Annotated in this window: 44 protein-coding genes, 2 pseudogenes and 1 riboswitch (1 of these 47 cut by a window edge); of the genes and pseudogenes, 36 read left to right on the top strand and 10 right to left on the bottom strand. The window is 68.6% G+C overall.

Annotation, left to right across the window (positions count from 1 at the left end):
* The 17 genes from purL to pncB form a co-directional block, all read left to right on the top strand.
* A protein-coding gene (gene purL, locus WDC87_RS02675) for a phosphoribosylformylglycinamidine synthase (RefSeq protein ID WP_252745134.1) crosses the window boundary here: on the top strand, positions 1-1,489 show its end. Its footprint begins 2,396 nt before the window's first position; 1,489 of the gene's 3,885 nt are visible here — the last part of the coding sequence; the start codon falls outside the window, past its left edge; it ends in the stop codon at positions 1,487-1,489.
* A gap of 440 nt (positions 1,490-1,929) precedes the next feature.
* Positions 1,930-9,462 (top strand): ESPR-type extended signal peptide-containing protein, encoded by a 7,533-nt coding sequence (locus WDC87_RS02670; protein WP_164082679.1) that lies wholly within the window; start codon positions 1,930-1,932, stop codon positions 9,460-9,462.
* A gap of 157 nt (positions 9,463-9,619) precedes the next feature.
* On the top strand, positions 9,620-11,473 hold the full coding sequence (locus WDC87_RS02665) for a S8 family peptidase (protein WP_049464278.1): 1,854 nt from the start codon (positions 9,620-9,622) through the stop codon (positions 11,471-11,473).
* A 136-nt stretch (positions 11,474-11,609) separates the two neighbouring features.
* Entirely contained in the window at positions 11,610-13,331 is a 1,722-nt protein-coding gene (gene gspE, locus WDC87_RS02660) for a type II secretion system ATPase GspE (protein ID WP_164082678.1), read from the top strand.
* Positions 13,332-13,355: 24 nt separating this feature from the next.
* Positions 13,356-14,576: a type II secretion system F family protein gene (locus WDC87_RS02655; protein ID WP_032956504.1), complete on the top strand. Its 1,221-nt coding sequence runs from the start codon at positions 13,356-13,358 to the stop codon at positions 14,574-14,576.
* A gap of 49 nt (positions 14,577-14,625) precedes the next feature.
* Positions 14,626-15,069, top strand: coding sequence for a type II secretion system major pseudopilin GspG (gene gspG / locus WDC87_RS02650; protein ID WP_049464282.1), 444 nt, complete (start codon positions 14,626-14,628; stop codon positions 15,067-15,069).
* Between the two features lie 6 nt (positions 15,070-15,075).
* Positions 15,076-15,570: a GspH/FimT family pseudopilin gene (locus WDC87_RS02645; RefSeq protein WP_049464284.1), complete on the top strand. Its 495-nt coding sequence runs from the start codon at positions 15,076-15,078 to the stop codon at positions 15,568-15,570.
* Positions 15,567-15,986 carry a prepilin-type N-terminal cleavage/methylation domain-containing protein gene (locus WDC87_RS02640; RefSeq protein WP_049464286.1) on the top strand — a complete coding sequence of 140 codons (420 nt, stop codon included), beginning with the start codon at positions 15,567-15,569 and terminating at the stop codon, positions 15,984-15,986. Before WDC87_RS02645 ends, WDC87_RS02640 begins: the two co-directional genes overlap by 4 nt.
* A complete protein-coding gene (locus tag WDC87_RS02635) occupies positions 15,983-16,615 on the top strand; it encodes a type II secretion system protein J (protein WP_164082677.1) in 633 nt (210 codons plus the stop codon). The genes WDC87_RS02640 and WDC87_RS02635 overlap by 4 nt, the downstream gene beginning before the upstream one ends.
* Positions 16,612-17,475, top strand: a complete 864-nt coding sequence (locus tag WDC87_RS02630) for a general secretion pathway protein GspK (protein WP_164082676.1) — start codon at positions 16,612-16,614, stop codon at positions 17,473-17,475. The genes WDC87_RS02635 and WDC87_RS02630 overlap by 4 nt, the downstream gene beginning before the upstream one ends.
* Positions 17,472-18,617 (top strand): PilN domain-containing protein, encoded by a 1,146-nt coding sequence (locus WDC87_RS02625; protein ID WP_164082675.1) that lies wholly within the window; start codon positions 17,472-17,474, stop codon positions 18,615-18,617. Before WDC87_RS02630 ends, WDC87_RS02625 begins: the two co-directional genes overlap by 4 nt.
* Positions 18,598-19,305, top strand: coding sequence for a type II secretion system protein GspM (gene gspM / locus WDC87_RS02620; protein ID WP_238585492.1), 708 nt, complete (start codon positions 18,598-18,600; stop codon positions 19,303-19,305). The genes WDC87_RS02625 and gspM overlap by 20 nt, the downstream gene beginning before the upstream one ends.
* Positions 19,295-20,092 carry a general secretion pathway protein GspN gene (locus tag WDC87_RS02615; RefSeq protein ID WP_164082674.1) on the top strand — a complete coding sequence of 266 codons (798 nt, stop codon included), beginning with the start codon at positions 19,295-19,297 and terminating at the stop codon, positions 20,090-20,092. Before gspM ends, WDC87_RS02615 begins: the two co-directional genes overlap by 11 nt.
* Positions 20,093-20,101: 9 nt before the next feature.
* A complete protein-coding gene (gspD, locus tag WDC87_RS02610) occupies positions 20,102-22,306 on the top strand; it encodes a type II secretion system secretin GspD (protein ID WP_164082673.1) in 2,205 nt (734 codons plus the stop codon).
* A gap of 84 nt (positions 22,307-22,390) precedes the next feature.
* A complete protein-coding gene (locus WDC87_RS02605) occupies positions 22,391-23,227 on the top strand; it encodes a glycosyltransferase (RefSeq protein WP_053462133.1) in 837 nt (278 codons plus the stop codon).
* Positions 23,228-23,238: 11 nt separating this feature from the next.
* On the top strand, positions 23,239-24,078 hold the full coding sequence (locus WDC87_RS02600; protein WP_164082672.1) for a glycosyltransferase family 2 protein: 840 nt from the start codon (positions 23,239-23,241) through the stop codon (positions 24,076-24,078).
* Between the two features lie 106 nt (positions 24,079-24,184).
* The gene (gene pncB, locus WDC87_RS02595) at positions 24,185-25,366 is read left to right on the top strand and encodes a nicotinate phosphoribosyltransferase (protein WP_164082671.1); all 1,182 of its coding nucleotides are present in this window, start codon (positions 24,185-24,187) and stop codon (positions 25,364-25,366) included.
* A 22-nt stretch (positions 25,367-25,388) separates the two neighbouring features.
* On the opposite strand, the gene WDC87_RS02590 is transcribed toward pncB, so the two are convergent.
* Positions 25,389-25,754 (bottom strand): hypothetical protein, encoded by a 366-nt coding sequence (locus WDC87_RS02590; RefSeq protein WP_049468305.1) that lies wholly within the window; start codon positions 25,752-25,754, stop codon positions 25,389-25,391.
* A gap of 458 nt (positions 25,755-26,212) precedes the next feature.
* On the opposite strand from WDC87_RS02590, the gene WDC87_RS02585 reads away from it, so the two are divergent.
* The 8 genes and pseudogenes from WDC87_RS02585 to WDC87_RS02550 all read left to right on the top strand — a co-directional run bounded on the left by WDC87_RS02585 (position 26,213) and on the right by WDC87_RS02550 (position 39,889).
* Positions 26,213-26,752: a fimbrial protein gene (locus tag WDC87_RS02585; protein WP_005415238.1), complete on the top strand. Its 540-nt coding sequence runs from the start codon at positions 26,213-26,215 to the stop codon at positions 26,750-26,752.
* An 85-nt stretch (positions 26,753-26,837) separates the two neighbouring features.
* Positions 26,838-27,566: a molecular chaperone gene (locus tag WDC87_RS02580; protein ID WP_049468303.1), complete on the top strand. Its 729-nt coding sequence runs from the start codon at positions 26,838-26,840 to the stop codon at positions 27,564-27,566.
* Positions 27,567-27,658: 92 nt separating this feature from the next.
* Entirely contained in the window at positions 27,659-30,223 is a 2,565-nt protein-coding gene (locus WDC87_RS02575) for a fimbria/pilus outer membrane usher protein (protein WP_053462136.1), read from the top strand.
* Positions 30,214-31,248: a fimbrial protein gene (locus WDC87_RS02570; RefSeq protein WP_164082670.1), complete on the top strand. Its 1,035-nt coding sequence runs from the start codon at positions 30,214-30,216 to the stop codon at positions 31,246-31,248. The genes WDC87_RS02575 and WDC87_RS02570 overlap by 10 nt, the downstream gene beginning before the upstream one ends.
* A 266-nt stretch (positions 31,249-31,514) precedes the next feature.
* A complete protein-coding gene (gene wecB / locus WDC87_RS02565) occupies positions 31,515-32,699 on the top strand; it encodes a UDP-N-acetylglucosamine 2-epimerase (non-hydrolyzing) (protein WP_164082669.1) in 1,185 nt (394 codons plus the stop codon).
* Positions 32,696-34,904 (top strand): annotated as a pseudogene (locus WDC87_RS02560) (hypothetical protein). Before wecB ends, WDC87_RS02560 begins: the two are co-directional and overlap by 4 nt.
* A gap of 6 nt (positions 34,905-34,910) precedes the next feature.
* The gene (locus WDC87_RS02555) at positions 34,911-37,058 is read left to right on the top strand and encodes a glycosyl transferase family protein (RefSeq protein ID WP_049468298.1); all 2,148 of its coding nucleotides are present in this window, start codon (positions 34,911-34,913) and stop codon (positions 37,056-37,058) included.
* On the top strand, positions 37,055-39,889 hold the full coding sequence (locus tag WDC87_RS02550) for a hypothetical protein (RefSeq protein WP_252745137.1): 2,835 nt from the start codon (positions 37,055-37,057) through the stop codon (positions 39,887-39,889). Before WDC87_RS02555 ends, WDC87_RS02550 begins: the two co-directional genes overlap by 4 nt.
* Here the strand turns inward: WDC87_RS02550 and WDC87_RS02545 are convergent.
* The 4 genes from WDC87_RS02545 to ettA all read right to left on the bottom strand — a co-directional run bounded on the left by WDC87_RS02545 (position 39,883) and on the right by ettA (position 45,030).
* Positions 39,883-40,887: a DUF4434 domain-containing protein gene (locus WDC87_RS02545; protein WP_252745138.1), complete on the bottom strand. Its 1,005-nt coding sequence runs from the start codon at positions 40,885-40,887 to the stop codon at positions 39,883-39,885. The genes WDC87_RS02550 and WDC87_RS02545 overlap by 7 nt on opposite strands.
* A 170-nt stretch (positions 40,888-41,057) precedes the next feature.
* On the bottom strand, positions 41,058-42,374 hold the full coding sequence (locus WDC87_RS02540; protein WP_252745139.1) for an NCS2 family permease: 1,317 nt from the start codon (positions 42,372-42,374) through the stop codon (positions 41,058-41,060).
* A 65-nt stretch (positions 42,375-42,439) separates the two neighbouring features.
* Entirely contained in the window at positions 42,440-43,129 is a 690-nt protein-coding gene (locus tag WDC87_RS02535) for an outer membrane beta-barrel protein (protein WP_049468291.1), read from the bottom strand.
* Positions 43,130-43,365: 236 nt separating this feature from the next.
* Positions 43,366-45,030, bottom strand: a complete 1,665-nt coding sequence (gene ettA, locus WDC87_RS02530) for an energy-dependent translational throttle protein EttA (RefSeq protein WP_005415249.1) — start codon at positions 45,028-45,030, stop codon at positions 43,366-43,368.
* Between the two features lie 254 nt (positions 45,031-45,284).
* On the opposite strand from ettA, the pseudogene WDC87_RS02525 reads away from it, so the two are divergent.
* The 7 genes and pseudogenes from WDC87_RS02525 to ribD all read left to right on the top strand — a co-directional run bounded on the left by WDC87_RS02525 (position 45,285) and on the right by ribD (position 50,518).
* Positions 45,285-45,753 (top strand): annotated as a pseudogene (locus tag WDC87_RS02525) (RcnB family protein).
* A gap of 187 nt (positions 45,754-45,940) precedes the next feature.
* Positions 45,941-47,194, top strand: coding sequence for a serine hydroxymethyltransferase (gene glyA / locus WDC87_RS02520; protein WP_049468287.1), 1,254 nt, complete (start codon positions 45,941-45,943; stop codon positions 47,192-47,194).
* A 117-nt stretch (positions 47,195-47,311) separates the two neighbouring features.
* Positions 47,312-47,785, top strand: a complete 474-nt coding sequence (locus WDC87_RS02515) for a hypothetical protein (protein WP_252745140.1) — start codon at positions 47,312-47,314, stop codon at positions 47,783-47,785.
* Positions 47,786-47,791: 6 nt separating this feature from the next.
* Positions 47,792-48,247, top strand: coding sequence for a hypothetical protein (locus WDC87_RS02510; protein ID WP_252745141.1), 456 nt, complete (start codon positions 47,792-47,794; stop codon positions 48,245-48,247).
* Entirely contained in the window at positions 48,240-48,689 is a 450-nt protein-coding gene (locus tag WDC87_RS02505; protein ID WP_049468281.1) for a hypothetical protein, read from the top strand. Before WDC87_RS02510 ends, WDC87_RS02505 begins: the two co-directional genes overlap by 8 nt.
* 143 nt (positions 48,690-48,832) lie before the next feature.
* Complete coding sequence (nrdR, locus tag WDC87_RS02500) at positions 48,833-49,354, top strand: transcriptional regulator NrdR (protein WP_005415256.1); 522 nt, start codon at positions 48,833-48,835, stop codon at positions 49,352-49,354.
* Between the two features lie 78 nt (positions 49,355-49,432).
* Positions 49,433-50,518, top strand: a complete 1,086-nt coding sequence (gene ribD / locus WDC87_RS02495) for a bifunctional diaminohydroxyphosphoribosylaminopyrimidine deaminase/5-amino-6-(5-phosphoribosylamino)uracil reductase RibD (RefSeq protein WP_252745142.1) — start codon at positions 49,433-49,435, stop codon at positions 50,516-50,518.
* A gap of 35 nt (positions 50,519-50,553) precedes the next feature.
* Here the strand turns inward: ribD and WDC87_RS02490 are convergent, their stop codons facing one another.
* The 5 genes from WDC87_RS02490 to WDC87_RS02470 all read right to left on the bottom strand — a co-directional run bounded on the left by WDC87_RS02490 (position 50,554) and on the right by WDC87_RS02470 (position 54,130).
* Positions 50,554-50,943, bottom strand: coding sequence for a hypothetical protein (locus WDC87_RS02490; protein ID WP_049468279.1), 390 nt, complete (start codon positions 50,941-50,943; stop codon positions 50,554-50,556).
* Between the two features lie 212 nt (positions 50,944-51,155).
* Positions 51,156-51,362 (bottom strand): hypothetical protein, encoded by a 207-nt coding sequence (locus tag WDC87_RS02485; RefSeq protein ID WP_074725563.1) that lies wholly within the window; start codon positions 51,360-51,362, stop codon positions 51,156-51,158.
* A gap of 293 nt (positions 51,363-51,655) precedes the next feature.
* On the bottom strand, positions 51,656-52,348 hold the full coding sequence (locus WDC87_RS02480; RefSeq protein ID WP_252745143.1) for a hypothetical protein: 693 nt from the start codon (positions 52,346-52,348) through the stop codon (positions 51,656-51,658).
* A 123-nt stretch (positions 52,349-52,471) separates the two neighbouring features.
* Positions 52,472-53,356, bottom strand: a complete 885-nt coding sequence (locus WDC87_RS02475; RefSeq protein WP_252745144.1) for a hypothetical protein — start codon at positions 53,354-53,356, stop codon at positions 52,472-52,474.
* A gap of 153 nt (positions 53,357-53,509) precedes the next feature.
* A complete protein-coding gene (locus tag WDC87_RS02470) occupies positions 53,510-54,130 on the bottom strand; it encodes a hypothetical protein (protein WP_049468274.1) in 621 nt (206 codons plus the stop codon).
* A gap of 301 nt (positions 54,131-54,431) precedes the next feature.
* Positions 54,432-54,576, top strand: a riboswitch (FMN riboswitch).
* A gap of 77 nt (positions 54,577-54,653) precedes the next feature.
* Here WDC87_RS02470 and WDC87_RS02465 point away from each other — a divergent pair.
* From WDC87_RS02465 to nusB, 4 genes are all read left to right on the top strand, one after another.
* Complete coding sequence (locus WDC87_RS02465) at positions 54,654-55,256, top strand: riboflavin synthase (protein WP_074725566.1); 603 nt, start codon at positions 54,654-54,656, stop codon at positions 55,254-55,256.
* Positions 55,253-56,353 (top strand): 3,4-dihydroxy-2-butanone-4-phosphate synthase, encoded by a 1,101-nt coding sequence (gene ribB, locus WDC87_RS02460; RefSeq protein ID WP_252745145.1) that lies wholly within the window; start codon positions 55,253-55,255, stop codon positions 56,351-56,353. Before WDC87_RS02465 ends, ribB begins: the two co-directional genes overlap by 4 nt.
* A 135-nt stretch (positions 56,354-56,488) precedes the next feature.
* Complete coding sequence (gene ribH, locus WDC87_RS02455; RefSeq protein ID WP_010481977.1) at positions 56,489-56,956, top strand: 6,7-dimethyl-8-ribityllumazine synthase; 468 nt, start codon at positions 56,489-56,491, stop codon at positions 56,954-56,956.
* On the top strand, positions 56,953-57,432 hold the full coding sequence (gene nusB, locus WDC87_RS02450; protein WP_005415268.1) for a transcription antitermination factor NusB: 480 nt from the start codon (positions 56,953-56,955) through the stop codon (positions 57,430-57,432). The genes ribH and nusB overlap by 4 nt, the downstream gene beginning before the upstream one ends.
* Positions 57,433-57,671 lie beyond the last annotated feature (239 nt).

Below are 57,671 nucleotides of genomic sequence, written 5' to 3'. Positions count from 1 at the left end.
GGCGTTCGCGCCGGTGGCCGATGTGCGCCAGCAGCTGACCCCGCTGCTCGACCGCGACGTGGAAAGCGAGCTGTGGCTGATCGGCCTGGGGGCCGGCAAGCAGCGCCTGGGCGGTTCGATCCTGGCCCAGGTGCACGCCGACCATGGTGACCTGCCGGCCTTCGCCGGTGCCGCTCCGGACCTGGACGATCCGCAGCGCCTGCGGGGTTTCTTCGAGCTGATCCGCGATGCGCGCCAGGCCGGCCTGCTGCTGGCCTACCACGACCGCAGCGACGGTGGTGCCTTCGCCGCGCTGTGCGAAATGGCCTTCACCTCGCGGATGGGCCTGGACATCACCCTCGATGCGTGGGGCGATGATCCGTTCCGCAGCCTGTTCAACGAGGAACTGGGTGCGGTGGTGCAGATCGCACGCGAAGACCGCGCCGCGTTCGCTGACCTGGTCGAGCGCCATGCACTGACCGAATGCGCACAGCGCATCGCCAAACCGACCACCGCACCGGTGGTGCGTGTGTCGCTGGGTGGTGGCAACCTGGCCGAATGGCGCTGGGAAGCGCTGTTCGACGCCTGGTGGTCGGTCACTCACGCGATGCAGAAGCGCCGCGACAATCCGGCCAATGCCGACGCCGAGCGCGAGGTGGCACGTGCCTTCAACGCACCGGGCCTGAAGCCGAAGCTCAGCTTTGATCTCAACGAAGATGTCGCAGCACCGTTCATCAGCACCGGTGCGCGTCCGCGCGTGGCGGTACTGCGCGAGCAGGGCGTCAACGGCCAGATTGAAATGGCCAACGCCTTCGAACGTGCCGGCTTCCGTGCCTTTGACGTGCACATGAGCGACCTGATCGAAGGCCGCGTGGCGCTGCAGGAGTTCACCGGCCTGGTCGCCTGTGGTGGCTTCAGCTATGGCGATGTGCTCGGTGCCGGCCGTGGCTGGGCCACCTCGATCCTGGAGCGCAGTGCGCTGCGTGATGCCTTCGCCGCGTTCTTCGCGCGCGAAGACAGCTTCGCGCTGGGCGTGTGCAACGGCTGCCAGATGATGAGCCAGCTCAAGGGCATCATTCCGGGTGCCGAGCACTGGCCGCAGTTCCGCCGCAATGCCAGCGAGCAGTTCGAAGCCCGTACCGCGCTGCTGGAAGTGGTGGAGTCGCCGTCGATCCTGCTGCGTGGCATGGCCGGCTCGCGCCTGCCGGTGGCGGTGGCGCATGGTGAAGGCCAGGCAGTGTTCGACACGGCCGTCGACCAGGCCGCGGCCCGCGTCTCGCTGCGCTATATCGATGGCCATGGCAACGTTGCCAGCCAGTATCCGCTGAATCCGAACGGTTCGCCGGACGGCATCACCGGCCTCACCAGCAGCGACGGTCGCGTCACCATCATGATGCCGCACCCGGAGCGCACCCCGCGCGCGCTCAACCTGAGCTGGGCGCCCGCCGAATGGCAGGGGGATTCGCCGTGGATGCGCATGTTCCGCAATGCACGGGTGTGGTGCGGCTGATCGCATCATTCCGCGCAGGGCGCAATGCCATCGCGTATGGAAAAACCCGCTGCATTGCCAGCGGGTTTTTCTTTGCGTGTGTGAAACTCCAGTCGCGCCCGCTAGTTACATCGATTTTCATGCGCCAGCCGTTCGTCACGTCTGCATAACGAAATCCTTTTATAAACCCGTGAAATAGTGAACTGCTTCACGGCAATAGGATTTGTCGTGTCAAAGTCTTGACGTTCTCCAAAGTTGCCGTTAACACTTGAAGCCCGTTTCAGAATCATTCATTTCGCAGTAACCGCTTGGCGCACGCGCTCGGGTTTCTGTCGCTGCGCGCCGTTCGGCAATACCCGCAGTAAATCACGCGAATAGACGCCCCCAGGGGGGACGTTGGGCCGCACGGTCCGGCGGTGGCGTTGCTTTGCCCAAAACCAGTCCAATCAGGAGCCGTACCGATGAATCGGATTTATCGCAAGGTCTGGAACAAAGCATTGGGTCAGTTGGTCGTGGCCTCGGAACTGGCCTCTTCCGACAGCAGCGGTGGTGTGGTCGACCAGCGCCGCGGCACGACGCAGGCAACGCCAGCCGCGCTGGCCGTGGCGCTGGGGCTGGTACTGGGATTGGGCATGAGCAGTGCCGCCATTGCGCAGTCGGTGCAGATCGGCGGCAGCGCTACCTGCGTGGCGTTCAGTGGCAAGCTGCTGGAAAAGTGCTTGGTTGAAGGCACGGCCAGCGCCAAGGGCAGCAACGCGGTGGCGATCGGCGGCAACAGCAGCGCGAGCGCGGCCAACAGCGTGGCGCTGGGCGCCGGTTCCAAGGCCGCGCGCGCCAACACCGTGTCCGTCGGCGATGCCGGCAAGGAACGGCAGATCACCAACGTGGCCGCCGGCACCCAGGCCACCGATGCGGTGAACAAGGCGCAGCTGGATGCGCAGGCGCGCGCCACGCAGGCGGCGCTGGCGGACGTGGTCGCCGATGGTGAGCGCTATTTCAAGGCCGATGGTGCCGGTGATGACAGCGACGCAGCGAAGATCGACGGGCAGGGCGCGGTGGCCGCCGGTGCCGGTGCACAGGCGTTGGCCAACGCCACGACTGCCATCGGCACCCAGGCCATTGCCGCCGGCCTGGGCGCCAGCGCGTTCGGCCAGGGCGCCCTGGCCATCGGCGACGCCAGCGTGGTGGTCGGGCAGAGCGCGGCCGCGTTCGGCCTCGGTGACACCGCCGTCGGCGCCAGCGCCTATGCCGCCAGCGAGAACGGCGCGGCTACCGCACTGGGGGCGTTGTCCGAAGCAAGCGCCGACGGCGCCACTGCCGTCGGTGGCGGTGCCGTGGCGATGGGTCCGGGCAGTACCGCTCTGGGCCGTGGCGCCACCGCCGCCAATGAAGCATCGATCGCGGTGGGTGCGTTCAGCACCGCCGTGGGTGAGTACAGCACCGCGCTGGGCTCCAACTCGGCGGCGGTCGCCACCGGCAGCGTGGCGCTGGGTGCCGGCTCGCTGGCCGACCGTGTCGATACGGTGTCCGTCGGTGCCGCCGAGTACGGCCTGACCCGCCAGATCACCAGCGTCGCGGCGGGCACCGAAGACACCGATGCGGTCAATGTCGGCCAGTTGAAGGACGTGGCCGCCGTGGCCGATGCCACCGCCAGGCACTTCCAGGCCACGGGCAGCCGCAACAGCGACGCGGGCGCGCTGGCCGAAGGCGACGAGGCACTGGCGGCCGGCGAGGCGGCCAACGCGATCGGCAACGGCGCCACCGCTGTGGGCGCGGGCGCCAATGCCGTCGCACAGAACGCGACTGCGGTGGGCAACAACGCGCTGGCCTCAGGTCAGAACAGCGCCGCGTTCGGCAACAACGCGCAGGCGAACGGCCCGGGCAGCGTCGCTGTCGGTGGTGCTGCGGTGGATGCCGATGGCAATCCGCTGATCACCAGTGGTGGCGTGCCGGTCGACACCGGCGCCACCAGCGCCGGTGTCGGTGGCACCGCAGTCGGCGCCAGTGCCGAAGCCAGCGGCTTTGCGGCGTCGTCCTACGGCGTCGGTGCCTATGCCGCCGGTGCCCAGGCCTCCGCGTTCGGTGCGGTCGCCAATGCCATCGGTGATTACTCCACTGCGCTGGGTACGCAGAGCAACGCCACCGGCACCAGCAGCGTGGCCATCGGTGGCCCGGCCGACCTGATTCCGGGCCTGGGTTTCTTCGTGCAGACCCAGGCCAGCGGCGAAGCGGCGACGGCCGTCGGCGCCGGTGCCATCGCAAGCGGTGACCGCGCGGTGGCCAACGGCAGCCTGACCGAAGCCTCCGGCGCGGAATCCACCGCCGTCGGCTACTTCGCTTACGCCCCGGGTGAGAATGCCAGCGCACTCGGCGCGCAGACCTGGGCCAGCGGTGCACAGAGCACGGCCGTCGGGTACTACGCCACCGCGCGTGGCGCCAACAGCGTCGCGCTTGGCGCGAATTCCGAAGCGGTGCGCGCCAACAGCGTGGCCGTGGGCAGTGCCGGCAACGAACGGCAGATCACCAGCGTGGCCGCGGGCAGCGAAGCCACCGACGCAGTGAACAAGGCGCAGCTGGACGCCGTGGCCAGTACCGCGGACAACACCGCGCGCTTCTTCCAGGCCCAGCCGGAAGCGGGCAGTGATGCCGGTGCGCTCGCCGAGGGCGAAGGCGCGGTGGCGGCCGGTTCGTCGAGCAATGCGATCGGCGCCGGCGCGGTTGCACATGGCGCCGCCGCTTCGGCCATCGGTGACGACGCCGTGGCGGTGGGTCGCAACAGCAACGCCACCGGCAACGGCGGTGTTGCCATCGGTGGCCTCGGCCAGGCCTACGACGAGTACAACCAGCCGATCATCGGTGCCGACGGCACGGCGCAGCAGGTAGGCACCACCGCCGTCGCCAACGCCACCGCAGTGGGCAGCGGCGCACAGGCCACCGGCGCCGCCAGCAGCGCGTTCGGCAATGCGGCCAAGGCCAGCGGGGACAACAGCTTCGCTGCTGGCGGCACGTCGCGAGCAACCGGCGGCTACGCGGTTGCGGTTGGCGACAGTGCCTTCGCCAGCAGTGACGACAGCACCGCCGTCGGTGGCTACAGCTGGGCCACGGCCAGTGGCGCCAGTGCCTTCGGTTCCGGTGCGTGGGCCACGGCCACCAATGCCTCGGCGTTCGGCAATGCGGCGTGGGCCAGTGGCAGCGGCGCAACGTCCATCGGTTACAACAGCTGGGCCAACGGTGCCAGCGCCACGGCGGTCGGCCGGGGCGCCTTCGGCTATGGCGACAACAGTGTGGCGCTGGGCTTCCAGGCGCTCGGCAACAGCGTCAACAGCATCGCCATCGGCACCAACACGGTCGCCGGTGGTGAAAGCGCGATCGCGCTCGGCGCCGGCAGCAACGCCAGTGCCAGCAACGCCGTCGCGCTGGGCGCCGGCTCGGTTGCCAACCGCGCCCGCAGCGTTTCGGTCGGCAGCGCCGGCAACGAGCGCCAGCTGACCAACGTCGCTGCCGGTACCCAGGCCACCGACGCGGTGAACAAGGCACAGCTCGACGCGGTTGCGACCACCGCCACCACCACCAGCCGCTTCTTCCAGGCCAGCGGCAACGGCGACGACGTGGCCGGTGCCCTGGTGGACGGTGACAACGCGCTGGCTGCCGGTGATGCGGCCAATGCCATCGGCAACGGTGCCACCGCGCTCGGCAGCGGTGCCAACGCGCTGGCCACCAACGCGCAGGCACTGGGCTTCAACGCCCTGGCCAGTGCCGCCAACGCCAGCGCCGTCGGCGCCAACGCGCAGGCGACCGGCGAGTACGCCACCGCACAGGGTGCGGAGAGCGAGGCCAGCGGCGAGCAGAGTGCGGCGTTCGGCGCCGCCAGCATCGCCAGCGGCGCCGGCAGCACCGCCAATGGCGTGCTGTCCGAAGCTTCCGGCGAGGAAGCCGTGGCGGTGGGCTACTTCAGCAACGCCAGTGGCAGCGGCGCCACCGCGGTCGGCAGCGAAAGCGTCGCCAGCGGCACTGCGTCGGCCGCGTTCGGCATCGGTGCCGAAGCGACCGGCGGCTACAGCACCGCCATCGGTGGCTACGCGCAGGCCTCGGCGTTCAACGCCACTGCCTTCGGCAACTTCGCCAATGCCTCCGGTTCCAACAGCGTGGCGCTGGGCGGCGACGCCGAAGCCTCGGGTGCCTACAGCACGGCCACCGGCCAGGGCAGCCTGGCGACCGGCACCAACAGCGTCGCCGTCGGCGGCTCGCTGTTCGGCGTGCTGGCCACCGAAGCATCGGGCAACTACTCCACCGCCGTCGGTGGCGGCGCCTGGTCGGCTGGCATCAACAGCACCGCGCTGGGCAACGCCGCCGAATCGCGCGCGGCCAACAGCGTGGCTCTGGGCGCCGACTCGATCGCCGACCGTGACAACACCGTGTCGGTCGGCGGCGGTGGCAATACCCGCCAGATCACCAACGTGGCCGCTGGCACGCAGGGCACCGATGCGGTCAACAAGAACCAGCTTGATGCCGTCGCCGCCGCAGCGGAAAAGACCAGCAGGCAATTCCAGGCCAGTGGCAACGCCGACGGTGAAACCGGCGCACTGGTCGAGGGCGACAACGCGCTGGCGGCCGGTGATGCGGCCAACGCGATCGGCAACGGTGCCACCGCGCTCGGTAGCGGTGCCAATGCACTGGCGGCCAACGCCACCGCCGTCGGCATCGACGCGCTGGCCACCGGCAACAACGCTGCGGCGCTGGGCAGCACCGCACAGGCCACCGGCGAGGACAGCCTCGCGCTCGGGACCGGCGCCAGCGCCAGCGAGCTGGGGGCCAGTGCCGTGGGTGCGCGGGCCCAGGCCAGCGGTGCGTACAGCACCGCAACCGGCACCGAATCCAATGCCAGCGGCACGCAGGCACTGGCCAGTGGTTTCCGCAGTGCCGCCTCCGCCGATGGCACCACCGCCGTCGGTGGCTATGCCGAAGCCAGCGGTCGCCTCGGCACCGCGCTGGGCTACGGTTCGGCCGCCAGTGGCGCCAACACCACGGCGGTCGGCTTCGGTGCCGCGGCGGCCGGTAGTGGTGCCGTTGCGGTCGGCCAGTCCAGCGAAGCCAGTGGCGCCGAGAGCGTGGCCATCGGTGGCAGCACCTTCTTCGGCCTGATCCCGTCGCGCGCCAGCGGCACCGGCGCGGCGGCCTTCGGTGCCGGCGCCTGGGCGACCGAAGATTACGCCACCGCAATCGGCTGGAATTCGTGGGCGGATGCGGCAGATGCCACGGCACTGGGCGCCAGTGCCACCGCCAGTGGGTTGAACAGCGTGGCGCTGGGCGCCGGCTCCAAGGCCGAGCGCGACAATACCGTGGCCGTGGGCACCGCCGGCGGCGAGCGCCAGGTGACGCATGTGGCGGCGGGCACCGAGGCCACCGACGCGGTGAACAAGGGCCAGCTGGACGCGGTTGCCAGCGTTGCCGACAGGACCGGCCGGCAGTTCCAGGCCAGCGGCAACGCCGATGGCGAAGCCGGTGCACGGGTGGAGGGCGACGATGCGCTCGCCGCTGGCAACGCGGCCAATGCGATTGGCAACGGCGCCACCGCAGTGGGCAGCGGCGCAACGGTGGTCGCGGCCAATGCCACGGCGGTCGGCGTCGACGCGCTGGCCACGGCCGAGCAGGGTGTGGCGATCGGCAGCGGTGCCAGCAGCACCGCAGGCGGCGCCGTCGCACTGGGTGCACAGAGCAGCAGCGGCGGCGCCGCCAGCATTGCGATCGGCGCGCAGTCGCAGTCGCAGGGCATCGGGGCGACCGCTGTCGGCGGCATGGCCGAGGCCGCCGGCCTGGCGGCCACCGCAGTGGGCTACGGCGCGATCGCCGGTGGTCGCGAAACCACGGCAGTCGGCAACTTCGCACAGGCCAGTGGCTGGCGCGCCACGGCGTTTGGTGCAGGCGCCAGCGCCGGCTTCTTCGGCACCGCGATCGGCAGTGCCGCGCAGGCCGCCGACGTGTCCACGGCGGTGGGCCAGGGCACCATCGCGGAGATCGCCGGCGCCGGCTTCGGCGTGCAGGCCAAGGCGGGCGAGTACGGCACCGCTCTGGGCAACAACGCCGCGACCGGATTGAACGGCGTGGCGGTCGGCTTCAATGCACTGGCCGGACAGGATGCCGCCAGCGTCAGCGCTGGCCGGTTCACCACCGCCATCGGCAGCGAGGCGTGGGCCACCGAAGACGGCGCCACCGTGGTCGGCTACAACAGCTACGCGCAGGCCAGCAACGCGACGGTGCTCGGCAGCAACACCTGGACCACCAAGGACGCCGGCAACAGCGTCGCGTTGGGTGCGGGCTCGCTGGCCGACCGCGCCAACACGGTGTCGGTGGGTGCCGCGCAGGAGTGGGTCGATGCTGCCGGCGTGACCCACAGCGCGATCAACCGCCAGCTGACCAATGTCGCGGCCGGTACGCAGGCTACCGATGCGGTGAACAAGGGCCAGCTGGATGCAGTGGCCGCCACCGCCGATGCGGTCGGCCAACGCTTCAAGGCCAATGGTTCGGGTACCGCCAGTGCCACCGGCGCCGATGCCGTGGCCATCGGCGGCAACGCCAACGCCAGTGGCAGCCGCAGCAATGCGCTGGGCAGTGGTGCCACGGCCATCGGCAACGCGGCGCTGGCACTGGGCGCCAACAGCGGCGCCAGCGGCAACAACTCGGTGGCATTGGGTGCCGGTTCGCGCGCGCTGGAGGCCAATGTGGTCTCGGTCGGCGGTGGCAACGGCACCGCCGGTCCGGCCACCCGACGCATCGTCAACGTGGCCGACGGCCGCATCGCGGCCGGCAGTACCGATGCGGTCACCGGTTCCCAGCTCAATGTCACCAACCAGCGCGTCGGCGCCGTGGAAACCCGCGTCGGTGATTTCGATGCGCGCATCGCCACGGTCGAGACCACGGCGGCCAGTGCGGTCGGCTATGACGATGCCAGCCGTGAGCGCCTGACCCTGTCCGGCATCCAGGGCACCACCATCGACAATGTCGGCGCCGGCAGCATTGCCGCCGGCAGCCGCCAGGCGATCAATGGCGGGCAGCTGTTCCAGTCGCTCAGTGACGCCGCCAGCTTCCTCGGCGGTGGCGCCAGCGTCGGCATGCAAGGCGTGTTCGTGGCACCGAACTATGTGATCCAGGGCGCTACCTACAGCAACGTCGGCGATGCGCTGGGTGCGTTGGACCGCAAGGTGAGCGAGATCGACCGCCGCACCGCCGGTGGCACGCGCGCCAGCACGGCCAGCCTGCGCGCAATGAGTGCGTCGCTGGATGACGGTTCGGCCAACCTGGGAGATGCCGCCGCGGCAGCCGATGCCGCACCGGCCGCGTCGACCGCAGGCAGCGCGCGCGTGCAGGGCACGCCGACCGTGGCCGCAGCGGGCGCCGGGATTCCGGTCGGAACCCCGGCGACCGGCGCCAACGCGGTGGCCATGGGCGAGGGGGCCGTCGCCAGCGGCGCGTCGTCCACGGCCATTGGCCAGGGTGCGAACGCCACGGCCGCAAATGCCGTGGCACTGGGCCAGGGTTCGGTCGCCGACCGTGCCAACACCGTGTCGGTCGGCAGCGAAGGCAACGAACGCCAGGTCACCAACGTTGCCGCCGGCACCACCGCCACTGACGCCGTCAACAAGGACCAGCTGGATCGGGGCGTGGCCACGGCGAACAGCTACACCGACAGTCGCGTGCAGGCCGTCGCCGACAGCTTCGATGTGTTCAAGGGCGAAATCGATGGACGCCTGCGCCACATGGATCGCCGCATCGACCGCCAGGGCGCGATGAGCGCGGCGATGCTCAACATGGCCACCAGTGCCGCGGGCATCCGCACCCAGAACCGGGTCGGTGTCGGCATCGGTTTCCAGGGCGGCGAATCGGCGTTGTCACTGGGTTACCAGCGCGCGATCAGCGATCGCGCCACGGTCACCTTCGGCGGCGCCTTCAGCAGCGATGACAGCTCGGTCGGCGTGGGCGCCGGCTTCGGCTGGTAAGCCCGTCCATCGCGCCGGCGGCCACCCACGCCGGCGCATCACCTGCAACGAGGGCCTGGGGGGAGGTCACGGCAATCCCGGCTGGGCCGGCCGGGAGTCGTCAAGGAATGATGGCCGCAGTGTTGGTTCGATCCATGACCCAGAAGAGGAATTCGACGTGATCAAGAAGCAGAACCTTCGCATCAATGTGCTTGCCGCCGCCGTGCTGTCGATGACCGCGGTGGGTGCCGTCCACGCCGCCGGGTTGCCGACCCGTGAACCGGTGCGCCAGGCCAGCACCGCCGAGCCGGGCGCCGAGCGCATCATCGTCAAGTACCGTGCTGGCACCGCTGCGGCGGGCGACCGTTCGGCCAAGCTGTCCACCGTGCAGTCCGCGCTGACCCGCGCCAGCCTGTCCGGTGGCACCGCCCGCGCCAGCACGCTTGGCCCGCAGGTCGTGCGCAGGCTCGGCGTCGGTGCCGACCTGATCCGCCTGCAGGGGCGCCTGGCGCCTGCGGAACTGCAGCGCGTGCTGAAGGAACTGAAGGCCGACCCGGCCGTGCAGTACGCCGAAGCCGACGTGAAGCTGCGCCGCACCGAGCTGCGTGCCGGTGACGTGCAGCCGGCGCTGGCACCGAACGATCCGTACTACCAGCAGTACCAGTGGCACCTGCACAACGCCACCGGTGGCATCAACGCACCGTCCGCGTGGGATGTATCGCAGGGCGAGGGCGTGGTGGTGGCCGTGCTCGACACCGGCATCCTGCCGCAGCACCCGGACCTGGTCGGCAACCTGCTGGAAGGCTACGACTTCATCAGCGATGCCGAGACGTCGCGCCGTGCCACCAACGATCGCGTGCCGGGCGCGCAGGACTATGGCGACTGGGTCGAGAACGACAACGAGTGCTACACCGGCTCGGTCGCCGAGGACAGTTCCTGGCACGGTACCCATGTGGCCGGCACCGTGGCCGAGCAGACCAACAACGGCGTCGGCATGGCCGGTGTCGCGCACAAGGCCAAGGTGCTGCCGGTCCGCGTGCTCGGCAAGTGCGGTGGCTACCTCTCCGATATCGCCGACGCCATCACCTGGGCGTCCGGCGGCACCGTGGCGGGCGTGCCCGCCAATGCCAACCCGGCCGAGATCATCAACATGAGCCTCGGCGGCAGCGGCAGCTGTGACGGGACCTACCAGGACGCGATCAACGGCGCGATCTCACGCGGCACCACCGTGGTGGTGGCCGCCGGCAACGAGACCGACAACGCATCCAAGTACCGTCCGGCCAGCTGCGATGGCGTGGTGACCGTGGGCGCCACCCGTATCACCGGCGGCATCACCTACTACTCCAACTACGGCACGCGCGTGGACCTGTCCGGCCCCGGCGGCGGTGGCAGCGTGGACGGCAACCCGGGTGGCTACATCTGGCAGTCCGGTTCGGATGCGGCCACCACCCCGCAGTCGGGCAGCTACAGCTACATGGGCATGGGCGGCACGTCGATGGCGTCGCCGCACGTGGCAGCGGTCGCTGCGCTGGTGCAGAGCGCGCTGATCGCCAAGGGCAAGGATCCGCTGGCCCCGGCGGCGATGCGCACGCTGCTGAAGGAGACCGCGCGTCCCTTCCCGGTCAGCATCCCGGCTGCCACCCCGATCGGTACCGGCATTGTTGATGCCAAGGCGGCATTGGCCAAGGCGCTGGAAGAGCCGTGCACCGAGAACTGCGGGCCGGTGGCGACGCCGCTCACCAACAAGGCCGCCGTGGGGGGCCTGAACGGTGCGGCCGGCAGCAGCCGCCTGTACAGCTTCGAGGCGGCCGCCGGCAAGCAGCTCAGCGTGATCACCTACGGCGGTACCGGCAACGTCTCGGTCTACATCGCCCAGGGACGCGAGCCGAGTGCCAGCGACAACGACGCCAAGTCGACCCGCCCTGGCACGTCCGAAACGGTGCGGGTGAACAAGCCGGTCGCGGGCACCTACTACATCAAGGTGGTGGGCGAAGCGGCATACAACGGCGTGAGCATTCTCGCCACGCAGTAAGCACCCGTTGTCGTAGTTGAACGGCCGACGCCCGTCACCCTGTGTGACGGGCTTCGTCTTTTTACGAAAGGTGGCCGCGGGGCAGCGGAAATCACGGCTTAACTGCTAAAGTCGGGCCGATTGACAGGAGAGTCATGTGAACGCGCTCGCTGCACCCGTTACCGACGACGCCGAAGGCCGCATCCTCGATGCGCTGCTGGCACGCGGCCGGCTCAAGGAAGGCGACCTGGCGCGCGCGCGGCCGCTGCATGCCGAGGCCGGCGGCAGCCTGCTGGGCCTGCTGGTGCGGCTGGGCCTGGTGTCTGAACGCGACCAGGCGCTGGCCAGCGCCGAAGTGCTGGGCCTGCCGCTGCTGGAGGGCAAGCAGGTGCCTGAAGCGCCGCCGCAGGCGCTGGCCGAGGGGCTGCCGCTGTCGCTGCGTTTCCTCAAGCAGTTCCACGTGTGCCCGCTGGAACTGGATGAACACGGGGTGCGGCTGTGGCTGGCCGATGCCCATGACGCCTATCCGCAGCAGGCCGTGCAGCTGGCGCTGGGGGTCCCGGTGACGCCGGTGCTGGGCATGCGCGCGGAGATCGATGATCTGGTCGAGCGCTGGTTCGGCCAGGGCCGCAGCGCGATGGGGGCGATCGTGGAAACCGCCGATGGCGAGGGCGGTGCCGTCGACGATATCGAGCACCTGCGCGATCTTGCGTCGGAAGCGCCGGTGATCCGCCTGGTCAACCTGGTGATCCAGCGTGCGGTGGAGCTGCGCGCCTCGGACATCCATGTCGAACCGTTCGAGAGCCGGCTGAAGGTCCGCTACCGCGTCGATGGCGTGCTGGTGGAGGGCGAAAGCCCGCCGGCCAACCTCACTGCCGCGGTGATCAGCCGCATCAAGATCATGGCCCGGCTCAACATCGCCGAACGGCGCCTGCCGCAGGGCGGCCGCATCATGCTGCGCGTGCAGGGCAAGGAACTGGACCTGCGCGTGAGCACCGTGCCGACCGCGCACGGCGAAAGCGTGGTGATGCGACTGCTCGACCGCGAGACAGTGGTGTTCGATTTCCATCGGCTGGGTTTCACCGACGCCTTCCTGCCGCAGTTCCGCAAAGTGCTGGAACAGCCGCATGGCATCCTGCTGGTGACCGGCCCGACCGGTTCGGGCAAGACCACCACGCTGTACACCGCGCTGAGCCAGCTCAACACTGCCGACGTCAAGATCATCACGGTCGAAGACCCGGTCGAGTACCAGATCGAGGGCATCAACCAGATCCAGGCCAAGCCGCAGATCGGCCTGGACTTCGCCAATGCGCTGCGCAGCATCGTCCGCCAGGATCCGGACATCATCATGATCGGTGAAATGCGCGACCTGGAAACCGCGCGCATTGCGATCCAGTCGGCACTGACCGGTCACCTGGTGCTGTCGACCCTGCACACCAACAATGCGGCCGGTGGCATCACCCGGCTGCTCGACATGGGCGTGGAAGACTACCTGCTCACCTCCACCATCAACGGCATCCTGGCCCAGCGCCTGGTACGCCGGCTGGAGCCCACCCACGCCGAGCGCTACGCAGCCTCGCCGGAGGAGATCGAACGGTTCGAACTGCGCCGCCTGCAGCCGCAAGGGCCGATCCATCTGTACCGCCCCAAGCCGTCTGCGCTGGCGCCGACCGGCTATCTGGGGCGTACCACCATCATGGAATTCCTGGTGATGAACGATGCGCTTCGCCGTGCGGTGATGCGTCGCGATGGCATGGGCGAGATCGAACGCATCGCCCGCGAGGCCGGCATGCGCACGATGTACGAAGATGGCCTGTCCAAGGCGCTGAGCGGGCAGACCACCATCGAGGAAGTGCTGCGCGTGACCGAGGAAAGCTGATGCGCGCAGGACGCCGGGGCTGACATGCCGAACTATCGCTACAAGGCGCTCAACCCGCATGGCGAGGTCTTCGACGGGCAGATGGAAGCGGCCAGCGAGGCCGAGCTGATCGCGCGCCTGCAGGACCAGGGCCACCTGCCGATGGAGACGCAGCTGGCCGACGCCGGCGCGATCGGCGGCAGCAGCTGGCGCAACCTGCTGCAGCAGCGCCCGCTGCAGGGTGCCGCATTGCTGCAGTTCACCCAGCAGCTGGCGACCCTGCTCGGTGCCGGCCAGCCACTGGATCGCGCGCTGTCGATCCTGCTGGGGTTGCCCGAGGACGAACGGTCACGCCGCGCGATCACCGACATCCGCGACGTGGTGCGCGGCGGCGCGCCCCTGTCCACCGCGCTGGAACGCCAGCATGGGCTGTTCTCGCGCCTGTACGTCAACATGGTGCGTGCCGGCGAGGCCGGTGGCAGCCTGCATGAAACCCTGCAGCGCCTGGCCGACTACCTCGAGCGCAGCCGTGCGCTGCAGGGCAAGGTCATCAACGCACTGGTCTATCCGGCGATCCTGCTGGTGGTTGTCGGTGGCGCGCTGTTGTTCCTGCTCGGCTACGTGGTGCCGCAGTTCGCGCAGATGTACGAAAGCCTGGACGTGGCGCTGCCGTGGTTCACCAACGCAGTGCTGCAGCTGGGCCTGTTCGTGCGCGACTGGTGGGTGCTGCTTCTAGTGGTGCCCGGCGTGCTGGTGCTGTTCTTCGAGCGCAAGGCGCGGCAACCGGCGTTCCGTCTGGCGCTGGATGGCTGGCTGCTGCAGCGGCGTGGCATCGGCCGCCTCATCGGCGAGCTGGAAACCGCCCGGCTGGCGCGCACGCTGGGCACACTGCTGCGCAATGGCGTGCCGCTGCTGGGTGCGCTGGGCATCGCGCGCAACGTGCTGGGCAACCGTGCGCTGGCCGCCGACGTCGAAACGGCCGCCGATGAAGTGAAGAACGGTGCCGGCCTGTCGCTGGCGCTGTCGCGCGGCAAGCGGTTCCCGCGCCTGGCGCTGCAGATGATCCAGGTCGGCGAGGAATCCGGCGCGCTCGATACCATGCTGCTGAAAGCCGCCGATACCTTCGAACAGGACAGCGCCCGGCGCATCGACCGCATGCTGGCGGCGATGGTGCCGGCGATCACCCTGGTGCTGGCCTCGGTGGTCGGTGCGGTGATCGTGGCCGTGCTGGTGCCGCTGTATGACCTGACCAATGCCATCGGTTGACGATGGCACGCTCCGCAACCCTGACACTCCGCAACTGAAAGGACCGTCCATGATTGCCAGTCGCCGACCGATCCGCCTTTCCTTCGCCGCCGCGCGCAACCAGTCGGGCATGAGCCTGCTGGAGATCATCATCGTCATCGTGCTGATCGGCGCGGTGCTGACCCTGGTTGCCAGCCGCGTGCTGGGCGGTGCCGACCGTGGCAAGGCCAACATCGCCAAGGCGCAGGTGCAGACCGTCGCCTCCAAGATCGACAACTACCAGATCGACACCGGCAAGCTGCCCGGCACGCTCAATGACCTGGTGACCGCGCCGGCCGGCGTCGGCGGCTGGCTCGGCCCGTACGCCAAGCCGGCCGACCTGAATGATCCGTGGGGCCACGCGCTGGAATACCGCGCGCCCGGCGAAGGCCAGCCGTACGAGCTGGTCAGCCTGGGCAAGGATGGCAAGGCCGGTGGCAGCAGCGTCGACGCCGATATCCGCTACCAGCCGTAACCGCGCATGACGCCTTTCCTGCCGCGCCGGGTGCCGCACCCGCGCCTGCCCGGCAGGCGCGCGGCGGGCCTGTCGCTGCTGGAGATGCTGCTGGTGATCGCGCTGATCGCGGCGATCGGCCTGATCACCGCTGCCGGCCTGTCACGAGGGTTCGCCGGCATGCAGCTGCGCGGCGCCGGGAAGGACATCGCCAACCAGCTGCGCATGGTGCGCGCGCAGGCGATTTCCCGTGGTGAGCCGCAGCGCTTCGTGATCGAGCCGGCGCGGCGGCGCTGGGAGGGAGCCAACCAGCGCCAGGGCGAGGTGCCGGCACAACTGCAGGTGCAGTTCGAAGGTGCCGCGCAGCTGGCCACGGCACCGGGGCAGGGCGTGATCGAGTTCCATCCCGATGGCGGCTCCAGCGGCGGCCGCATCCGGTTGCAGCGCGACGGCGCCGAGTGGCGCATCGACGTCGGCTGGCTCACCGGCGAGGTCCGCTCCGGGCCCTGGCGGGCGCCATGAAGCGGCGCGCGCGTGGCTTCACCCTGCTGGAAGTGATCATCGCCTTCGCCCTGCTGGGCCTGGCGCTGACCCTGCTGCTGGGCAGCCTGTCCGGTGGCGCGAAACAGGTGCGTGACGCCGAACTGCGCACGCGCGCGGTGCTGCATGCACAGTCACTGCTGGCCCAGGCCGGCGTCGACACGCCGTTGCAGGTGGGCAGCCAGCAGGGGGACTGGGAACAGGGGCGCTATCACTGGGAGCTGCAGGTCCAGCCGTGGGTCGAACCACGCGCCGGCAACGTCGTGCAGGCCACGTCACCGGGGACCCCATGGCTGGCCGAGCTGCAGCTGCAGGTGCGCTGGGGCGACAGCGAGCGCGAACAACTGCACTGGCGCAGCCTGCGCCTGTTGCCGCCCGACCTGGAGAACGCGCGATGAAGCAGCGCGCCGCGGGCTTCACCCTGGTCGAAGTGATGCTGGCGACGGTGCTGCTGGCTGGCGGCCTGGCATTGGCCTTTGCCAGCGTGCGCTCGGCGATGGCGGTCAGCCAGCGCGGCGAGCAGATCGCCGCCGAGAGCGAACGCATGCGCGCGGTCGAGTCGTTGCTGCGCAGGCAGCTGGCGGGCGCGCTGCGCACTCCGCTGGAAGCCCCGGACCCCACCCGCGAACCGGTTTTCTTCCAGGGCGAAGAGCAACGCATGTTGTTCGCCGCCGACCTGCCGGGCTACCTCGGCCGTGGCGGACCCTACCTGCACGCGCTGCAGGTGGACGGACGCGGTGGCCAACAGCGCCTGCTGCTGGACCTGGTGCTGCTGCAGGAGGGCGAGCGCATCGCCGAGAATCCGCCGCGCCCGCCGGAGGTGCTGGCGCAGAACCTGAAGTCGGTGCAGCTGCGCTACCGCGGCATCGATGTCAGCACCGGGCAGGTGACCGACTGGCTGCCGCGCTGGGATGACACCCGCCGCCTGCCGATGCTGGTGGAAATCCAGATCGTGCCGAACCGCGGCACGCCGTGGCCGCCGCTGGTGGTGGCGCTGCGTGCCGGTGGCAGTGGAGGCGCACGATGAGCCGGCAGGGCGGGGCGGCACTGGTGCTGGTGCTGTGGTTGATCGCGTTGATGACGGCGCTGGTCGGTGCATTCGCGCTGAGCGCACGGGTCGAACACCTGCAGCAGCGCGTGCTGGATGACGACGCACGCGGGGAGGAGCGTGCGCGCGCCGGCCTTGAATATGCCCTGCTGCGGCTGTCGGCCGATCCGCAACGCGCGCCCTGGCGTGCCGATGGCCGTACCTACCGCTGGCAGTTCGACGACGCCAGCATCGAGATCAAGGTGCTGGACGAGAGCGGCAAGATCAACCTGAATCTGGCCGATGCGGCGCTGCTGACCGCCTTCCTCAAGGCGCTGGGCGAAGATGATGCACAGGCCCGGCAGCTGGCCGGGGCGATCATCGACTGGCGCGACGAGGACAGCCTGCTGCAACCGGGCGGTGGCGCCGAAGCGCCGGACTACGCCGCAGCCGGATTGCCCTACGGCCCCCGCAACAAGCGCTTCGAGACCCTGGGCGAGCTGCAGCGGGTGCTGGGCATGCGCGGCCCGCTGTACCGGGCGATGCTGCCGCACCTGACCCTGTACAGCCGCCAGGCACGCCCGGATCCGCAGTTCGCCAGCGCACCGGTGCTGACCGCGCTGGGCCTGGATGCGGACAGTGTGATGGCGCAGCGCGCACAGCAGGAGCGTGATGCAGATTCCGCTGGCGGTACGACAACGCTTGCCAGCAGCAGCGGCACCTATAGTATCGAGTCCAGTGCCATCGACAGCAGTGGACGCAGGTCGGTGGTGCAGGCAGTGGTACGCAGTGGCTCGGGTGGGGTTCCCGGGCGGACTTACACAGTGCTTCGCTGGGAGCAGGGAATGACAGCAAGATGACGGCGTGGCAGGACAGTCTGCGGCAGGTGCAGGGCCGGATCGGCCCGGGCGCGGGCCGTTTCCTGCGCTGGTGGCGTCAGTCGCTGCTGGCCTGGGTGCCGGTGCGCTGGCAATGGGCGCTGGGCTGGGGCCAGGCACGCCTGCTGTTGCAGCAGCAGGGGGGCGAGCTGCAGGTCTGGCGCGAGGCCGGTGAGCGACGCGAAGCGGTGGCGCGCCTGCCGTGGCCGCTGTCGCCGGCGGACCTGGACCGCGTGCTGGAGCCCCGCCTGCGTACTCTGCCGCGGGTGTGGCTGCTGCCGGCGACGGACGTCCTGCGGCGTACCCTGCGCCTGCCCGCCGCCGCGGCCGATCGCCTGCGCGCGGTGGTCGGTTTCGAGATCGACCGGCAGACGCCGTTCGAAGCGTCCCAGGTCAGCTATGACGTGCGTGAACTGGGCGCGGCCGGCGAAGGCCAGCTGCAGGTCGAACTGGTGGCGTGGCCCTTGCGGCAGCTGGACGCATGGCGCACTGGGGTGGGCTCGTGGGCCGACGCACTGGCCGGTGTCGATGCCATCGATGTACAGGGCAACGTGCTGCAGGTGAACCTGCTGCCGCCCGCGCAGCGCCAGGTGCGTCCGGACCCGATGCGGCGCTGGAACCTGCTGCTGGCGGTAGCGGCAGCGGTGATGCTGGTGCTGGCAGCAGTGCAGCTGCTGGACAACCGCCGGGCTGCCGCCGACGCGCTGCGTGAGCAGGTCGAGCGCAGCGCGCGCAGTGCGCGTGGCGTGGCCAGCGAACGCGCGCAGCTGCAGGCGCTGATCGATGGTGCCGCGTTCCTGGAGAAACAGAGCAGCCAGCGCGCCGGTACCGTGGAAATCTGGAATGAACTGACCCGGCGCCTGCCGGAAGGCACCTATCTGGAAAAGCTGGCGATCGAGAACAACAACCTGCAGCTGATCGGCCTGAGCCGCGAGGCATCGCAGCTGGTGCAGCTGCTGCAGGATGCACCGCAGTGGCGCAAGGTCAACCTGACCGGGGTGCTGCAGGCCGATGGCGCCGCCAGTGGCCGTGACCGCTTCACCATGACCGCCGAGCTGCAGCCCTTGCCGGCCGCGGCACCGAGCCCGGAGGCGGCCGATGCCGATGCCAAGCGCACGCCGTGACCGCTGGCTGGCGCTGGCACTGCTGCTGGCCGTGCTCGGCGTGGCGTATCTGTTGCTGGTGCACCCATGGTTCACACAGCCGCTGCGTGCGATCGATGCCGATGTCGCCGCGCTGCGCGAGCGCGAGGCGCGCGTGCAGGCGCAGCTGCAGCAGCGGCCGCAGATCGAACAGCGCCTGCGTGCCACCCGCGAGGCATTGCAGCAGCGGCCGGGCTTCCTGCGCGAAGCCACGGCCGAAGCCGCTGCCGCCGCACTGGGTGCCCGCCTGCAGGATGCCGTGGCGATGGCCAGCCCGGGCAACCGTAGCTGCACCATCAGCAACCGCACGCCGCTGGCCGACAACCGCCGCGATGCCGAGTTCGTGCGTGTCGCGATGCAGGTGCGGCTGCGCTGCGGCGTGGCCGAACTGGCCACCGTGCTGCACAGCCTTGAAACCGGCAGCCCACGCCTGTTCGTCGACAACCTCAACCTGATCGCGCAGCGTTTCCAGCAATCGCCGAATGAATCGGGGCTGGGCCTGGACGTGTCGTTCGAGCTGGCCGGCTACCTGCTGCCGGGCGCCGCCGCCGACGGCGCGGCGACAACGCCTGCCGCAGCGCCCGCAGTGCTGCCTTCGCCGGCGGAGGCGACCCCTGCGCCGCCGCCGGCCGCCCCGTCCGAAGGGCAGGAGGTGGCCGATGAAACGTGAACAGATCAGCCTGCGCACCGGCTTCCTGCTGGCATTGGCCGGTTGGGCCGCCGCCGTCTGGCTGGCCACCGGCTTCGGGCTGGGCAGCCATCTGCCCGGTGCCGGCGGTGATGCCGACGCCGCGCCTGCGCTGCCATCATTGCCGCCGCTGGCGGCCGAGCGCATGGCCAGCGCCGACAGCTACAGCGCAATCGCCGAGCGCCCGCTGTTCGCCGAAGACCGCAGGCCGCGCCCGTACCTGCTGGGTGGCAGCGAACCGGCGGCCAGTGCCGCGCTGCGCCTGACCGGCGTGCTGTTGACCGGCGACTTCGGCATGGCCACCTTCACCACCGAGCAGAACCGCTCGCTGCGGCTGCGCCTCAACGGCGAAGCCGTGGACGGCTGGCAGCTGGTGGCGCTGCAGCCGCGGCAGGCGACCGTGATCGGCCCCGGTGGCAACCAGGTCCTTGAACTGGCGGTGTTCAACGGCCAGGGCGGAGAGCCGCCGACCGTGCTGCGGGGTGCCAATGGCGCGGTGCCGCCAGCGCCGGGCAGCGGGGCACCGCCACCGGTGCAGCCCCCCGCAGCGACGGTCGCTGCACCGGGGGTCAGTGCACAGCGCGGTAGCGGCAATGCCGCTGCCGCCGCCGCGGCGGCCGCACCCACGAACACGCCACCGGCCAACACCAACGGGCCCAGCGAAGCGCAGATGCAGGCCATCCGCGAACGCATCCAGGCCCGCCGTCGCCAGCTGCAGCAACAGCAGCAACAACCGTCGCCACCCCCGGGCGATGGCACCAACCGATAGAGTGAATGCATGAACCTGCGTTTTCTTCCCTGGTCCTTTGCCCTCGCGCTGCTGGTCGGCTGCAGTACGGTGTCCGCGCCGCACGTGCAGCGCAACGGCAACCTGTCGCCCAGCGCCGGCGCCGGTCAGGCGGCCGATGGCGTCGCCGATGCCGCCCGCGAGAGCCAGGGCGCGCCGCAGGCGGTGATCCGCCGTGGCACCGGCACGATGATCAACCGTGAGGCCGCGCGCGCCCCGGCACCGGCGCTGCATGGCGCCAGCACCGGCGAGGCCACCTTCAACTTCGAAGGCGAATCCCTGCATGCGGTGGTCAAGGCCATCCTCGGCGACATGCTGGGCCAGAACTACGTGATCGCACCGGGCGTGCAGGGCACGGTCACCCTGGCCACGCCCAAGCCGGTCTCGCCGGCGCAGGCGCTGAACCTGCTGGAGATGGTGCTGGGCTGGAACAACGCGCGCATGGTCTACAGCGGCGGGCGCTACAACATCGTCGCCGCCGACCAGGCCCTGGCCGGCACGGTGGCACCGAGCACCGCGCCGGCCGCCAGCGCGCGCGGCTTCGAGGTGCGCGTGGTCCCGCTGCAGTTCATTTCCGCCGCCGAGATGAAGAAGGTGCTGGAGCCGTATGCGCGCCCCAACGCCATCGTCAACGTCGACAGCGGGCGCAACGTGATCACCCTCGGCGGTACCCGCGCCGAGCTGGAAAACTACCTGCGCACCGTCGAGATCTTCGATGTCGACTGGTTGTCGGGCATGTCGGTGGGCGTGTTCCCGATCCAGTCGGGCAAGGCCGAGCAGGTCGCTGCCGACCTGGAAAAGGTGTTTGGTGAAGAGAGCAAGACCCCCAGCGCCGGCATGTTCCGCTTCCTGCCGCTGGAGAACGCCAACGCCGTGCTGGTGATCACCCCGCAGGTGCGCTACCTGGACCAGATCCAGCAGTGGCTGGACCGCATCGACACCGCCGGCGGCAGTGCCCGCCTGTTCTCCTACGAACTGCGTTACATCAAGGCGCGCGACCTGGCCGAGCGCCTCAGCGAGGCCTTTGCCAGCAGTGGCAACCGGGGCGGTTCCAGCCCGGCCTCGCTCGCGCCGGGGGCGATCCCGTCGCAGCTGGGCAGTGACGGCGATCGTGGCATGGATACCACCAGCAGCACCCTGGGCTCGACGCTGGGCGGTACCAGTGGCAGCGGCGGCAGCGGCAATGGCAGCCTGAACCTGCCGCAGCGCCAGCCCGGCAACGTCAGCGTCAGCCTGGAGGTGGAAGGTGACCGCGTCGGCGTATCGGCGGTGGAGGAAACCAACACCCTGCTGGTGCGGTCCAGCCCGCAGGCCTGGCGCTCGATCCGCGAGGTGATCGAGAAGCTGGACGTGATGCCGCTGCAGGTGCACATCGAGGCGCAGGTGGCCGAAGTCGCGCTGACCGGCGACCTGAAGTACGGCGTGAACTGGTTCTTCGACAATGCCGTGGCCGGTCGCGCGCTCACCGGAGCCCTGGCGGGCCTGACCCTGCCGCCGGCTGCAGGTGGTTCGTGGAACACCTTCGCCGGCGGCGTCACCGGCAACGACGGCGTCGGCTGGGCCTTCACCGGCCACAACGCGGCCGCGGTGGTCAGTGCGCTGGACAAGGTGACCGACCTGCGCCTGCTGCAGACGCCGTCGGTGTTCGTGCGCAACAACGCCGAGGCCACGCTCAACGTGGGCGACAAGGTGCCGATCAACACCACCACGGTGAACACCGGCGTGGGCACCAGCACCTACAGCTCGGTGCAGTACATCGACACCGGCGTGATCCTCAAGGTGCGCCCGCGCGTGACCCGCGACGGCACCGTGTTCCTGGACATCGTGCAGGAAGTCAGCAGCGCCTCGGACGTGCCCGACAGCTGCAACCCCACCGAGCGCAACTGCAACCCGCGCATCTCGACCAAGAAGCTGTCCACCGAAGCAGCGGTGCAGAGTGGCGACACCATCATGCTGGCGGGCCTGATCACCGACTCGGCCACCGATGGCAGCAGCGGCATTCCGGGCCTGAGCAGGATTCCGGTGGTCGGTGCGCTGTTTGGGCAGAAGACGCGCACCAGCCGTCGTTCGGAAGTGATCGTGCTGCTGACGCCGACCATCGTCCGCAACAACCAGGAGTCGCGCAACCTGACCGACGAGTACAGCAAGCGCTTCCGTGCGATGGAGCCGCTGAACCAGCCGCGCGCGAAGAAGTAAGGGGTTTACGGCCGGGCTGCGGGTGCAACCCGGCCGATACCCGCCCGGTGCTACGCTGTGGCCACCGACAACCACGGAGGCGGGATGGGGGCGATCGTGTTGTTGCCGCTGTGCGTGGACGATGCCGCGCTCGACCGCTGCCTGGCCGCGCTGGATGCCGGCACGGCGCCGGGCACCGCGGTCTGGCTGGCCGATGATGCGCAGACCGGGCCGCGTGCGCAGGCCGTGGTCGAACACTGGTTGGCACATACGCCGTTGCAGGCCGAATACACCCGGCGCGCGCGGCCACTGGGCGAAGTTGCCCATCTGGACGAAATGCTGCGCGCCTGCGATGGCCTGGACGTGGCCGTGCTCGCACCGGACAGCGTGCCCGCGCCGGGATGGCTGCAGCAGCTGCAGGACGCCTTCGCCCGCGATGCCTCCATCGCCACCGCGACGCCCTGGTGCAACGCCGGCGAGACTGCGGCGTGGCCACGGCTGGGCGAGATCAATCCCGAACCCCATGACCCTGCGGTGCTTGCGCAGACCTGCGCCACGCTGCCGACGCTGCATCCGGAACTGCCTTCTGCAGTCACCCATGCGGTGCTGGTGCGCGGCAACGCGCGCCGTCGTGCCGGTGGCCTGGACGTGGAGAGCTATGCGGGCTGGAATGCCGCGCTGGTCGATCTCAGCCTGCGCATGGCTGGCCTGGGGTGGCGCAATGTGTTGTGCGAGACCGCCTTCGTCAGCCGGGCAGGGGAGGCGGTCAGCCGCGACGGTGATCTGGAAGCGCTGGCGGCGCGCTGGCCGGCCTGGGTGCCGCGCCTGGCCGACTTCCTGATGCATGATCCGCTGCACGGGCTGCGTGCCGACCTGCAGCAGCGCATGCGGCAGGCGATAATGCCGCGGGAACAGGGCGACCTGTTCGTTCCGTCCGCGTAGGAGTTCCCCGTTTGAATGCAGCCATTGCCGCCATCGTCGTCACCTACCAGAGTGGCAGCACCATCGATGCCTGCCTCTCGCGGCTGCGCCAGGCAGAGGAGGTGGCCGAGATCCGGGTGATCGACAATGGTTCGCTGGATGGCACCCTGGACATCGTGCAGCGCCATGCCAGCCACGATGCCCGCGTACGCTTCGTCGGCAACCCGGACAATCCCGGCTTCGCCGCCGCCAACAACCAGGGCGTGGCCGACTCGCACAGCCCGTGGCTGGCCTTCATCAACCCGGACCTGATGGTCGAGCCGGGCACGCTGGCCGAGCTGCGCCGCCGGGCCGAAGCGCTGGGTGACTGCCTGCTGGGCGTCGAACAGGTGGACGAGCAGGGTCATGCCGACGAGGCGGTGCGTCGCCGCGATCCGGATTTCCTGATGATGCTGCGCTCGCCCGGCAAGGGCTCGAAGCTGGCGGTGGCGCGCGACCCGCACCAGGCACTGCAGCGGGTGCCGGCACTGTCCGGCGCGCTGTTGATGATGCCGCGCGCGCTGTTCGACCGTATCGGCGGCTGGGACGCGGGCTACCGGCTGCATGCCGAGGACCTGGACCTGTGCCGGCGCGCACGCCAGGCCGGTGCGGTGGTGGCCATCGCCAATGATCTGCAGGTTACCCATGTGCGCGGTGTCTCCAGCCGCTCGCGACCGTTCTTCGTGGAGTGGCACAAGCACAGGGGGCTGTGGCGCTATTTCCAGAAGTTCGAAGCCGGGCAGCGTCCGCTGCCGGTGCGGGCTGCGGTGTGGGCCGCGATCTGGGCACACGCGCTGATGCTGGTGCCGCGCCTGCTGCGCAGGTCGCTGTAGCACCGGGCCCACGCGCGGCTCAGGCAACGCTCCAGCCGAGCGTGGCTCGGCCCTACGGAAGGCGGGCGCGCCCACGGTTCACTCCGCCGGGCGCATAATCCGCCCCATGCCTATCATCCAGTCCCTGCTCGACACCGACCTGTACAAATTCACCATGATGCAGGCGGTGCTCCACCAGCACCCCGGCGCCCAGGTGCAGTACCGGTTCAAGTGCCGCACCCCCGGCATCGACCTGGCCCGTTACATCGACCAGATCGACGAAGAAATCGACCACCTGTGCAGCCTGCGTTTCAGCGACGCGGAACTGGACTACATGCGCGGCCTGCGCTTCGTGAAGCCGGACTTCGCCGATTTCCTCGGCCTGTTCCATCTGGACCGCAAGTACATCCACCTGCGCGCGTCGACGGCCGTGCCTGGCGAGATCGAGCTGGACATCACCGGCCCGTGGCTGCACACCATCCTGTTCGAAGTGCCGCTGCTGGCGATCATCAACGAAGTGTGGTTCCGCAACACCACCACGGCCGACTTCGCCGAAGGTGAGCGCCGCCTGCAGGCCAAGGCCGCACTGCTGCGCGATACCCCCGGCTTCGAGCAGTGCCGCATTGCCGACTATGGCAGCCGCCGCCGCTACTCGCGTGACTGGCATGCGCGCCTGCTGCCGCTGCTGCGCGACGCCCTCGGCCCGCAGCTGGTCGGCACCAGCAACGTGCACTTCGCCCGCCTGTACGGCATGACCCCGCACGGCACCATGGCGCACGAGTACCTGCAGGCGTTCCAGGCACTGGGCCCGCGCCTGCGGGATTCGCAGGTGGCGGCGCTGGAATCGTGGGCGCGCGAATACCGTGGCGACCTCGGCATCGCGCTGTCCGACGTGGTGGGCCTGGACGCGTTCCTGCGCGATTTCGACATGTATTTCTGCAAGCTGTTCGACGGCGTGCGCCACGACTCCGGCGATCCGTTCGACTGGGGCGACCGCATGCTGGCGCACTTCCAGCAGCGCCGGGTTGATCCGCGCAGCAAGGTGCTGGTGTTCAGCGACGGGCTGGACATTGCCAAGGTGATGCGCCTGTACGATTACTTCCGCGGGCGCTGCCAGGTCGCGTTCGGCGTCGGCACGCACCTGACCAATGATCTGGGGCCGACGCCGCTCAACATCGTCATCAAGATGGTCCGCTGCAATGGCCAGCCGGTGGCCAAGCTCAGCGATTCGCCGGGCAAGAGCATGTGCGACGACCCGGGTTACCTGGCCTACCTGCGCCAGGTTTTCGAGCTGCCTCAGCCGGCGTAACGCCGCCGGCCCTCAACGGCGCTTACAGGTAGTCGACCACCACCAGGTAGGCGCCCTGCAGCGGCTGCTGCTTGGCGGCCTGCACGCTGTAACGCTCGGAGAAGGCGATATCGCCGGCGCGCATCGCGCTGGCCGACACCGACAGCTTCTGGCCCTGGCGCTTGCCATCGCGCAGCGTCGCGGCCTGGCCGTCGGCCAGCGCCGTCACGGCCACCGTCGAGCCCTTGGCCGATGGCGGGCACGCGGCCAGGCTCAGCTCACCCTGGGACAGGTTCGTCGTGCAGCCCGGCTCGGCGATGCGGCCGCTGAAACGGATGCTGCCACTGCTGGCCTGGGCCAGCGCACTGACGGACATCAGGGCCACGCACAGCAGAATGGAGTTCCTCATGACACGTTCTCTGGTTCGGTGTGTCCTAGTTAGCGACAGGTTCGATCAGCCTTTAATAGGACGATTCCGAATCTGCTAGGGCCATCACCAAGAAAGAGTGATGCGCATCAAACAAAGCGATTTCCGCATGAAAAAGCCTGTTTTCGCGCATGCCGAACGCGTCAGCCATTGCGTCATCTACGGTCGCTTGTGACCCGCCCATGGCTGCGTCAATTCTCCCGCGCGCCCAGGGACGAGATTTCGCATATCACGTCACAGTTGGGGCGTCAATAAATCGACGTTCAGAAAAATAATGAGACTTTCATCACAGTTGTGCATATACTTGCGTCACGGATTCAGGGAGAGGTACGTCCGAGTCCGGCCACAGGTGAGACGCAAGGATGGGTCTTGTTAGCCCGGCAGTGCTCCTTGCTTCCTCCTCTACTTCTCATCTCTTCAGTAGGGTTAGGTAAAAGCGAATGCACAAGATCAACCTCATTGCCGCTCTGATGCTGGCCGCCGCTCCGCTGGCCGCCAACGCCGCCGACGGCACCATCACCTTCAATGGCAAGGTGACCGACAAGACCTGCACCATCTCGACCCCGGGCGGCAAGGACTTCGCCGTGACCCTGCCGACCGTGTCCAAGAACACCCTGGCCACCGCCGGTGCCGTTGCGGGCCGTACCCCGTTCGCCATCAACCTGACCAAGTGCAGCGCCGGCAACGTCGCCACCTACTTCGAGCCGGGTTCGACCGTTGACTTCAACAGCGGCCGTCTGGTCAACCAGGCGTCGGCCAACGCCGCCACCAACGTGCAGCTGCAGCTGCTGGGCTCGAACAACCAGTTCCTGCCGATCAAGGCTGCTGGCGCTGGCCTGGCCCAGACCAACTCGCAGTGGGTCACCGTCGGCACCGACGGCTCGGCCGACCTGAACTACTACGCTGAGTACTACGCCACTGCCGCCGCCACCCCGGGCGACGTCACCAGCAGCGTCAAGTACACGATCATCTACAACTGATCGCAGTCGTGCCCGCACTGGCCGGCGTTCGCGCCGGCCGGTGTTCCGCGGCCCCTGGCCACACCCCTCGAGCGTAGTACTTCCGATGAAAGCACTCTTTCCCCGGGCGCTGCTGCTGGCAGCGTTCACGCTGCCCTTCTGCCAGAACGCACTGGCCGGCGTGGTGGTCAATGGCACGCGGGTGATCTACCCGGCACAGGCGCGCGAAGTCACCGTGCAGGTGGACAACGTGGGCGACTCGCCCGCGCTGGTCCAGGCCTGGATCGACAGTGGCGACGCCAACCAGACCGCCGACACCAGTGATGCCCCGTTCGTGCTGACGCCGCCGATCGCGCGCGTCGAACCGGGCCGCAGCCAGGCGCTGCGCCTGATCTTCTCCGGCGCGCAGCTGCCGACCGATCGCGAGACCGTGTTCTGGCTCAACGTGCTGGACGTACCGCCGTCGCCGGACAACGCCGACAGCGGCGACCAGAATTACCTGCAGGTCGCGTTCCGTTCGCGACTGAAGCTTTTCTACCGGCCGCAGGGCCTGAAGGGCGTCGCCAACGACGCACCGGCAGCGCTGCGCTGGACCCGCGCCGGCGACCGCCTGCGGGTGGACAACCCGAGCCCCTTCCACGTCACCCTGGCCGAAGTCCATGCCGTGACCGGCAGCAGTGAAAAGGCGGTCGAGGACAAGGGCGCGATGGTCGCGCCGAAGCAGAGCCTGGAGTTCGCCGCACCGGCGGGCACGCAGCAGGTGCGCTTCATCACCATCAATGATTACGGCGGCCGGGTCGAGCACACCGTCCGCCTCGACAGCACCGGGGGCTGAACGCGCCGCGCCGGCCATGGGCCTGCGCATCCCGCCACCGCCGCCGTGCGGCGAACTGAAGGAATGTCAGTGTGATCGGAAACAGATTGACATTGTCGATCCATCAGGCGCTTTGCCTGTTGGTTGTTGGCGCGGCCTGCCCAGGATGGGCGTTGGCGGCACCGGCCAATCTCGGCGAACAGGCGCTGATGGCGCAGAGCGGTGCGGCCACTGCGCGTGCACCGGAATCGGCCCAGTTCAATTCCAGCTTCCTGTCCGGCCAGGCCAAGCAGGTCGACCTGGCCGCCTTCAGCAACGGCAACCCGATGGTGGCCGGCAATTACCGCGTCGACGTCTACGTCAACGGCGCCTGGCAGGGCCGCCGCGACCTTCAGTTCAAGGCCGACGCACAGGGGCGCGTGGACGCCTGCCTGCCGCTGCCGATGCTGGAAGAAATGGGCGTGGACAGCGAGGCCGTGCTGCTGCAGCAGGACCCGACGCTGCCGACCGACACCACCAGCTGCGTGCCGGTGCAGCAGCGCATGGCCAATGCCTACGGTGTCTATGACAGCGGCAACCTGCGCTACGACCTCAGCATTCCGCAGGTGTTCCTGCGCCGTGAGGCGCGCGGCTACGTCAACCCGGCGCTGTGGGACCGCGGCATCAATGCCGGCTTCGTCGGCTACAGCTTCAATGCCATCGACAGCAACAGCCGCGTCGAAGGTGGCCAGCGCAACCGCAGTGCCTATCTCGGCCTCAATGCCGGCCTGAACCTGGGCGGCTGGCAGTTCCGCCACGATTCCAACCTGACCTGGTCCGAGGGTGACGGCCGCCATTGGCAGAGCATCGCCACCTACGCACAGCGCGGCATCCCGCAGGTGCGCGGCATGCTCACCATCGGTGAGGCCTACACCACGGGCGAGCTGTTCGACTCGATCGGCTACCGCGGTGCCAGCCTGGCCAGCGACGACCGCATGCTGCCCGATTCGCTGCGCGGCTACGCGCCGGTGGTGCGCGGCATCGCCGAGACCAATGCGCGCATCGAAGTGCGCCAGAACCAGCAGCTGATCTACTCCTCCACCGTCTCGCCGGGCAGCTTCGTCATCGACGACCTGTACCCGACCGGCTACGGCGGTGACCTGGAAGTGAGCGTGATCGAGGCCGATGGCCGCCGCCGTGAATTCAAGGTGCCGTTCGGCTCGGTGCCGCAGATGCTGCGTGAGGGCGTGTCGCGCTACTCGCTGACCGCCGGCCAGGTGCGCAACAAGCTGCTGGCCGACGAACCCTGGCTGGTGCAGGGCACCTACCAGCGCGGCATCGGCAACCAGTTGACCCTGTACGGCGGCAGCGCGCTGAGCGATGGCTACCTGTCGCTGCTGTACGGTGTCGGCCTGTCGACCCGGGTCGGCGCGTTCGCTGCCGACGTCACCCATGCGCGTACCTCGTTCGACCACTACGGCAGCCACACCGGCGCCAGCGTGCGGCTGAGCTACAGCAACATGATCGGCGAGACCGGCACCAACCTGACCCTGGCCGCCTACCGGTACTCGACCGAAGGCTTCTACAGCCTGCAGGACGCCCTGTATGGCCGTGATTCGGACGCGCGCGGCATCGATCCGACCACCCGTGGCCGCCAGCGCAGCCAGTTCCAGGTCACCCTGAACCAGCCGCTCGGCCGCCGTGGCGGTGCGCTGTACGTGACCGGTTCGGTGCGTGACTTCTACGACCGTTCCGGCACCTCCAAGCAGTACCAGGTGGGCTACAACAACGCCTGGCGTTCGGTGAACTACGGCTTCTCGGCGCTGCGCACCGAAGAGGGCGTGCTCGGCCGTTCCGATACCCAGTACCTGCTGTCGATGAGCGTGCCGCTGGGCCGGGGTACCCACCCGGTGTCGTTCAGCGCCGATCTGGGCATGCGCGATCGTGGTGGCTACGACAACAGCCGCGTCGGCATCACCGGTTCGGCCGGCGTCGACAACAACTTCAGCTACGGCGTGGCCCTGTCCGATTCCCGCGAGGGTGGCACCACCGCGGTCGGCAATGCCGAGTACCGCAGCCGCTACTCCGCGTTGAACGCCACCTACAGCCACTCGCGTGATTTCCGCCAGGCGTCGGTCGGTGCCAACGGCAGCGTGGTCGTGCATCCGGGTGGCTTCACCTTCACCCCGCAGCGGGGCGACACCATGGTGCTGGTCGAAGCACCGGGCGCGCGCGATGCGATCGTCAGCAATGCCCCGGGCCTGCGCGTCGATGGCCGCGGCTATGCGGTGGTGCCGTACGTGTCGCCGTACCGCCTCAACACCGTCACCCTCGACCCGCAGGGCATGGCCCACGACGTCGAACTGGAAAGCACCAGCCAGTCGATCGCACCGTTTGCCGGCGCCATCAGCTACCTGCGCTTCGATACCCGCAAGGGCAACGCGCTGCTGATCCAGGTACGCAACCCGGATGGCCGCAGCATGCCGTTCGGTGCGCAGGTCAAGGACGAGCAGGGCCAGCCGGTGGGCATGGTCAGCCAGGGCGGTCGCCTGTACGTGCGCAGTGAAAAGAACCAGGGCCGCCTGCTGGTGGAGTGGGGCGCCGGTGCCGAGCAGCGCTGCACCATCGATTACCAGGTTCCGGCGGGCGCCGATGCGTCCAAGACCGGCTTCATCCCGCTGGAGGCAGCATGCCGATGATTTCTTCCCGTGGCCGCACGCTGCTGGCCGCCTTGACCGTGATGGGGGGCGTGCTGCTGGCGCAGCAGGCCAGTGCATCGTGCCGCATCCAGAACAGCTGGTTCGTGGCCCAGGACGTAACCATGGACATGGGGCAGATCGTGATCCTGCCCAGCACGCCGGTCGGCGGCGTGATCAAGGAGATCAGCGAGCCGATCAACCAGCAGAACAGCGTGGCGCGCTGCGACTGGTCCGGCGGGCGTTCGATCGGTGAGTACGTCAATGCCGCGCAGAAGCGTCCGGTGGCCGGGTTCTCGAACGTCTATGAAACCGATGTGGCGGGCGTGGGCATCCGCCTGTACCGCGACTCCGGCGCGATCCAGACCTACTATCCGCACACCATCAACTTCGCCAGCAACAGCACCATCTCGCTGGTCGGAGGCACGTTCCGCATCCAGCTGATCAAGACTGCGGCACAGACCGGCTCGGGCGTGATCGCACCGAACGGTCGCTTCACCACGTATTACTTCGACGGTGATGGCGCCGCCCGACCGGTGCTGACCTCCACCTTCAAGGGCTCGGGCACCACCGTGGTCAGCCCGACCTGCGAAGTGCAGGCCGGCAGCCGCAACATCGCCGTCGACTTCGGCAGCGTGCCCAACACCACCTTCACCGGTGTCGGTTCCAGGGCCGTCGACCGCGATTTCGAGATCCGGCTGAACTGCCAGGGCAGCAATGTCGCCGCCTACCAGAGCAAGATCGGCATCCGCCTCGATGCCGACCAGGACAGCTCGAACATGCCGGGCGTGCTGAAGCTCAGCGCGGCTGCCAACAGCGCGACCCGCATCGGCATCCAGATGGTCCAGCGCGATGGCACCACCGAGCGCGAAGTGCGCTTCGGCCAGACCATCAACGTCGGCACCACGGCGCCGGGGACCAGCGTCATGGCGCTGCCGCTGCGCGCGCGCTACGTGCAGACCCAGGCCGGCACGGTCGGTGCTGGTGTCGCAAACGGCCAGGCCACGTTCACCATCCAGTACGAGTAAGGCCGCCCCGGCGGCTGTCCCTGCTGCGTTCCGCCGCAACGTCGCCCGGTTCACGGGCGGCGTTGACTGCGTCTTGATCTTCCAACGATGAAGATCAGTGCCACGACGCACGTACCATCAATCGAATGTGATGTACGTCGCGATTTTGGAGTTTCCTCATGAGGTGACCGTCTCCTGCCTGCGGGCATTGGACGGTAACGCCGAAAGGATCCAGACGTGGCTACAGCTCCTGGCATTCTCCAGCACCGTCCTTCCGGAGCACCCCGGTGAAGGTCCTGTCGGTGTTCGGCACCCGACCGGAAGCGATCAAGATGGGGCCGCTGGTGCGCGCCCTGGCCCAGGCTGCGGACATCGAATCTGTGGTCTGCATTACCGGCCAGCACCGCGCGATGCTCGACCAGGTGATGTCGCTGTTCGAGATCACCGCCGACCATGACCTCGACGTCATGGTGCCCAACCAGACCCTCAATGGCCTGTGCGCCCGGCTGCTCGAGCGGCTCGATGCGCTCTACACGCAGGTCCGCCCCGACTACGTGCTGGTGCACGGCGATACCACCACGGCGATGACCGCCGCCCTGGCCGCGTTCCACCACCGCATCCCGATCGGCCATGTCGAGGCCGGCCTGCGCACCGGCGACATCCACCGGCCCTGGCCGGAGGAGATGAACCGGCGGGTGATCGATGTGGTCGCCCAGCAGCTGTATGCGCCCACCCCGGGCTCGCGTGCCAACCTGGCCCGTGAACACCTGGGGGGGCAGGTCCTGGTCACCGGCAACACCGTCATCGATGCCCCGCAGCAGACCGTGCAGCGCCTGGATGCTGATCCGGCACTGCGTGCCCGGGCCGACGAACCCTTCCACATGCTCGACCCCGGGCGCCGCCTGCTGCTGGTCACCGGCCATCGCCGCGAGAGCTTCGGCCAGGGCTTCGAGGACATCTGCCGTGCGCTGGCCGAACTGGCCCGGCGGCCGGACCTGCAGGTGCTGTACCCGGTGCACCTCAATCCGAACGTGCAGGGACCGGTCAATGCCCACCTCGGCACGCTCGACAACGTGCACCTGGTGCCGCCGCAGGATTACCTGCGCTTCGTGCGCCTGATGCAGCGCGCCGACGTCATCCTCACCGACTCCGGTGGCGTGCAGGAGGAAGCGCCGGCCCTGGCCAAGCCGGTGCTGGTGATGCGCGACGTCACCGAGCGCCCCGAGGCGGTCGAGGCCGGTGTGGTGACGCTGGTCGGCACCACGCCCTCGCGCATCGTCGCGGGCGTCAATGCGGCACTGGCCCAGCCACCGCAGCCGACCCGCTTCGACCCCGATGCCAGTCCCTATGGTGATGGCCGCGCCAGCGCGCGTATCGTCGCCGCGCTGCGCGGCATGCCCCTTCCCGAGTTCACGCCCGGTCTCCGCAGTGGCGGTGCCGCCCAGCCCCTTCCGCATGAAGTGACGCCATGACCCCGACCGGCCGCTCCCCCCTGTTTGCCTCCGCCGCTGCGTTCGTCCTGTCGGGCGTGGTCGGTACTGCCCATGCCGCTGACACTGTCGCCGGCCAGTTCGCCGAATGGAGCGGCGACAGTACGGTGAACCGGCAGATGACCCTGCGCGAACTCGGTTTCCGCCAGCCACTGGTGCTGAGTGGGCAGGAAAGCCAGCGCGAGGTCTACCTGCCGGTGCCGGCCGGAGTCGCCACCCGCGACGCGCAGCTGCAGCTGGATGGGCGCTATGTACGCGGCCACGCCGGGCGTACCTCGGGATTGTGGTCGGTCGATGGCGACCCGATCGCGGCGCGTTCGATCACCGATGCGCAGGGCGATGCCAGCCAGTTGCTGGCCATCGACGGCGAACCCCGCCAGAGCGGCTTCGTGCGCGTCGGCGTCGGCTGGTGGTCGATCGTGTCCGATTACCAGTGCGCCGACCAGAGCGCGCCGGCCAACGTGCTGCGGCTGTCGCCGGACTCGCGTTTCAGCTACCGCTTCGACGGCCGCGCCGTGGATACCGTGGCCAAGGCCTGGGGGGCGCTGCCACCGCGGGTGCGTCTGCTGGTGGATGGCAAGGCGCTGCAGGCACCGGCCTACGATGCGGCCTGGCGCATCGGTACCGCGTTGCAGGCCGGCGGCAAGCAGGTGCAGGTGGTGGCCCTGCCCGCGGTCGGTGACAGCGTCGACCTGGCCGGTATCAGCATCCCGGCCAGCCTGCAGGGCGTGCCGGCCTACGCCGCGCTGGCCACGGGTGAGCGCGCGCATGCGATCAGGGACCTGGCCGAAGTCGGCGCGCTGCTGTCATTGCGCGACAGCGGGCCGTTGGCCGCCGATGTGATGATCGGCAGCGATGCACTGCGCGCCGGCGTGCGCGCGGCGCTGGATGCGCTGGGCGCGCAGGTCGGCGCAGCCGGTGCGGATGCAGGCAGCGCGTTCGCCGCGTGGCGCGCGGGTGGCATGGCGGGCCTGGAAAAGCCCGCAGCCACTGCCTCGGTCGCCGTGGTGGCCGTTGCCGGGCGTCCGACGCTGGTGGTCGATCCGGCGGCGGCGGGCAAGGTCGCCGGGCTGCTCGCCGAGCAGTGGCGCAGCTATGCACTGGGCCGCAGCCTGCAGGTCAGCGCAGCGGGCACGCCCAGACTGGACGGTGACCAGGTGCTGCTGAGCCGGCTCGGCAACATCGCCGGCACCATGGATGTGGTGACCCGCGCCGACCGCAGCGCCAGCTTCGACCTCGGCGCACTGTCGGCCGATGGCCGCCTGCCCGAGCAGGTGGTGATCGATGTCTCGGCGGCCCCCAACGCGGCCGGGCAGGGCGCGGTTGCCACGATCTACCTCAACGATTACCTGCTGGGCGGCAAGGTGCTGTCGGCCAACGGCCAGCCGCAACGCTTGGTGGCCAAGGTGCCGGCCTACGCGCTGTCGGCACGCAACGAGATCCGTGTCAGCTTCCTGCGCCAGCCGGCGCGTCCCTACTGCCACGATCCGGCCACGGGCTATCCGGTCTCGATCCTGCCCAGCAGCCATCTGACCCTGGCCAAGCGATCGCTGGGCAATGATTTCGTCGGTGCCAGCAGCCAGCAGCCAGCTGTCACGCGGTAACCAGGTGTTCGTGCCCGACGCGTGGCTGCAGGACGCGCCGGCCTCGCTGGTCAAGCTCATCGCCGTGGCCAGTGCAGTGGGCGCCTCGCCGGAAGCGTCGGAATTGAAGGTGGTCGACGCCGGTGCCGCCGTCAGCCCGGGTGCGCCGTGGCTGGCCTTCGCCGTGGCGCCGGCCGGGGTTGATGTGGCCGGCCTGAAGGACGGCCACCTGCGGATCGGTGGCACGTCGCCGCCGTTGCTGGATGTCAGCGGCCTGGATCGCGCCGCCGTGGTGCAGGTGGGCACCTCCGGCGGCCAGCTGGGCGTGCTGTACAGCGACCTGGGCGCACAGGCACCGTCGTTCGGCGCACCGTTCCGGCTGCTGAAGGGCGACCTGGCCGTGCTCGACGGCAGTGACGCCGTGCGCGAATTCGACCGCCAGGATCCCTATGGCACGCGTGTCGCGCAGGACGGCAACCCGCAATCGAAGTGGGAACGGCACATGGTCTGGTTGCTGCTGCTGGTCGGCGTGATCGTGTTCGCGCTGCTGGCCGCCCGCGTCACCCAGGTGCGCCGCCGCAAGTCCGCCAACGCAAGGCACTGATCCACCGTGGACGGTCTGTTCTGGAACATCCAGCTGGCCAACTACTACGCCGCCCTGGAAACCACGGCGGCGGCGGTGGCCGTGCTGATCCTGATCTCCAGCCTCGATGACCTGTTCATCGACGTCTGGTACTGGGTGCGCGAGAGCTGGCGGGCATTGACCATCAAGCGCCGCGACGCATACCGGCCGCTGACCCAGGACGACCTGCTGCAGCGCCCGCAGCAGCCGCTGGCGATCATGGTGCCGGCGTGGATGGAGTACGACGTCATCGCGCAGATGGTGGAGAACATGATCAACGTGCTCGATTACCGCGAGTACGTCGTGTTCGTCGGCACCTATCCCAACGACCAGCAGACCATCGATGAGGTCGAGCGCATGCGTCGCCGCTACAAGCGCCTGCGCCGCGTGGAAGTGCCGCACGACGGGCCGACCAGCAAGGCCGACTGCCTGAACTGGCTGATCCTGGCGATCTTCGATTACGAGAAGCGCCACGACATCGAGTTCGCCGGGGTGATCCTGCACGACAGCGAGGACGTGCTGCACCCGATGGAGCTGCGGTTCTACAACTACCTGCTGCCACGCAAGGACATGATCCAGTTGCCGGTGACCTCGCTGGACCGCGAGTGGTACGAACTGGTGGCCGGGGTCTACATGGACGAGTTCGCCGAATGGCACGCCAAGGACCTGGTGGTGCGCGAGAGCGTTTCGGGCATGGTGCCGTCGGCCGGCGTCGGTACCTGCTTCTCGCGGCGCGCGTTGCTGGCCCTGAGTGCGCAGACCGACAACCAGCCCTTCAACACCGACAGCCTCACCGAGGATTACGACGTGGGTGCGCGGCTGGCAGCCATGGGCATGCAGTCGATCTTCGCCCGCTTCCCGGTGCAGTTCCGCGTGCGCCGCCCCTCATGGTTCGGCTGGGGGCCGGTGCGCGAGCGCACCCAGCAGATGGCCCTGTGCGTGCGCGAATACTTCCCCGACAATTTCCGCGCCTCCTACCGGCAGAAGGCGCGCTGGGTGCTGGGCATCGGCCTGCAGAGCTGGGAGTCGCTGGGCTGGCGAGGCTCGCTGGCCACCAAGTACCTGCTGGCGCGCGACCGCAAGGGCATCATCACCTCGTTTGTCAGCATCATTGCCTACCTCATCTTCCTGCAGCTGCTGCTGTTCTGGCTGTTGAAGATGACCGGGGTCTGGACGATGCAGTTTCCCAGCGTGTTCCAGGCCGGCACCTGGCAGATGACGGTGGCGCTGCTGACCACCGCAGCGCTGGCCACCCGCGTCGTGCAGCGCTTCTACTTCGTCAACCGGCTGTACGGCTGGGAGCATGCCTTGATGTCGATCCCGCGGATGGTGGTCGGCAACATGATCAACTTCATGGCCACCGCCCGCGCGTGGAAGGTGTTCCTGGCCTACCTGCTGTTCGGCAAGCGCATGGTCTGGGACAAGACCATGCACGACTTCCCGGACGCGGCGCAGCTGGTGCAGACGCGCAAGCAGCTCGGCGAACTGTTGACCACCTGGCAGGCGGTGGAGCCGGAGCGACTGCAGCAGGCGCTGGAGCAGCAGCAGGACGGCCGGCAGCAGCCGCTGGGGCGCATCCTGCTCACCCAGGGGTGGCTGGATGATGAGACCCTGGCCGAGGCGATTGCCTTCCAGGGCGACCTGCCACGTGCGGTGATCGACGTGGATTACCTGCGGGCCGGCCCGTTCCCGGTCAGCGCCGACGCCTGCGTGCAATGGCGCATGCTGCCATTGCCGCCGCGGCAGCCGGGGACCCTGCGTCTGGCCGTGGCCAGCCCGCTGCCCGAGGAGGCACTGGCGCTGCTCAAGCAGGAAACCCGCAGCGACCACATCGAACAGAGCATCGCCCGCGAGAGCGAGATCAACGCAGGGCTGCGCCTGATCGGCAGTGACCGGGACTGGCAGCTGGACAACGTGCCGCTGCTCGGGGACCTGCTGGTGGAGATGCGCCTGATCGACCACGCGCGCTTCGAGATCGCACTGGATGCCTACAAGCCGCAGCGCGATGGCCGCATCGGCGATTACCTGGTCAAGCAGGGCGTCACCACCGAGGACGCCGTCGCCCAGGCCATGCAGGAGCAGCGCCGGCGTGCGGCCGTGCTGCAGTCGCCGCCTCCCGGAGCCTTGCCGGCATGAAGACCACGCTGCTGTCCACCGTCATTGCCGTGGCACTGGCCACCGCCGCCACGCCGGTACTGGCACAGGCCGATGCGGCCCTGCCGCTGTCCGGCGCTGCATACCGCGTCGCCGAGCAGGCCTTCGCCGCTTACGAGCGCGGCGACTATCAAGCGGCTTACCAGCAGTCCACCGAAGCGATCCGGCTGCGCCCGGACGTGGTGCGGCTGCGCCTGCTGCAGATCTACGCGCTGCAGAAACTGGGCCGGCCGGCGGAGGCGCAGCAGCAGGCGCGCCGTGCACTGGATGCGGGGTTGAAGGATCCGGCCTTGCCGGCGTTGGCCGCTGCCACCGCTGCACGCAGCACGCCCCCGGATGCCAGGGGCACGCGCGCATCCTCCCCACCGCGTGCGGCCGGCAGCGGCGCAGACCGCGCCAGGCAGCAGGCCTACACGCTGGCCACCGAGGCCTATGCCGCCTATGACGCCGGGCGCATGGGGGAAGCGGCCAGCAAGGCCGAGCAGGCCTTCCGCCAGCAGCCGAAGCAGGGCGCCTGGGCGATGCTGTGGGTGGCGGCGCTGGAAGCACAGCAACAGGCCGAACTGGCCGACGCGGCCATCGGCACGGCGCTGCAGCTGGGCGCACCGAACGTCGAGGAACTGCGCACCCGGCGCGTGGCGCTGGCCCGCCAGCGCGCGCTGCTGCAGGCCCAGCAGGCCTACCAGTCGCTGTCCACGCAGAACGATGCGGCGGCCGTCGCGCAGGCGCGGGCCGCCGTCGAACTTGCGCCGGATGTGGCTTCGTACCGGTGGCTGTTGATCACCGCTCTGCTGCAGCAGGGGCAGCTGGCCGACGCCGAGCGCAGCGCCGACCAGGCGCTGCAGGCCGACGGCGGGGATCTCAATGCCCGGCTGATGCGTGGTTATCTGCGCCAGCGCCAGGGCAAGACCCTGCTGGCCAATGAAGACTTCGACGCCGCACTCGCCGCGCCGGGGGCAACCATGCAGCAGCGCAACGTGCGCCTGCTGGCCGTGGATGCGGCCCTGGCCGCTGGGGACCGCACACGTGCGGCTGCACTGCTGGCGCCACTGCAGGCGGCGTCGCCCACGGATGCGGGCGACGCACGCGCGCAGCAGCTTCTGCAGCAGGGCATCGAACAGCGCGCCAAGGCGATCCGGTCCAGTCGTGCGCCTGCGGGTTTGAGTGCGCAGGCGTATCCGGCGCCGTTCCAGCACTGCCCGCCTGCTGACACCGGTGATGCCTGCACGCTGATGCCGGTCGACCTGCAGGGCGACGGTGGTGCCGCACAGCGCGCGTATGCGGCCTACGCGCGGCAGGACTACGCCGAGGCCATCGGCGAGGCGCGGCAGGCCGTGCAGCTCGCACCGGAGGACGCGAGCCTGCAGGGGCTGCTGACCACCACGCTGGCGGCAGGCAACCGCAGCCAGCAGGACGAAGCACGGCTGCGCCTGGACGCGGCACTGGCGCAACGCCCTGATGATGCCGGGCTGCTGATGCAGCGCGGCTACCTCAACCAGAAGGCCCACGAACCGGCGCGCGCACTGGCCGACTTCCGTGCCGCCGAGGCCACCGGCAAGGCACCGAAGAGCGTGGTGCTTGACCAGGCCTACGCCAGCGCGGCCAGCGGCGATCACCCGCAGGCGGTGACGCTGCTGCGGACGGCCATTGATCGTGCCGATGCCGGCGAGCTGCCGCTGGATGAGCGCCAGCGCTACAGCGTGCGCAGTGCCATCGCCAGTTACTCGCGCGAGTGGGGCGTGATCGCCTCGGCGGGTTTCCGCGGTGCGCGCCAGGCGGCGACCAATGTCGGCGGCGCCGCGCTCAGCACGCCGGGCGATTCGGTGTTCAGCACGCTCGAGGCGTTCTGGCGACCCCCGGCCTTCAACGATGCCCATGGCACGCTGGAACTCTACGCGCGCCTGCTCAACACGCTGTACGACCAGGGCGGCACCTATGAATCGATCCGCGCGGTGGACCCGTGCACCGGCGAATCGACGCCCGATGCACGTGCACGCGCCGAACGGCTCAGCCGCTCGCGTTCCACCACCGGCTGGCCGTCCACCATCGCCTCGTTCGGCCTGCGCTACGCCTTCGGCCAGACCGGCCTGAGCGCCGGCATCGAGCGTCGCCAGTTCCTCGGCAGTGCCACCCGTTCGGGTGATGTTTATCCGGCATCGGCGGCCGTGCAGTGCCGCCTGCAGCTGGCCCGGAACCCGCCACTGGAAGCCAGCACGCTGGCCCGCTACCGCCTGGCCAGCGGTTCTGGCGGCTGGATGTCCTACCTGACCTACGGCTATTACCACGGCACCGACCTGCGCACCGACGTCAACCAGTGGTGGATGGTCAGCGGCTACGCGCAGGGCGGCTATACCTGGGATGACAACAGCGCCCACTTCACCCTCGACGCGCTGGATGCCAACGGCACGCCGGTGCGGCGGATCGGCGATGCCCGCGGGCGGTTGCATCGCGAGCAGTGGTTCGCGGCCGCTGAACTGCGCGCCGGCCGCAGCATCCGCTTTGGCGCCGGGCAGACCCACTGGGTGGTCACGCCGTATGTGGTGGTGGGGGCGGACTGGCTCGACCAGCGCTCGCGGGTGCGCGACATCCGTTACCCGCTGTTCCCGGCGCAGTCGTTCGCGCTCAACGATACGCAACGCAGCTGGTCGCTCGGCGCAGGACCGGGCGTGGGCGTGCGCTACTGGTTCCGCGAGGACCACTACAACACCCCGCGTTCCTACCTCGACCTGACCGTGCAGTACCGCTTCGCGATCGGCGGCGGAGATACGCAGCGCGCCAAGGGCCTGTTCGCCACCGCCATCCTGTACTACTGAGCCAGCCCCCAGCGTCGCCGCAGCGCCGCCGCCTGCGGCGTGTCCTGGGTCAGCCAGGGCTCCAGCGCATAGACCAGCACGTGCTGTGCGCCACTGCCGCGTGCCCACGCCAGCTGCCGCTGGATGCGTGCGGCATCTGCGGTTTCGCCCTTGAACCCGCTGCCATCAGCGGCGCTGCCAGGCACTTCGCGGAACAGTTCGACGATCGCATCGAAACCGATGTCCTGTGCCTGGAAATGGTCGAGCAGGGGTTGCAGCTGCTGCACGTTGCCGGCGCCGGCCACACCCACCCCGTCCTGCGCCATCGGCCGCAGCGTGGCCTGGGCCAGTACCGCCTGCCATAGCGTGACCAGGTTGCCATCGGACTGCAGGCGGCTGAAGTAGCAGGAGATCGCACAGTCACCGCCGCGCGCGCTGGCGGCCTGCACCAGCCCGTGCAGCCACTGCGCCAGCCATTGCTGGCGGGCCGGATCGGCCCAGTGGAACTGCTCCAGTTCGTAGGGCAGGTACCAGCCGCCGAAGGCCGGCTGCTGCACCCATGGCGCCTGTGCCAACCAGCTGCGCGCGTGCGCCAGGCTGTTGGCCAGGAACGCCTGCAGCGTGGCGTCGTCGGCGCCGATGGCCTGCCACCAGCGTTGCTGGAAGGGCAGGCCGACGCGGATGCGGAGGTCATTCTCGCGGGCCGCAGTGAACAGTTGCTGCAGGCTGCCGTCGGGCAGTGCCCAGTCGCCATCGCTGCCACCGACGATGCCGGTCCATTGCAGCACCAGCTGCCGGCACCCCAGCGCATGGGCCAGCTTCAACGAGCGTTGCCAGTCGGCCAGGCCCCATTGCAGATGGCTGCGCCACGGTTGCAGGAAGGTGCCATCGACGTGCACAGGCAGCGAGCAGCCGGGCAGGGTGGCGAGCGTACCGGCCAGCGGCGCCAGCAACGCCGCGCGCAGCAGCCGGCGGCGCAATGGCGAAGACGGATCCGTGGGAAGGCCAGGCCGGAGCATGCCCGCATCATCCCAGAGCACCGTGGCTGGAAGGTGAACCCCGCACCAGGCAGTGCCAGCCGCTGGCCACCGCGTGCTCTGGCAACGCCGGCCGCTGGCCGGCATCGCGCCCGGTTAGCAGGTGAGTCACCACCCGGTAGTGCCGGCCGCTGGCCGGCATTGCCCCCCGATTATTCCAACGCGTAGCGCAGCGCGAACAGCACCGCCACCAGCCAGACCGCCGGATGCACCTCGCGCCAGCGCCCGGTGCCGGCCTTCAGCGCGGCATACGCAATGAAGCCGAACGCCAGGCCGTTGGCAATCGAATAGGTGAACGGCATCGCCAGCGCACACAGGGCGGCCGGCACCGATTCGGTCAGGTCGCTCCAGTCCACGTCCACCAGTTCGCGCAACATCAGGCCGGCCACGAACAGCAGCGCCGGTGCGGTGGCATAGCCGGGCACCATCGCCGCCAGCGGCGAGAACAGCAGTGCGGCCAGGAACAGCGCCGACACCACCAGTGCGGTCAGGCCGGTGCGGCCGCCCACCTGCACGCCCGAGGCGCTTTCAGCGAACGCGGTGGTGCTGCTGGTGCCCAGCAGCGAACCGGCCACGATCGCCGTGCTGTCGGCCAGCAGCGCGCGGCCGAAACGCTTCTGCGCGCCCGGCAGCTTCAGCAGTCCGGCGCGACCGACCACGCCATACAGGGTGCCGGTGGCATCGAACACTTCCACCAGCACGAACACCAGCACCACCTGCAGCAACACGGCGATCGGCGCGCCACCGTTGTGGTGCAGCAGGCCCGGCAGGTCCAGCTGCAGGAAGCTCGGCGCCAGGCTCGGCGGCAGCGAGACCAGGCCCTGGTACTGCACGTCGCCCAATGCCCAGCCCGCGCCGGTCACCGCCAGGATGCCGATCAGGATCGCGCCACGGACACGGCGCGCTTCCAGCACGGCAATCAGCAGGAAGCCGGCCAGCGCCAGCAGCGGCGGTGCCGTGTTCAACGGGCCCAGCGCCACCAGCGTGTCTTCATTGCCGACGATCACGCCGGATTTCTGCAGCGCGATGATCGCCAGGAACAGGCCAATGCCGGCCACGATCGCCGAACGCAGCGAGGCCGGGATGCCCGACACCAGCCACGCCCGCACACCGGTCAGCGACAGCACCAGGAACACCAGGCCGGAGATGAACACCGCAGCCAGTGCCTGCTGCCACGGCAGGCCAGCGGCCCCGACCACAGTGAAGGCGAAGAACGCGTTCAGGCCCATGCCCGGTGCCATGCCCACCGGGAAGTTGGCCGCCAGCGCCATCACTGCCGAACCCAGCGCAGCGGCCAGGCAGGTGGCCACGAACACCGCACCTGAATCCATGCCGGTGGTGCCGAGGATTTCCGGGTTGACGAAGACGATGTAGGACATCGTCAGGAAGGTGGTGACACCGGCCAGCAGCTCGGTGCGCACGGTGGTGCCGTGCTGCTGCAGCTGGAACAGGCGTTCGAACAGGGACATCGCAGATCTCTCATGCCTGCGCGCCCTGCCGCCCGTAGGGGAGCTGCGGGTGCGTCGTCAGGCGCTTAGAAGTGGTAGTTCAACTTCAGCGTAACGCTGCTGTAGTCGGTATGGAAGCTGCGACGGGCCGCAGCAGGGTAGTTGGGGTCTTCCAGGGTCACCGGGCTGGAACCCAGGTGGGTGTAGCGGTATTCGGCACCGGCCGAAAGGCGCTCGTTGAAGCGGTACAGCACGCCTGCGGTGGCGTGGGCGCCGGTTGACAGGTGCGACGCGCGGGTCTCGAACTCGGCCACGCGGCAGCCGTGGGTGGCCTCCACCAGCGACTTGTCGCAGCCCAGGGTGAACTCCTGCTGGGCCACGGTCACGCCTGCGCCGACGTAGGGCAGCCAGCGGCCCATCACGCGCCCCAGCGTCACATCGAAGGTGCCCGAACGGGTCACCGCATCCTTGCCGTAGTACGGGCTGTACTGGTGCTGTTCGCGATCCTTCCAGTCACGGCTGACGTTGCCGAACGACAGCGCGCCTTCAACACCGACCACGATGTTGTTGTCGAACTGCCAGCGACGGCCACCCTGCATGCCGCCGGTGAAACCGCGCACGCTCTTTTCCGAGGCGTTGGCATTGCTGCGGTCGTTGCTGTGCCCCTCGCCATGCGAGGCCTGGGCACCCAGGTAGAAGCCGTCCCAGTCGGTGGTCGCGGCCGTGGCGGTGCCCGACAGCATCAGGGCTGCCGTGGTGATGATCAGTGCTTTCATTGCGGTTTCCTACGTTGGGGGGATGGAGCGGGGACGTAGGAAAACCGATGTGGGCGGGTGAATACATACAAGGAATTGCAAAGTCCGGCGGCGACAGGCTTTCACGCCTTTTGGGGCTCGGGCGTTCATCAGCGGTTGAATTCCGACCGGCGAAAACACCTGGAAAAACTGGCGACAGGACGGCCTGAAAGACGAAAGGCCGCGCGAGCGCGGCCTTTCGTGTTCTGCGGTCTGGCTTACTTCAGCGCCTTGAAGCGCAGGCGCTTCGGCGCGGCATCGTCGCCCATGCGACGCTTCTTGTCTTCCTCGTACTCGCGGTAGTTGCCCTGGAAGAACTCCACGTGCGAGTCGCCTTCGAACGCGATGATGTGCGTGGCGATGCGGTCCAGGAACCAGCGGTCGTGCGAGATCACGAAGGTGTTGCCCGGGAACTCCAGCAGCGCGTCTTCCAGCGCACGCAGCGTTTCGATGTCCAGGTCGTTGGACGGTTCGTCGAGCAGCAGCACGTTGCCGCCCTGCAGCAGGGTCTTGGCCATGTGCAGGCGGCCACGCTCACCACCGGACAGCGAGCCGACCATCTTCTGCTGGTCCTGGCCCTTGAAGTTGAAGCGGCCGATGTAGGCGCGCGACTGGATCTCGATGCCGTTGATGTTGAGGATGTCCAGGCCACCGGCGATTTCCTGGAAGACGTTGTGGTTGCCTTCCAGCTTGTCGCGGCTCTGGTCCACGTAGGACAGCTGCACGGTCGGGCCGATCACGATCTCGCCCGAATCCGGCTTCTCCTGGCCGGTGATCATCTTGAACAGCGTCGACTTGCCGGCGCCGTTCGGGCCGATGATGCCGACGATTGCGCCCGGCGGAATCAGCATCGACAGGTTGTCGATCAGCAGGCGGTCGCCGAACTTCTTGGAGACGTTCTTGAACTCCATCACCATGTTGCCCAGGCGCTCGCCCGGCGGGATGAAGATTTCGTTGGTCTCGTTGCGCTTCTGGTAATCCTGCGACTGCAGCTCTTCCAGGCGGGCCAGACGGGCCTTGCCCTTGGAGCGGCCGCCCTTGGCGTTCTGGCGCGACCACTCCAGTTCCTTCTGGATCGCCTTCTGGCGGGCCTTTTCCTGATTCTCTTCCTGCTTCAGGCGCTCATCCTTCTGCACCAGCCATTCGGTGTAGTTGCCCTTCCACGGAATGCCGCGGCCGCGGTCCAGTTCCAGGATCCACTCGGCGGCGTTGTCCAGGAAGTAGCGATCGTGGGTGACGGCCACCACGGTGCCGGTATAGCGCGCCAGGAACTGTTCCAGCCATTCCACCGACTCGGCGTCGAGGTGGTTGGTCGGTTCGTCGAGCAGCAGCATGTCCGGCTTCTGCAGCAGCAGGCGGCACAGTGCGACGCGGCGCTTTTCACCGCCGGACAGGTTGGCGATCTTGGCATCCCACGGCGGCAGGCGCAGCGCATCGGCGGCCACGTCCAGCTGGTTTTCCAGGGTGTGCGCGTCGCCGGCGGCCAGGATCGCCTCCAGGCGCTCCTGTTCCTTGGCCAGCGCGTCGAAGTCGGCGCCTTCCTCGGCGTAGGCGGCGTACACCGCTTCCAGCGCGGCCTGGGCCTGCAGCACTTCGCCCACGCCTTCCTCGACCGACTCGCGCACGGTCTTGTTCGGGTCCAGTTCCGGTTCCTGCGCCAGGTAACCGACCTTGATGCCGGGCTGCGGACGGGCTTCACCCTCGAAATCGGTGTCCACGCCGGCCATGATCTTCAGCACGGTGGACTTGCCGGCGCCGTTCAGGCCCAGCAGGCCGATCTTCGCGCCCGGGAAGAAGGACAGGGAAATGTCCTTGATGATCTGCCGCTTGGGCGGGACCACCTTGGACACGCGGTTCATGGTGTAGATGTATTGCGAGGACATGCGGTCTCCGTAGGCGCGGCCCTGCGCCCGACCCGTCACGGGAACATCCCGTTGCGGCAGCGGGCACAGACTGGAATGGAATACCGCCAATTATAGCCGGAACCGGTTCCGGCCCGCGCCCGGCCGGAGCCGCGCAGGCTGGCCGTGGCCTGAATACTCCGTCACAGTCCTGCAGCGGGAAGCGTTTCCAGCCGGAAACGGTTCAGATCGGTTGCGCAATATGGGCTCACCACCCACCCAAGCAGAGGTCTGACATGCGCATCAATCGAGTAATGGCCGGAGCCGTGGCCTCTGTGCTGGCGCTCGGCGCGTGCCCCCGCCTTCGCCGACAACGACCACCGTGACCGCCGCGAATGGCGGGAAGATCGCCGCGAGTGGCGCCAGGACCGCCGTGACTGGGAGCGCGACCGCCGTGAGGCCCGGCGCGACTGGGAACGCGACCGCCGCGACTGGCACCGCGACCACGACCGCTACTACCGCCCGGCACCGCCGCCGCCGCGCGTGGTCTACCGCCCGGCCTATGGCCCGGGCTACGGCTGGAAGGTCGGACACCGCTACCGTGATTACTACCGCGGCCCGATCTACGTGGTGAACGACTACCCGCGCTACCACCTGCGCCGCCCGCCGTACGGCCACCAGTGGATCCGCGATGACCGCGGCAACATGCTGCTGGTGGCCATCGCCAGCGGCATCATCGCCGACTACATCGTCAGCAGCCGCTGACGATCGCGGCCGGGGTCGGATCCCTTTCCAACGGAAAGGGCTCTGACCCCACAACTATCGATTGAAACCATACGGGGCCGGATTCCTTCGGGAATGCCGGCCCCGTCTGTTTCGGCCCCGGCAGGCCGGTGCGGGGCTACAATCAGGGGCTGAGTCGTACCCCTTTCCCTGCCTGCTGGAGTACCCGATGTTCCCGCGTGACGTCCGCATCGAAACCTACGATCCCGAACTGGCCAAGGCCATCGCCGCCGAAACCCAGCGCCAGGAAGACCATGTCGAGCTGATCGCCAGCGAGAACTACACCAGCCCGGCGGTGATGGAAGCGCAGGGCAGCCAGCTGACCAACAAGTACGCCGAAGGCTACCCGGGCAAGCGCTACTACGGTGGCTGCGAATACGTGGACATCGCCGAGCAGCTGGCGATCGACCGCCTGAAGCAGCTGTTCGGCGCCGACTACGCCAACGTGCAGCCGCACAGCGGCTCGCAGGCCAACCAGGCCGTGTACTTCGCCCTGCTGCAGCCGGGCGACACCATCCTCGGCATGAGCCTGGCCCACGGCGGCCACCTCACCCACGGTGCCAAGGTCAATGCGTCGGGCAAGCTGTTCAACGCCGTGCAGTACGGCGTCAACGACCAGGGCCTGATCGACTACGACGAAGTCGAGCGCCTGGCCCTGGAACACAAGCCGAAGATGGTCGTCGCCGGCTTCTCGGCGTACTCGCAGGTGATCGACTGGGCGCGCTTCCGTGCCATCGCCGACAAGGTCGGTGCCTACCTGTTCGTCGACATGGCCCATGTCGCCGGCCTGGTCGCCGCTGGCGTCTACCCCAGCCCGCTGGACCACGCCCACGTGGTCACCTCCACCACCCACAAGACCCTGCGCGGCCCGCGCGGCGGCATCATCATCGCCAAGGGCGCCGACGAAGACCTGGTCAAGAAGCTGCAGTCGATCGTATTCCCGGGCATCCAGGGCGGTCCGCTGATGCACGTCATCGCCGGCAAGGCCGTGGCCTTCAAGGAAGCGCTGGAGCCGGGCTTCAAGGCCTACCAGCAGCAGGTGGTGAAGAACGCCCAGGCGATGGCCAGCACGCTGATCGCGCGCGGCTACAAGATCGTTTCCGGTGGCACCCAGAACCATCTGATGCTGGTCGACATGATCGGCAAGGACGTGTCCGGCAAGGACGCGGAAGCCGCGCTGGGCAAGGCCCACATCACCGTCAACAAGAACTCGGTGCCGAACGACCCGCGTTCGCCGTTCGTGACCTCGGGCCTGCGCCTGGGCACCCCGGCGGTGACCACCCGCGGCTACGTCGAACAGGACTGTGTGGACCTGGCCAACTGGATCGCCGACGTGCTCGATGCGCCGAACGATGACGCCGTCATCGCCCGCGTGCGCGACGCCGTCAGCGCGCAGTGCCGCAAGTACCCGGTCTACGGCTGATCGGGGCAGGGATCAGAGCCCTTTCCTGGCGGAAAGGGATGCGACCCCGCCACGACGCAGGGGTCGGATCCCTTCCCGCACGGAAGGGCTCTGACCCCGTCACCAGGAACCCCGCGCATGGATGAGCGCCGCCTCAAGTACCTGTACACCGCGCTGGCGGTGCTGTTCGGCCTGCCCAGCCTGTTCTTCGGCGGTGCCGGTGCCTGCATCGCCGTGGTCATGGGCGTGATCGGGCTCGTCTCGCTGGACGCGGACAAACTGTGGTTTGCCGCCGGCATGTTCGCGTGGGGATCGTGCGCGATCGCCGGCCTCGTGGCCTGGGTCGCACTCAGCATCGTCTGGCTGCGCGATGGCGCACGCGGGCTGCACATGTCATCACGCCGCTGGTGGCTGCTGCTGGGCATGGGCGTGCTGGCAGGCCTGCCCTTGCTGGCGATGGCGCTGTACTACTTCGCCGAGCTGGGTTCGTCCGTGCTCAGCGGGCTGTTCGCCGGGCCGTCCCTGCTGGTGCCCACCGGTATGTTGATCCTGCTGCGGCTGCGTGCTGACGCCGTGGGCGAGCCATCCGGCCCGACACGGTCAAAGGAGTAGGCCTGCGTGGATGAGCGCCGCGCCCGGTATCTGTATGCCGTCCTGGCGGTGATCTTCGGCCTGCCCAGCCTGGTGGCGGGTGGTGCCGCGGCGACGATGCTGCTGCTGACGGGGCTGGGCCAGTTCGGCCATGGCACGCTGGCCGCGGTGACCCTGGTGCCGCTGTGGGGCCTGGCCGGCATTGCCGGCTGCCTGGCCTGGTTGTGGCTCAGCGCCGGGTATCTGCTGCAGGGACGTGCCGGGCTGCAGGTGCATCGCCTCTGGTGGTGGATGCTGCTGGCCGGCAGTCTTGCCGCCGTGCCCCTGCTGGGGCTGGCGCTGTGGTGGAGCATCACCGTGCACGCCGAAGGCATCGCCCTGTTGCTGCTGGGCCCGTCGATGCTGGTACCGGCCGCGAGGCTGGTGTGGGTCAAACGCCGCAGCCGGGCACAGCCCATCGAAGGAAACGGAACGCATGGATGAGCGTCATCACAAACGCTGGATGGCCATTGCCGGCCTGCTGGTGGGCCTGCCCGCCGTGGCGGCAGGCGGCACGGGTGCCGTGCTGGGGCTGATGGTCGTCTGGGAGGGCAAGTACCTGACGGGCGACGAGTACACGTTGTTGCTGCTGTGGTCGTCGGCCGGCCTCATCGGCCTGCTGTCGTGGTTGTGGCTGAGCGGCCTGTTCCTGTGGCGCGGTGTTGCCGGCCTGCGCCAATCACCGGCTGTGGCCTGGGTCGGCCTGGCGCTGGGCAGCCTGGCCGCGTCGGGCGTGGTCGTCGCCACGCTGTACTTCACTATCAGCAATGGCGAGATCTCGACCTTGGGCCTTCTCGGGTTTGGTCCGCCGCTGCTGGTGATGGCCGGGCACCTGGCCTGGCTGCGCTGGGCACGCGCCGCATCGCCGCCACCCGCACCCGGTTGAGCGGCGCGTCGCGGCCTCGCCGGGCTGGCGGGCTGAATTGCAGGCGTCCGTGCAGGCAGCATTTGCTGCTGCGCCCCTTCTCAGGTACCTTTGCGACGCTGCCATGACCGTGGCAATAGGTACTTCCCTGAGCCAGGCGTTTCATGCATTGCCCCTTCTGCCAACATGCCGATACCCGGGTCATCGACTCGCGCGTCTCCGAAGACGGCGCGACGATCCGTCGTCGGCGGGAATGCGAAGCCTGCGGCGAGCGCTTCAGCACCCTGGAAACGGTCGAGCTGAAGCTGCCGGCCATCGTCAAGAGTGACGGCACCCGCGAGGCCTTCGACCAGCGCAAGGTCCGCGCGGGGTTCGACCGCGCGCTGCAGAAGCGCGCGGTGCCCGAAGACAAGATCGAAGCGGCGGTAAGGGCGGTGGTGCACCAGCTGCGCATCAGCGGCGAGCGCGAAGTGCCCTCGATCAAGGTCGGCGAGTTCGTCATGAACGAACTGCGCAAGCTCGACCACGTGGGCTACGTGCGCTTCGCTTCGGTGTACCGCAGCTTCGAGGACGTGGCCGATTTCCGCGAGGAGATCGAGAAGCTCGAGCGCGATCTGCCGTCCAGTACCGAACAGCTGCAGCTGCTGGGCGATGTGATCGCCCTGACCAAGAAGAAGAAGGGCTGACCGCCTCTGCCTGGGTGAGCGCCCGCCTTGGTGGGCACTGATGGCGTGCATCGCCACCGGCAGCGTTACCATGGCCGCATGACCACCCCGTTCTCCGTCCTCGATCACCTGCACATGGCCAACGCGCTGCGCCTGGCCGAGCGCGCTGCCTATACCACCCGCCCCAATCCGATGGTCGGCTGCGTGATGGCCCATGGCGAACGCGTGGTGGGGCAGGGCTGGCACCAGCGCGCCGGTGGCCCGCATGCGGAAGTGTTCGCGCTGCGCGAGGCCGGCAGCGAGGCGCGCGGTGCCACCGCCTACGTCACCCTGGAGCCCTGTGCCCATTACGGGCGCACACCGCCGTGTGCACTGGCGCTGATCGAAGCGGGCGTGTCGCGCGTGGTGGCGGCGATGCGCGATCCGTTCCCCAAGGTAGATGGCGGTGGCTTCGATCTGCTGCGCAACGCCGGCATCGAGGTTGCCGAAGGGCTGATGGCGGCGCAGGCGCGCGAACTCAACAAGGGCTTCCTGTCACGCGTGGAACGCAACCGCCCGTGGCTGCGGGTGAAGCTGGCCGCCAGCCTGGATGGTCGTACCGCGATGGCCGATGGCAGTTCCAAGTGGATCACCGCTCCGGCCGCGCGCGAAGACGTGCAGCACTGGCGGGCACGCGCCGGTGCGATCCTGACCGGCGCCGACACGGTGCTCGCTGATGACCCGATGCTGACCGTGCGCCTGGCCGATACCGAGGTGATGCCACCGCTGCGGGTGGTGCTCGATTCGCACCTGCGTTCGCTCGAATGCAGCCGCGTGCGCGAGGGCGGGGCACCGACGCTGTACCTGCACGCTGCGGCGGTGAGCGCACCGGACGCGGCCGATGCCGAATTCGCCAGCGTGCCCAGCGTTGATGGGCGGTTGGATCTGGGCGCGGTGCTGGCGCTGCTGGCCGAGCGCGGCATCAACGAAGTGCACACCGAAGCCGGCGCCACGCTGGCCGGTGCGCTGCTGCGCGGCGGCTGGGTCGATGAGCTTCTGCTTTATCAGGCCCCCACGCTGCTGGGCGACAACGGACGCCCGCTGCTGGCTGGCCTCGGCATCGAAGCGATGGACCAGCAGCGTCGCCTGCGCGTGGTCGACCAGCGGCAGGTGGGCGAGGACATCCGGCTGCTGCTGCGCCCGTGAGGGACTAACGCAGAGCAGGCGCTATGCCCTCAGCCTCAGGCGCCTTCGTCGTCTTCTTCGCCAACGGGGCATTGGCCTTTCCATTGCTGCTTCCACAGCACATGCAGGTCGCGGCAGTACGCGCCCAAGGCCTCGCCCGGCAGCTGCCTGGCCTTCAATCGCAGCTGGTGGCGGGTGAAACCGTCGTCGTACTGATCCGGCAGTACCAGCACGGCACATTGATCGTGGTACATCAGGAAGTCGCGGCAGTGATCATCCTCACTCATCCACGCATCCAGGTGCCTGTCGCTCAGCTGCGTTGACTCGAAGGCGACCGACGGTTGGACGACGATGATCTTCGTGGCTTTGAACCTGGACGCCTCGGCCTGCCAGCACGCCATCAGCGCCAGCACCATGATCGCGGTCGACGTCATACGGTGGTTCATGCGGTTGCCCCCAGTGGAAGAGGGCAACAGCATTGACCATGGAGGCTGCACAGGGCCATGCAACGGTTCTGAAAAGTGCGATTACTTTTGCCGCAGGAAACCTCATGCAGGGGCCCATGCACCTTGTCTGAAAATGTGTGGCGTTGGGAAAGGCGCCGCGCTTGACCCGGCGCTACAGAGTCGCGCGAGCCTGGCGGTCAGCATCATTGATGTCATGGCTCGCGGAATCGGACCGAAGCGGCCATGGTGTCAACCGCGTCGTCCACTGCCTTGGCGGCGATCTGTGCTTCAGCATCGGTGTCACCTTCCAGCATGAACCGCGCGAACAGGTCGAAGCTCTGCTCCGGTGTTGGCACGGGTGTCTGCGCAGAGGCGGTCGAAGCAATCCACAGCAGGAAGAACAGCAGGCGCGGCAACATCGGGCCTCGTCGGGCAGGTGTTAATTCCATTCGAAGAATGGTAGGAATGCATCGGCAACCGTGTTCAACAGCGGTGTCGGGTTGCCGATGCGAACATCTGGAAGTCCTTCATGCTGTCGATGCTGACGCGTCGGTCTCGGGTGCGATGAGGGGAATGGACTGCAGCAGCGGAAGACAGCGCGTCAGCATCATGGAAGCCTTGCGGAACAAAGCGGACGGCGGAGCATACGCATCTGCGTTTCCGCGCGACTTTTTGTAGAGGAAGACTTGCTCTCTACAGTGTGCTGCGCGCGTCAGTTGACCTCGCACAATTCTGCGGAATCTGCCTCGTCCTCGCCGGCGTCCCACGTGTCCAGTGGCATGAGCTTCATCAGCACGGTCCGCGAAAGTTGTTGACCGCGCGCGGCGTCGGCGGCTTCGTGATTTCCCAGATACCAGCCCGTTACCGGTATGCAGTGCGTGCCATCCGGGGCATCGCGCAGTAGGGTGGCCCAGCGGCTGAATAGCTCATCGCTCTGCGCTTGGACGTCGGGTTGTTTCGTGTTGCGAAGCGTTAGGTAAGCCTCGCGCAGGGGTGATACGTCCGGGTGGGTGCACGCCAGCGCGAACATGCCGATTTCCGGTGAACCCAGGGGCAGGAAATTTCTGGCTTCGCAGCGAATCAGGGCCAACCTTGTGCGCAGTGCTTGGGCAAACGCGCGCCCGATGGCAGGGGAGGGCGCCGGAAAGGCCTGCCTTCCCAGCCACGCAGGCACATCATCAATGACGGGCTGCCAATCGATGCGTTCGCTGGGCACCCAGCCGGGGCCCAATGCCTCAAGCGATGCCTTCGCTGACGCATCACCCTGCAGGTAGACGCGGGCCTGCAGCGTGTACGCCTCTTCCGGCGATGGCGGTGAACTGGCCGCGCTTGCCGATGATGCCAGCAGAACGAACAGTGCCAGGGCGTGCGCACGCGGCGGCAGGGCATGGAGAGGCTTCAACATGGAGATGTGGCGAGGAAAAGATGGCGAAGCATCGCCAATACAGTCGTCGGCGGTCCATGCGAATTGTCCGAATTGTGCTGGCTGAAAAGCCGCGCACATCGCGCGCGGCCCGCCGTTACCACCTCATGCGCATTCGTCGGTCCACATCATCTCGGCGATCGGGCGCAGTGCCTTGCATTCCTGCGTCATGTCTTCGGCCGACTTCACCTTGGCCTTGGCCTTCAGTTCCTCGGCCATCGCGTCCACGCCACTGATCTGGTCCGGCGCGATCTTCGCCACGCAGGCGCGATGCTGCTGCAGCAGCAGGTCGCAGCCCGGTACGCCGGTGACCTTCGGCGCGTTGGCCGCCTGCGCGTCCTGCATCCAGTCTTCGAACGGTGCCAGCGCGCCGGCCACGGTGCCCACCAGATCATCGAAATTGCCGCTGTACCAATAGCCGTTGTCCTTGGCCGGGTACAGGGTGAAGGTGCTGCTGACCGGCACGCGCGCGCCACTCTGCAGCGCCTGGGTGTAGGCGTCGGTGAACTGCTTGCGTGAGGCCGGGCTGGCATCGGCTGCAAGGCTGGCGGCGAACAACGGGCGCACGTTGCCCAGGTCGGGCACCTGGCAGCTGAAGGCGATGCGCGCCAGCTTCTGGCCTTCGACGTATTCGTTGTCTTCGATCACGCTCTTGGTCGCGCGGCACTTCGAATCACGCAGGGCCTTGGCATACAGCGCTTCGGTGGCGGCTGCATCGGCCTTGGCACCGGCGCTGGCAAGCACCACCTGCCACGGTTCGGCCAGCGCCTTGGCCAACGCGCCCGGGTTCGGGGTTACCGCATCCTGGCCTTCAAAGGCGGGTTTCAGCGCATCGTTGAGCGTGCGGGTCGCGGCGGCATCGTCTTCCAGCAGCACGCGTGCATACAGGTCGAAGGCCTGTTCGGGCGTCAGCGTGGCCGGGGCGGCGGCGGCCAGCAGCGGGGCAGCCAGCAAGGCGCTGGCCAGCAGCGTACGCAAGGGGGTCTTCATGACAGTGTTTCCGGTTCCAGATGCGCGCAAGCCTAGCGCATCTCTTCGCGGGCGTGATGACGCCCGGTCGCGACGGGCCGGTATGCGCGGGCCAAAAAAAAACGGGCCCCTCGCGGGGCCCGTTCGATCGCACGACGAGGAGCGATCGTTGGATCAGAAGCTGGCGCGCACGCCAACCGAGTACTGGGTGACGTCGCGATAGCCGGCGATCTCGCCCACCAGACCCCAGGTCTTGGTGAAGTTGATCTGGCCGCCGACGGTGCCGACCCAGGTGCCCTTGTAGTTGTTGCCGCCATCCATGTAGCCGGCCTTGGCCCAGGCTTCGGTCATGCGCGACGGCTTGCCGCGGATACCCAGGGTGACGCGGCCCAGGTTGGTGTGGTCCTTGCCGTGGTAACGCACGCCGTCGTAGCGCAGGGTCGATTCAGCGTTCTGGCGCACCCAGGCGGCATCGGCAGTGAAGTCCAGGCGGTCGGTCCACGGCATGTGGTAGCCGATACCCAGCTCCGGCTGGTTCAGTTCCAGCTTCAGCGAATCTTCGCCGTAGTGGCGGGTCTTGCTGGTGCGCGACCAGCCACCGAACACGTAGACCTGCTCGGCCAGCGCGACCGAACCACGCAGGTAGCCGCCGTCGACCTTCGGGTCGTCCAGCACGTTGTCGTCAACCTGGACCTGGGTCCAGCCGCCTTCGACGTAGGTGTAGCTCAGGGCGTCGGCCGAGGCCGAGAACGGGGCAGCGGCCAGCAGGGCAGCCACGATCAGGATCTTGCGCATGGGAATTCCTGTGAATTTCAGTCCATTGGCGGGCCTGCCATCGCAGCTGCCCGTGGCGACCTCATGTCGTCCGCTGCGGATTTTAATGAAAGTTTTACAAAATGCGAGAGACCGTCGTCACAGGCTGGCCAGACGTGGCCGGGGTCGGATCCGTTTTCCCTTGGGGAACGGCTCTGACCCCTCCGCGATTCCGAGAGGCCCAGGGACAGAGCCCCTTTCCTGCGGAAAGCGATCCGACCCCGGGCATCCCACCCCGTTCAGCCCGGGCTGGTACACTAGCCACGCCGGTTCGCCGGTACACAAACGTCTTCAGGGCGGGGTGCAATTCCCCACCGGCGGTAGGTGCGCAAGCACGAGCCCGCGAGCGCCCCGGCCCACGGCCGGGGGTCAGCAGATCCGGTCCGATGCCGGAGCCGACGGTATAGTCCGGATGAAAGAAGACGGTGCCACAGGGCCTTCGCGGCCCTGCGCCCGCCTGTTTGCCTTGCGGCGTTTTTCGCTCACTTTTCGCGGAGAACGTTACTTGTTTACTGGAATCATCGAAGGCGTCGGCCGTCTGGCCGCACGCGAATCCATCGGCGGCGATGTCCGCTTCACCTTCCATGTCGGGAATCTGCCGTTCGACCACGTGCAGATGGGCGAGAGCATTGCCATCAACGGCGTCTGCCTCACCGTCATCGCATTCGACGCCAACAGCTTCCAGGCCGATGCCTCCACCGAGACCCTGGGCCTGACCACGCTGGGCCAACTGGGCGAAGGGGCGGTCATCAACCTGGAGCGCGCCATGCGCCCGACCGACCGCCTGGGCGGCCATCTGGTCAGCGGCCACGTCGACGGCCTCGGCCAGGTGCTGTCCATCCACAACGACGCGCGGGCCCAGCGCTGGCGTTTCGCCGCGCCGGCCTCGCTGCGCCGCTACATCGCCAAGAAGGGCTCGATCTGCGTGGACGGCGTCAGCCTCACCGTCAACGAAGTGGACGACGAAGGTTTTGAAGTCGCCCTGATCCCGCACACCGTGGCCAACACCGCCTTCTCCGCCACCGGCGTGGGCAGCGCGGTCAATCTGGAAATCGATCTGGTGGCCCGTTACGTCGAACGCCTGTTGGGCGAAGGAGCACGCGCATGAACTTCGCCCCCATTCCGGAAATCCTGGAAGACATTCGCCAGGGCCGCATGGTGGTCATCGTCGATGACGAAGACCGCGAGAACGAAGGCGACCTGATCATGGCCGCCGAGTTGGTCAAGCCGTCGGACATCAACTTCATGGTCACCCACGGCCGTGGCCTGGTGTGCCTGCCGCTGACCCGCACCCGCGCCACCGACCTCGGCCTGGCGCCGATGGTGCAGGCCAACACCGCGCAGTTCCAGACCAACTTCACGGTCAGCATCGAAGCCGCCGAGGGCGTTACCACTGGCATCTCGGCCCACGACCGCGCGCACACCATCCGCACCGCGGTGAAGCCCAACGCCAAGCCGTCGGACCTGCACCAGCCGGGCCACATCTTCCCGCTGATCGCCCAGCCGGGCGGGGTGCTCACCCGCGCCGGCCATACCGAAGCCGGCGTCGACCTGGCCATGCTGGCCGGGCTGGAGCCGGCCGGCGTGCTGGTGGAGATCCTGAACCCGGATGGCAGCATGGCGCGCCGCCCGGAGCTGGAAGTGTTCGCCCGCGAGCACGGCCTGAAGATGGGCTCCATCGCCGACCTGATCGCCTACCGCCTGGCCACCGAAAAGACCGTTGAACGCGTGGACGAGCGCGAGATCGACACCGAATTCGGCCCGTTCAAGCTGGTGACCTACCGCGACCGCATCGCCCACGACCTGCATTTCGCGCTGGTGCGCGGCACGCCGGATGCGGAAACACCGACCCTGGTGCGCGTGCAGGTGGAAAACCCGCTGGCCGACCTGTTGCACTGGCGCCGCGACGACTTCGGCGTGGCCGCCACTGATGCCCTGCGTGCGATCGATGCCGAGGGCGCCGGCGTGATGGTGGTGCTGTCGGCCCCGCGCGATGGCGAAGCCCTGCTGGCCCGCCTGCGCCAGCAGCCGGCGCCGGTGGTGCCGGGCAAGGACAAGGACGTGGGCCAGTGGCGCCGCAATGGTGCCGGCGCGCAGATCCTGTCCGACCTGGGCCTGGGCAAGCTGCGCGTGCTGGGCACCCCGCGCCGCCAGGTTGGCCTGGCCGGTTACGGCCTGGAAGTGGTGGAGACGGTCACCCTGTAATGGGGTTGCCGGCCAGCGGCCGGCACTACCGGTGGGTGCCGGCCGTTGGTCGGCAGCCCCTGCGGGCCCCCGCCAGCCACGGCCGGGGCCCATCCACGCTAGAATTACCCCCTTATCGAGTTCCCCAAGCCGCATATGAGCCACTACGAAGGCGATCTTCGCACTCCCGAGTCGGCGCGCTTCGCCATCCTGGCCAGCCGCTGGAATGCCCGCATCACCGACACGCTGGTCGCTGGCGCCCGCCAGAGCCTGGCCGGCAACGGCATCACCGAAGCCAACATCGACGTGATCCGCGTGCCGGGTGCGTGGGAACTGCCGCTGGTGGCCGCACGCCTGGCCGCCGCCCATGAACACGCTGCCATCCTCACCCTGGGCTGCGTGATCCGTGGCGACACCCGCCACTACGAACACGTGGCCGACCGCTGCGCCGAAGGCCTGATGCGCGTGCAGCTGGATTTCGGCGTGCCGGTGCTGAACGGCGTGCTGGCGGTGGAACGCGTGGAAGACGCCGAGGCCCGCGCAGGCGGCAGCCACGGCAACAAGGGCGAGGAAGTCGCACTCGCCGCACTGGAAATGGTCAATCTGCTGGAGCAACTGCCATGAACAAGAACACCCAGGGCAAGCCCTCCGGTAAACCCGTCCGCCGCGATGGCGTCGATCCGGTGCTGCGCTCGCGCGCCCGCCGTCGTGCCGTGCAGGCCATCTACGCCTGGCAGATCTCCGGCGGCAACGCCCAGTCGCTGATCGCCCAGTTTGCCCACGAGCAGGCCCGCGAAATTGCCGACCTGGCGTACTTCGAGGCGCTGGTGCACGGCGTGCTCGACAACCGTCGCGACATCGACGAAGCGCTCGGCCCGTACCTGGACCGTGGCATCGAGGAAGTGGACGCGATCGAACGCGCAGTGCTGCGCCTGGCCGCCTACGAGCTGCGCTACCGCCTGGACGTGCCGTACCGCGTGGTGATCAACGAAGCCATCGAATCGGCCAAGCGTTTCGGTTCCGAACACGGCCACACCTACGTCAACGGCGTGCTGGATCGTGCCGCCGTGGAATGGCGCAAGGTCGAATCGGGTCACTGACCCGCCTGTGGTAGTGGGGGGGGGGGGGGGGGGGGGGGGGGGGGGGGGGGGGTTGGGGGGGGGGGGCGGGGGGGGCGGGGGCCCGGGCGGGCGGGGGGCGCGCGACAACCCGGCCGCCCCCCTCGGCGGGCCGCCCTATTGGGTGGTGGCCCCCACCTCGCCCGGCCACCCCCGCGGGTGGGCCAGCTGTTCGGGCTAGGGTTTCTTAGCGCGGGCGGGGCGCGGCGGGGGGTCGCCAG

Origin of the sequence: Stenotrophomonas maltophilia group sp. Smal12, assembly GCF_037079935.1 — a bacterium.
GTDB classification, from domain to species: Bacteria; Pseudomonadota; Gammaproteobacteria; order Xanthomonadales; family Xanthomonadaceae; genus Stenotrophomonas; species Stenotrophomonas sepilia.
Note: the sequence above shows the minus strand (reverse complement) of the source record. Positions and strands in the feature narration are given on the sequence as shown.

What these genes read in the sequence shown, in the direction of transcription:
- WDC87_RS02670 (WP_164082679.1), top strand. Translation starts at nt 1,930, where the DNA reads ATGAATCGGATTTATCGCAAGGTCTGGAACAAAGCATTGGGTCAGTTG.
- WDC87_RS02655 (WP_032956504.1), top strand. Translation starts at nt 13,356, where the DNA reads ATGCCGAACTATCGCTACAAGGCGCTCAACCCGCATGGCGAGGTCTTC.
- gspG (WP_049464282.1), top strand. Translation starts at nt 14,626, where the DNA reads ATGATTGCCAGTCGCCGACCGATCCGCCTTTCCTTCGCCGCCGCGCGC.
- WDC87_RS02645 (WP_049464284.1), top strand. Translation starts at nt 15,076, where the DNA reads ATGACGCCTTTCCTGCCGCGCCGGGTGCCGCACCCGCGCCTGCCCGGC.
- WDC87_RS02640 (WP_049464286.1), top strand. Translation starts at nt 15,567, where the DNA reads ATGAAGCGGCGCGCGCGTGGCTTCACCCTGCTGGAAGTGATCATCGCC.
- WDC87_RS02635 (WP_164082677.1), top strand. Translation starts at nt 15,983, where the DNA reads ATGAAGCAGCGCGCCGCGGGCTTCACCCTGGTCGAAGTGATGCTGGCG.
- WDC87_RS02630 (WP_164082676.1), top strand. Translation starts at nt 16,612, where the DNA reads ATGAGCCGGCAGGGCGGGGCGGCACTGGTGCTGGTGCTGTGGTTGATC.
- WDC87_RS02625 (WP_164082675.1), top strand. Translation starts at nt 17,472, where the DNA reads ATGACGGCGTGGCAGGACAGTCTGCGGCAGGTGCAGGGCCGGATCGGC.
- gspM (WP_238585492.1), top strand. Translation starts at nt 18,598, where the DNA reads ATGCCAAGCGCACGCCGTGACCGCTGGCTGGCGCTGGCACTGCTGCTG.
- WDC87_RS02615 (WP_164082674.1), top strand. Translation starts at nt 19,295, where the DNA reads ATGAAACGTGAACAGATCAGCCTGCGCACCGGCTTCCTGCTGGCATTG.
- gspD (WP_164082673.1), top strand. Translation starts at nt 20,102, where the DNA reads ATGAACCTGCGTTTTCTTCCCTGGTCCTTTGCCCTCGCGCTGCTGGTC.
- WDC87_RS02605 (WP_053462133.1), top strand. Translation starts at nt 22,391, where the DNA reads ATGGGGGCGATCGTGTTGTTGCCGCTGTGCGTGGACGATGCCGCGCTC.
- pncB (WP_164082671.1), top strand. Translation starts at nt 24,185, where the DNA reads ATGCCTATCATCCAGTCCCTGCTCGACACCGACCTGTACAAATTCACC.
- WDC87_RS02590 (WP_049468305.1), bottom strand. Translation starts at nt 25,754, where the DNA reads ATGAGGAACTCCATTCTGCTGTGCGTGGCCCTGATGTCCGTCAGTGCG.
- WDC87_RS02585 (WP_005415238.1), top strand. Translation starts at nt 26,213, where the DNA reads ATGCACAAGATCAACCTCATTGCCGCTCTGATGCTGGCCGCCGCTCCG.
- WDC87_RS02580 (WP_049468303.1), top strand. Translation starts at nt 26,838, where the DNA reads ATGAAAGCACTCTTTCCCCGGGCGCTGCTGCTGGCAGCGTTCACGCTG.
- WDC87_RS02570 (WP_164082670.1), top strand. Translation starts at nt 30,214, where the DNA reads ATGCCGATGATTTCTTCCCGTGGCCGCACGCTGCTGGCCGCCTTGACC.
- WDC87_RS02550 (WP_252745137.1), top strand. Translation starts at nt 37,055, where the DNA reads ATGAAGACCACGCTGCTGTCCACCGTCATTGCCGTGGCACTGGCCACC.
- WDC87_RS02545 (WP_252745138.1), bottom strand. Translation starts at nt 40,887, where the DNA reads ATGCTCCGGCCTGGCCTTCCCACGGATCCGTCTTCGCCATTGCGCCGC.
- WDC87_RS02540 (WP_252745139.1), bottom strand. Translation starts at nt 42,374, where the DNA reads ATGTCCCTGTTCGAACGCCTGTTCCAGCTGCAGCAGCACGGCACCACC.
- WDC87_RS02535 (WP_049468291.1), bottom strand. Translation starts at nt 43,129, where the DNA reads ATGAAAGCACTGATCATCACCACGGCAGCCCTGATGCTGTCGGGCACC.
- ettA (WP_005415249.1), bottom strand. Translation starts at nt 45,030, where the DNA reads ATGTCCTCGCAATACATCTACACCATGAACCGCGTGTCCAAGGTGGTC.
- glyA (WP_049468287.1), top strand. Translation starts at nt 45,941, where the DNA reads ATGTTCCCGCGTGACGTCCGCATCGAAACCTACGATCCCGAACTGGCC.
- WDC87_RS02515 (WP_252745140.1), top strand. Translation starts at nt 47,312, where the DNA reads ATGGATGAGCGCCGCCTCAAGTACCTGTACACCGCGCTGGCGGTGCTG.
- WDC87_RS02505 (WP_049468281.1), top strand. Translation starts at nt 48,240, where the DNA reads ATGGATGAGCGTCATCACAAACGCTGGATGGCCATTGCCGGCCTGCTG.
- nrdR (WP_005415256.1), top strand. Translation starts at nt 48,833, where the DNA reads ATGCATTGCCCCTTCTGCCAACATGCCGATACCCGGGTCATCGACTCG.
- ribD (WP_252745142.1), top strand. Translation starts at nt 49,433, where the DNA reads ATGACCACCCCGTTCTCCGTCCTCGATCACCTGCACATGGCCAACGCG.
- WDC87_RS02490 (WP_049468279.1), bottom strand. Translation starts at nt 50,943, where the DNA reads ATGAACCACCGTATGACGTCGACCGCGATCATGGTGCTGGCGCTGATG.
- WDC87_RS02485 (WP_074725563.1), bottom strand. Translation starts at nt 51,362, where the DNA reads ATGTTGCCGCGCCTGCTGTTCTTCCTGCTGTGGATTGCTTCGACCGCC.
- WDC87_RS02480 (WP_252745143.1), bottom strand. Translation starts at nt 52,348, where the DNA reads ATGTTGAAGCCTCTCCATGCCCTGCCGCCGCGTGCGCACGCCCTGGCA.
- WDC87_RS02475 (WP_252745144.1), bottom strand. Translation starts at nt 53,356, where the DNA reads ATGAAGACCCCCTTGCGTACGCTGCTGGCCAGCGCCTTGCTGGCTGCC.
- WDC87_RS02470 (WP_049468274.1), bottom strand. Translation starts at nt 54,130, where the DNA reads ATGCGCAAGATCCTGATCGTGGCTGCCCTGCTGGCCGCTGCCCCGTTC.
- ribB (WP_252745145.1), top strand. Translation starts at nt 55,253, where the DNA reads ATGAACTTCGCCCCCATTCCGGAAATCCTGGAAGACATTCGCCAGGGC.
- ribH (WP_010481977.1), top strand. Translation starts at nt 56,489, where the DNA reads ATGAGCCACTACGAAGGCGATCTTCGCACTCCCGAGTCGGCGCGCTTC.
- nusB (WP_005415268.1), top strand. Translation starts at nt 56,953, where the DNA reads ATGAACAAGAACACCCAGGGCAAGCCCTCCGGTAAACCCGTCCGCCGC.